Raw genomic sequence first — 40,590 nt, 5'->3', positions numbered from 1 at the left:
ATATTTACAACCTGGAGCGGCCTCATCACGCATTGAAATACAGAACGCCGGATGCGGTGCATCGGGCGTTCTGAGTGGCGAAAAGCTAGCTGAAAATGTGTAAACCTATTTCAGGACTAGACAGGAAGGAAAGGTGTGAGATGGAAGACGGACGGTGTGAGGGAAAAGGTGTGAGGGGAGTAGGAGCGCGGGCAGCTTGCTTTCAGTCACTCCGGCCTTCGCCAGAGTGACGATGTTTTGTAGGCCCGGGGTTTTAACCGGGCGAGGGGGCTTGCCGCTGTAGGCCCGGTTTAAACCGGGTGGGAGTGCTTGCCCCACTGAAGTGGGGCCTACAAGGTACGCTGCCGGTCCCCGGTTTTCAGCCCCTGATCACCAGACACAAAAAAGCCCCGCACGTTGGCGGGGCTTGAAGGCTTGCTGCTGACCGGTGTTAGTTGGCCAGGGATTCTGGCAGGTGCTCGCGAATGGTGGACAGCATCACTTTCAGTACCTTGGGATTGGCACAGACCACGTTGCCGCTGCGGTCAAAGTTATGGCCACCCACGAAGTCGGTAACGATGGCACCGGCTTCCCGGGCAATCAGGCTGCCCGCGGCGGTGTCCCAGGGCTTGAGGCCCAGTTCCCAGTAACCGTCTACCCGGCCGGCGGCCACGTAGGCCAGATCCAGGCTGGCGGCGCCGGCGCGGCGAATGTCGGCACACTGTACGAACATGTCCTTGAACATGGCCAGGTAGGCATCGGCCTGGTGCTTTTGCTTGAACGGAAAGCCGGTGGACAGCACTGTGTTGGTCAGATCCTTGGCCTTGCCGGTACGAATGCGGTAGCCGTTGAGCTGGGCACCGGAGCCGCGGCTGGCAGTGAACAGTTCGTCACGAATGGGATCGTAAATCACGGCCTGCTCGGTGCGGCCCTTCACCTTGAGGGCGATGGACACGGCAAAGTGGGGAATGCCCTTTACGAAGTTGGTGGTGCCATCAAGGGGGTCAATAATCCACTGGTAATCGGGGTTGCTGCCAGTCAGCTCACCACACTCTTCACCAATGATGGTGTGCTCGGGGTAAGACTTGCGAATGGTGTTTATTACGGCACTTTCCGCGTCAAGATCGACATTGGTAACGAAATCGTTCTGGCCTTTTTGACGAGTTTCCAGATTGTCCGGATTGACAAAACCCTTGACGATAACCTGACCGGCGTTACGCGCAGCGCGCACCGCAATATTCAGCATCGGATGCATATAAGAAGACCCACTTGATGTTAAAGAACAAAATTCGAGCGCGAATTATACCAGCGTCCACAAAGCAGGCAAGGATTAAAATGGGTGACTAAAATTTAATCAGGCTTGTAAGGAAGAGGTAGGCCGGCATGAACAAGGGACTCGGGTGGCTGTGGTTGGTTTTGATGTTGTCTTTTCCCTTGCATGCGGATCCCTCACTGGTGCTCTCGGGTGGCAAAGGCGACAGCGCAGAGCGCTACGGGCTGGGCGTGGGCTGGCAGTACGACTGGCGATCATTCGCCGGTGGGCGGCTGGATGTTGGGCTGGATGTAGACGGCAGCCGCTGGCAGCTGGGCAGTGACAACCTGACGCAGCTCAGCGTGGTGCCAAGTCTGGTATATGAGGGCAGCCAGCGCGGGCTTAAGCCCCTGGCATATGCCGGAGTAGGGCCGGCCTGGATTAACCGAAGCCGGCTCGGCTCCCGAGAGTTGTCGAGCCGCCTGCAGTTTAATTCCCGTGCCGGTCTGGGGGTGGCCATGGGGCGCCACAGTCTGGCGTTGGAAGCCTGGCATCTGTCCAACGGCGGGCTGAAAAAGCCCAACGATGGTCTCACCTCCTATGGCCTGAGCTACCGCTACCGGTTCGACTAGCTGTCCGGTGCGTGATGCAACACCACAAACTTGTCCCATAATTGCTCTTCGGTTTCCCGGTGATCCGGGTCATCGATGATGCAGTCGATCGGGCAGACACTGATGCAGGTTGGCTTGTCGTAATGCCCGACACATTCGGTGCACAGATCCGGGTCTATCTCGTAGATCTCCGGCCCGTAATAAATGGCACCGTTCGGGCATTCCGGCTCGCACATGTCGCAGTTGATGCAGTTGTCCTTAATTAGTAGTGCCATGCGCCAAAACTCTCGCTTAACTTACTGAAATACATAAACTTTTTTAGTGCCGGTATTTTGTCTGTTGACATGCTTGCCTTATCATGCGTTTTCACATTTTTTCATAGTTTATCGGCTTTTTTCTCACGAATCTTCTCATGGCTCCATACGAGGCTTGTTCTCTTTCCCCAACTTCGGCATTGTTGATTTGTCGCGAGTTTACAGACGTTTGCACGCAATCGGCTGTGAATTCTACCTCAATTTTGATGAACAAATAACCTGCTTCTGGCTTTTTAAGCTGGTCATTCGGGATGGCTTCGCTCGTCCTGTGAAAACCTGCATCTGAAAGCTAGCGGATCTCTATTATCGGAGTGTTGTATGAATTTTGAACAAGCTAGATTCCAGCTGGAACTAAAGAAAAAATTTACAGATCGAGAACTCATGAACCTGCTTGATAAAGCAATAAAGGAAAACAAATCAATCACAAAAAGTGCGGGAAAACTGAGGCTAGTGATAAAGCCTAGCGGGAGTATATATATCGCGTTCTATCGAGAATATGGACGGGTGGGAGATCTGTTTAAGGACTTTAAGACGTATGCAGAGGCTTTGGATCACGCAGCAAGGATTATGTCCAGAGATATAACTAACGTCACTGTTTATTATGTTATCGAGTCATATATAAATAGCTTGATGAAGAGGTTGAGGAAAAAAGATGAGTCTTTGCCCTTTGTTATAGATAATCTTGCTGATGGTGAAGGCTATAGAGTTAGCAGCTTTAAAACGGAGTTAGGAAGGGCTAAAACTATCAAGTTAGCTTTTGATGAGTGTCAAGTTTTCGGGAAAGTTAAAATAAGAGAGATTGTTAGTGCGTGCGAATATCTTCTTTATGAATACGTGAAGCCAACAGGCGATGTTCTATCAAGCTCATATGTAAAGCAAGTTATGGAGTGTTTAAAGCGAGTATGGGCGCATGGTGCAATGTTGTATAACGATGACATTGACTGTGCCGCTAACCTACACAAACACCCTGTTTTTAAAGACATTAAGTCTAATAAGCCATGCAAAGTATATACGGATAATAAAGGTATGGCTAAGCTCTGGATCAGAATAGCAAAGAAAACACCAATGCAAAAAAATGCTGTGAGATTTATGATCCTGACAGGAGTAAGACCAATTAATGTTAGTAATTTAAGGTGGTCTTCTGTTGGTGATAAAATGATTAAATACTATGAGGGGGATATGAAGTCCAAAAATATATTTATTATTCCAATTACGCCGGAAATACGAGAGATACTAGAAGAACAAAGAGGGGTTAACCCAGTTTATGTTTTCTCTGGAGTGAGAAACACAAATCTTCCCATGAACAAAAGATCTTTGGATAAATTATTTAAAGATAATTTTGATAATAAACATATTTACTCTCAGGGTAAAGGTATAGGTAAAAAAGGATCTGCTGGAGCTTTCCCTACGCTATGCAGAAAGCTGGTGAAAACCAATGTTATAGAGCAGCTACGTGAGTGCCGGCCCGATTATGAGAGAGTGAGTAAAATTTGCATGAATCACTCTGTGGGGGATAGTATCTCCAAGCACTATGATTTTAGTGATGTATTAGAACCGGCAATAGTAGGTTTTAATGCACATTTTAAGGTGTTATATGAGGAGATAAAGAAACTAGAGAATAGTGGATATAAATAATAAAAAAGGAGGGTTTCCCCTCCTTTCAAATCAGCAAGTACACTCTTGAATGAACATATCTAGCTGAGTTTTTTTGAATAGCACCTTGTTTTGTGAAAAACGAATCGGTTGTAGATACTTACGCTTTCGATGTAATTTTACATATCGATTAAGTGTGGGTCTACTTACACCTATATAGGATGCTGCTTCAGGAAAATTGAAAAGTGTTTTTTTCATTTGTATTATTTCTCTAAAAAATTTAATGATACCTCTTCTTAGTAGTGAAACTCTCGCTGTGTGATGTGTATTTTAAAGGTGTTCGCTAGGATGTCAACTGTTATTTTAACACGACTGTAACATCTCTTTTGGGTTGTTTTATGTGGCTCGTTCAGCTTCTTTTAATAATAAAATCTTATTTTAAATATGGTTTTTTATTTTTGAAGTTTTTTAGTATATTTATTTTATGAGTGATAAGTTAACTAAATGTATTTTCTTTAAAGATGTTGGTCGGTATATTAAATACCTAGAGCAGTTGCTATCTGATGATAATCGCTTATTGTTTAATTTTGTGTTCAGTAGAAAAAGTGATGTTAGGATTGAAAATGTCATTAGGGCACTACTCTTTCTGGAGAAAGCAAGGTATCTTGATAATGTGGAAAGTTATGATTTTGTACAAGCTGAGGAAAAGTTAAAACTTGAGCTGGTTGAATATATTGTTGCCAACTACTTAAAAAATGCTTTTTAATTTTTTGAGGGTTCTTAGGGTCTCCCTAAGCAAGTGCGGTTAACCTTCGGTTAGCCTATCTTGAATACGGGGGTGAAATATAAATATTAATTTTAATTTAAATATGAAAGGATGGACAGTAAAAACAGCAGTGACGAAAAATGGGGCTAAAGGCATAGCTGCTAGACATGTATACTTGTTTAATAAGAAACATATAAATCATGAAAAAACCGAACATATCACCAAGGTGTTTGGTGGTGATGATGCTATGGCTAATATCATTTACTACGCAGAACGCTACTCTGCAGAACAAAAGATGAGGGGGCGAGGCGGGCGGCCTCCAAGTTCATATGCAATGGAGTTCACGTTAAATTTACCAAAAAGCTATAGACCTTCAGAAAAACAGTGGCGTGGGATTGTTATTGATTGTATCAATGCATTGGCGAAATGTTGTAATGTTGGGGGCAAAGAGCTGGCTAGCAGTACGCTTGCAGTATTACATCAACAGAGCATGGAGGGTAAAGGGACAGGAGATCATATCCATTTGATTGTTGGGAAATTTACAGAGCAAGGAAAGTTTCTAAAAAACTTACAACGTAAAACAGCAACACATGTACTTAAAAATACCTTTAATAATTCAACGAAGCAAAGATGTGGATATGACTGGACTGAATATGCAAAAACTCTTGAATGTCAGAAGTACCCCAACAAAAAAAATATTCCAAGCTGGAGAGTGAAAAGTGCCAGAGACTTTAACTTGATCTATGAAAAGTTGAATCTGGTTAAATCTCTATCTGAACAGCTCGATAATAAGCTTCATAAAACCCAACTGGAAAAGAAGCTTTTGGAAAGATTGCAACGTCAGCTTATAAAATGGTTTAAAGCAAAGGAAGAAAAAGGCTCAATCCAAAAAAATAGGCAAAAAAATAGAATTTACAAAACTATGAGTGAGCTATCAAATTTAGAAGTATGTTCAGAGGTTTCTTCAATTATAGAAAAGATCAATGAATGTGTGAGTGAAAAAATATCAAGAGATAAGATTTTGTTCTTTTAGATAGGGCGTTAGCCCTTCTCAATGATTTTTTCATATTGTTTTCCTGTTGCATGCTTGTTTTTGTCCTGATTTAATTTCCTGTTTAGTTTCCTGTTCCTGATCTTGTTTAGCAGACTTGTTTCTGTAGCATGTTTCACTATCTTGTTTAGTTAACTAAAAAAATTACTGATAAGCCAAGCTTGCCTAGGGTTATTCAAAATTATAAAAATTATGTTTTATGTACAGTGCTAGCTGTTATGTATCAGATGTTTTTTTTGATCGCTGAGAGCTGTCAATTTTTGTGAAATGTTATGTTTTTGAGGGAAGTGGTTCAAGTGTAAGAAGAGATGGTGGAAGAGTGAGGGAGTAGTTTCTGCCAAGGAACGAAGTGATGATAATTTGTGTTGAAGGGTTGACTTCCTTTTTTCGAATTACTAACTTTCAGAAAAAGGAGAATCAATGAACCGTTTAGAAAATAATACTATTTCACTTTCCAATCAAATCGTAAACTTCACAAGCATGGGGATCATGGAGAGGCGTATATTATATACCGCTTTATCTCTGATTAATCCCACAAGTGAAGGCTTCTATACCGATTATATTTCATGCGCGAAAGTGCCTGACTTTGACTTTAAGTATAGGTCTGTTATTTTTTCGATAGATGATTTTTTTTCACTGTGGGGTCTTAAGTCTAAAAATAACAAAATGGAAGTTGAAAGGAGGGCTGAGCTTCTTACTGATATAAAATGTAATGTCAAATCGCTTCGTACTCAAGATTTAACTGATGGTAGTGTAAGTGATGTTAGTGCTATAGATGTTTTCGAGTGTGTGGAAGAAGCAGATTACGGCTTTATTAAAATGAAGTTCAGTTATGAGTTCTTGCCTTATCTATATAATGTGGATCTACACCCGAAGGGCTACACTACTATTCCGCTTAACTACTTGGTTGGCTTAAAAAGTGAAACCTCCTTTTATTTTATGCGTTTATTCCTCAATGAAGTATCACTGCAGAAAAGAGCAAGCCTCAAATTTAATCGGCGAATTGATACATTGTGTAAGTTGCTTGGAGTTAGTCGAGATATCAACTTCAGAGACTTTAACGCTAAAATTTTGAAAATAGCTGTAAACGAAATAAACAAAACTCAGCTTATTAATGTTGGTGTAAATACGATCAAGATGAGGTGTAGGGACACTAACAGGCCAAAAATTTACAAGCTTGAGTTTGATGTTGTTGCTGAGAGCTTCCATAAAAGGAAAGGAGAAGCTCAAGACGCAAAGGATGTTTATGAAAACAGAAATAAAGAACAGGTGGATTTTAATTGTAAAGTTGGTGATCATTTAAGTTATGATGAAGCTGAAGAAGAGTTTCCATTCTAAACTACAGGGGCAGCATAATGCTGCCCCTTTTTATATTATATTATGATTTGCTAGCCAAAGTGGCTTCACTTTTTATTTCTTTGAATACTTCTTCAAACATGGGTATCAGAAGTTGGCCACCTCGTTCGTTTAGATGATCGTCATCATAGTAAACAGGGAGTCCATTATGATCACCATAGCAATTATTATCATCACAAAGATAGGGTAAAGGATCAAGTATTTTAATTCCGCAGTTTCTAGCTGCTATATCTTGTGCATTCAGAGCCCTTTGATGTCTTTCATTATACTCTTCAATGCTTATCGAGACCCTCAAGTTCTTACTATAGTATAATGAATTTCTTCCCATGGTATTAGGTACATGAAGATTCAATTCTGGTATCGGCCTTGTCATGTATACATCATTATATTTTGAGAGTGCACATGCAGTTTCAACCAACCCAGATGTCATTTCATCATAAAATCTTTCATCTTTGGCATTGGGAGGAATGTTAATGTATTTTTGTAGCTGCTTTTCTTCTTCGTTAAGATGTAGGTCTTGAGCACCTTCAAATACAGTAGATATCCTATTTACTATGATTATTGGAATGTTCTCTTTTTCTTTTTCATTTTGTAATTTATTGAGTGCTTTTTCTAAAAAATCTGCACATTTAAAATCTTTGTTCGTTGTATGCTTTATACCTAATATTGTCGTGCAACTGCTTAACGTCCAATCCAATACACCAAGTTCCTTTGAAGGTAATGCTTTCTCAACTGAGCGTACTACAGAAGCTGCATGGCTATCACCAATTACAATGGCGCCAAGCTTTTTACCTCCATATGTACACTCTGGTACAGGGGTTGAATTTGAAACATGACACTCGCCCATTCGAGGGTTTTTATTATTTGCTTCTGCAAAAATGGCATCAATATCTGATGGCAGACGCCCCGGTACTCCATCCTGTAGCCTTACGACCAACCCGGGAAGAGCGACAGCCAGCACGACAACAGCAAAGCCAATAATACTAGGCTTAAGGCTTACCTTGTTCAAATGAAAGCGAACAGGCTTCTCTACCAGCTTGTAGGAGGCGTACCCGGTTACAAGTGTCAAGAATAGGGCAATAGCTACCGCAAACAGGTTCTGCTGCAATCCCGCATAGTTCAGCGCAACAGCAAAGGGCCAGTGCCACAGGTACAGGGAATAAGAGGTGTTGCCCAACCATTGTGCCGGAGGTGTTGCAGTCAGCTTTGATTCCTGATTGACTGAGAGCACTAAAGCAGTGCCAATCACAGGCAGCAAAGCGAGATAACCGGGCCAGACAGCCGCAGTGGTCAAGAAAAAGATAGAGTACAGCAGCAGAAGAAAACCGACAGCTTCGAGCAACTTACTCTGGATGTAAGAAAGTCTTATCCTGTCTGCCAGCAGGTAAACCAATCCACCTGCCAGCATTTCCCACGCGCGAGTGGGCAGCAGATAAAAAGCTGCGCTTGCTTTGGTTGGAGAGAGTACGATTGACAGGCCCAGTGAGAGCACGAAGCCAACGCTCATCATACTAATGATAAAGTTGCGGCCGGGGCGAAGCTTCCAAAGCAGCAGCAGTACAAGAGGCAGGATGATGTAAAACTGCCATTCAACCGATAGTGACCATGTGTGCAGTAGCCATTTTTCATGAGAAGCGGCATCGAAGTAACCAGCTTCTTTCCAGAACTTGATGTTGGAGACAAATCCCAAGGCACTGAAGATATGAAACCCCAGCGCTCTGTAGTCTGTTGCGGGTAACCAGAACCAGCCAAGAATGAGCAGAACCGTGCATAGCACCAGCAGTGCAGGAACAATCCGGCGAGCTCTGGCGAGATAAAAATTTAATAGGCTAAATCTATTACCCCCCCCCGAATGCTCTATTCCACCTATTATTATGCCGGTCATCAGGAAGCCAGAAATGACGAAGAAAATATCTACCCCGACAAACCCCCCATCGAACCCCGGTATTCCAAAGTGATAGAGAATGACGGCCACAACGGCCCATGCCCGTAGGCCATTTATGTCCCTGCGAAAGGAGGGAGGCTTAGTGCTCAAAGTTGTCATAATGCTGTTTTTGTTGTTGTTAATAGAAAGGCGGTGGATCTTACAATAAACAAGGCGTTGAGGGCAGGCACTGAAGAAAGGGAGACAGGCATAGATGGAAAGCCAAGGCGCTCGTCTGGGAACCACCTTGGCTGATCTATAGTCATAGACTATTAATTAATCATTTTTTGTAGTTAAAAACCATGAGTAAAATTCTCATGTTTTTCACAGGTTTTTCAATAAAAACTTTAAATTCAAGCGCTTAGATGTGTGTCTCGCACATGTCGCAGTTGATGCAGTTGTCTTTAATTAACAGCGCCATCAGCCTGCTTCACATGGGGGTTGCGGGTGTCCTGCTGCTCGCCGAGGTTGCGCATCAGAATGCCGTAAGTCACGTCGATGTCGGCGTCGATGGGAATATACATCACATGGCCGTTGCCCGGCGCCACTTCTACCTGCTCGCCCTTGCGGTTTTTCATTCGCTCCAGGGTGAAGGTAATGTTGCCCTTCGGCGTCATCAGCTCCAGGCTGTTGCCCACCAGAAACTTGTTTTTGACTTCCACTTCCACCCAGTCGCCGTCGCGACCGGTGATCTCGCCCACAAACTGCTGGCTGGTGGAGACCGAGTAGCCGTAGTCGTAGTTCTGGTAGTCGCCGTGGGCATGACGCTTGAGGAACCCTTCGGTATAACCGCGGTGGGCCAGGTTTTCCAGGGTGCTCATCAGGGTGGTATCGAACGGCTTGCCGGCCACGGCATCGTCGATGGCCTTGCGGTACACCTGAGCGGTGCGGGCCACGTAATAGAACGACTTGGTGCGCCCTTCAATTTTGAGAGAGTGCACCCCCATCTTAGTCAGGCGTTCCACATACTGTACCGCACGCAGATCCTTGGAATTCATGATGTAGGTCCCGTGCTCGTCTTCGTAGGCGGCCATGTATTCGCCCGGGCGGTTGCCTTCTTCCAGCAGCACCGGCTCGTCATGGGGCTTGCCGGCACCCAGGGTGGGGGTAATGTCGCTCTCTACCGGCTGCACCATGATCGGCTCCTGTTTGTGCACTATCTGGCCGGCATCATCTTCCTTGGCCTCGTGCACCTTGTACTCCCAGCGGCAGGCGTTGGTGCAGGTGCCCTGGTTGGGGTCGCGCTTGTTGATGTAGCCAGACAGCAGGCAGCGGCCGGAATAGGCCATGCACAGGGCGCCGTGTACAAACACTTCCAGCTCGATGCTGGGGCAGTGCTTGCGAATTTCTTCAATCTCTTCCAGCGACAGCTCCCGGGACAGGATCACCCGCTCAATGCCGTAGTCCTGCCAGAACTTCACTGAGGCCCAGTTGACCGCATTGGCCTGTACCGAGAGGTGAATGGGCATGTCGGGAAAGTGCTCGCGCACCAGCATGATCAGGCCCGGGTCGGACATGATGAGCGCATCCGGACCCATGTCCACCACGGGCTTCATGTCGCGCAGAAAGGTTTTCAGCTTGGCGTTATGGGGCTGAATGTTGACCACCACGTAGAACTTCTTGCCCAGGGCATGGGCTTCGTCGATACCGATTTGAAGGTTCTCGTGGTTGAATTCGTTGTTGCGCACCCGCAGGGAGTAGCGGGGCTGGCCGGCGTACACGGCGTCGGCGCCATAGGCAAAGGCGTAACGCATGTTCTTGAGAGAACCGGCAGGGGAAAGCAATTCGGGTACAAACATGGGAGTCTCGTCTGATGTCAGGTCAGCAGGCCGCCACCTGATGGCGGCCGGGGCGGGCATTTTACTCCCATGTGGCCGTGATTTCGAGTTTACCGTTATCGGTAAGCCGGGCGCACCCGCTCGACTTCCAGTTCTACCCGGCGTTTGTCCCGGTCGACTTCGGCCCAGATCAGGATTCGGCCGCGGCGGTGCCGGCGCAGGCGACGCCAGTCATCCTTGTCCATTTCAATCCTGATGGTGCCGGTACCATCGCGGAACAGAAACTCGTCGTCGTCCAGCCGGCGCACGATGCGACCGGAAAGAATAATGCGGCTGTCGTCGGCCAGGCGGCGGGCTTCGGCCACCGAGGTGATGGGCAGGCGGTCCCGGCGGTATTCCTGGCGGTATTCACCACGATAATCCGGTTCATATTCATGGCGGTGCCAGCGGCCGTTGTCATGGGCTGAAACGGGAGCTGCGGCCAGCCACAATAGCCCCAGCAGGCCGGCAAGGGATGTCTTACGCATATATGGAACTCCTGCAAATGCGATGGAGTGCCAACATAGTGTTCACTCGCGAAGGAAACCGTCGTTGCTGGCTCTGCTATTCAGAAAAGCGGGGAAAACCAGAAAGAGTGGGACAGCTTTGGTCATGAGGCCCCACGTGAGTGGGGCTGAGAGGAGTATGGAATGGTTCGCCCGGCTGAAGCCGGGCCTACAGAATCATTTACCGGCTTTGAATTAACGGCTTTCTTCACCACCCATGGCGTCAATCAGCTCGGGAATAAAGCGGGACAGCTCGCCGGTGACCAGGGCGAAGTCGGCGTCGAAACGGGCGGCGGCATCTTCGCTGGTGACATCGTCATTCTGCTCGCGCAGCTCTTCCGAGAACTTGAGCCGCTTGATGCTCATGTCGTCGCCCAGAATAAAGCTGATGGTCTCGCTCCAGTTCAGCGCCAGCTTGGTGACCAGTTTGTCGGCGTCGAGGTGGGCCTTCATTTCGTCGCTCAGCAGATCCTGCTGCTTGGCGCGGATAATGCCGCCGTGCTCCAGCGCCGAGCGCAGTTCGGCCTCGTCTTCCAGCGCGAAGCCGGCGGGGGCGGCGCCGTCTTTCAGCCAGTCGGTCAGGGTCAGCTCGGGGGGCGTGGTCATGGCCAGGGGCACCACCGGCAGGCTGCCGATGCACTTGCGCAGTAGCGCCAGCAGATCTTCGGCGCGCTTGGCGGAGCTGGCGTCCACGGCAATAAAGCCGTCGTCCGGGTTGATCCAGGCCCAGGTTTGCTGAAAGCGGCTGAAGGCACGAGGCAGCAGGCTGACAATCACCTCTTCCTTGATGGCGTCCTTTTCCTTTTTCTTCAGCGCCCGGCCCTGCTCGGCTTCAAGTGATTCCACCTTCTCAGCCACTTCATCGTTGACCACAGAGCCCGGCAGCATTTTTTCTTCTTTCTTGGCGCACAGCAAAATCTGGTTGCCGGCGCTGTGGGTCAGGGCCTGGCCCTGCTTGCCCAGGGGGGAAATCCAGCCGAATTTGGCCTGATCCTGGCTGCCACAGGGGCTGAAGGTCATGCTCTCAAGCTGTGTTTCCAGCTCTTCCAGACTGAGCTCAAAGGGGCGGGTAAAACGGTAAACTTGCAGATTCTTAAACCACATGGCGTCCTCGGTCACGAGCCGAAAAACCGGCATTGTATAGCAATCCGACTTTGTGATCAGTGGGTCATTCTCGAATCATAAAGGCGGATCCCGCTCACAGAGGTGTACAAATCCCCGCTCAAGCGTGGTCTGGCTCCATACAATGAAATAACCAACCAGTCAGGGGAGAAGGCGAATGATACGACAGGCCAGGCCGGAAGATACCGACGCCATTCTGGATGTCTGGTTGCTGGCGTCACTGCAGGCCCACGATTTTGTGCCCGCCGCCTACTGGTGGCAGCATCAGGAGCAGATGCGGGCCCGTTACCTGCCCTCGGCAGAAGTGTGGGTGTGTGAGCGGGACGGTGAGATTCAGGGTTTTGTCGCCCTGGCGGAAGACTATCTGGCGGCATTGTTTGTACGCCCGGATTGCCAGCAAAAGGGCATTGGCAAGGCATTGATGGCCACCGCCAAGCGCCGGCGCCATCATCTGTCGCTCAGGGTGTACTGTGAAAATGACATCGCCGTGAACTTTTACCGGCAAAACGGTTTTGCCATTACCGATGAAAGCGTGGATCCGGGCACCGGCCAGCCTCAGCTGTGCATGGGGTACGACACCGCCTGAATTCAGGGGTATGGTTTTCGTTTGAAACCTTTGCGTCATGTTTTCATAAAAATGTCATACTTGCTTTCAATAATGGGTCAAAGCAACAAGACCCATATCAAGAGGCAGTTGAAGAATGACACGGAAAATACTGGTGGTTGAGGACGAGGCACCCATTCGGGAGATGCTGTGTTTCGTGCTGGAGCAAAAGGGATTCGAAACCCAGGAAGCCGAAGATTACGACCAGGCTCTGGAGATGATCAAAGAGCCTTACCCGGAACTGATATTACTCGACTGGATGCTGCCCGGCGGCAGTGGCATTCAGCTTATCAAGCATCTCAAGCAGGACGAGCTCACCCGCCAGATCCCGGTGATCATGCTCACCGCCCGGGCCGAGGAAGAGGATAAAATCAAGGGGCTGGATGTGGGCGCCGACGACTACATCACCAAACCGTTTTCCCCCAAGGAGCTGACTTCCCGCCTCAAGGCAGTGCTGCGCCGGGTGGCGCCCACCTCGGTGGAAGACATTATCGAGGTGCAGGGCCTGCGCCTGGATCCCCTCAGTCACAGAGTCAGTGCCGACAGCCAGCAGCTCGACATGGGTCCCACCGAATTTAAATTGCTGCATTTCTTTATGACCCACCCGGAGCGGGTATACAGCCGCGAACAGTTGCTCAATAATGTGTGGGGCACCAATGTGTTCGTGGAAGATCGCACCGTGGATGTGCACATTCGCCGGCTGCGCAAGGCCATTTCCGATACCGGACACGACAAGCTGATACAAACGGTGCGCGGTGCCGGCTACCGTTTTTCCGTTCGCCTATGAGGCTTTCATGCAGCAACAGACTTCCAACCGGGGCAAATGGTGGCGGCTGGGCCTGTTTTATTCGGCCTTTGGTCTGCTCGGGCTGCTCGCCGGCAATCTGGCCCTGGGACTGCTTGCGGCGACCCTGATCCAGCTGTTTGTTCAATATCGTTACCAGCACAAGCTGTCGGTGTGGCTGTGGCAGGACCGCAGCCTGACACCGCCGGAAGGCAAGGGCAGCTGGGAAGGCATTTTCAACGGCATTTACCGCTTGCAGCAGCGTCAGCGTTCCCGCCGCCGGGAGCTGGGCAAGCTGGTGCGCCGTTTTCGCGAGGGGGCCGAGGCCCTGCCCGATGCCGCCGTGGTCATTCGCCGCGACGGCAGCATCATCTGGTGCAACAAGCTGGCTCAGCAACTGCTGGGCTTTCGCTGGCCCGATGACGCCGGCCAGCATATTGCCAACCTGATCCGCATGCCGGTATTCATCGCCTACATGAAGCGGGCCGACTTTCGCGAGCCGCTGGAAATGCCGTCGCCGCTCAGTGAAGAGCGGCTGCTGGAATGCCGCATCATGCCCTATACCGAAGATCAGGCGCTGCTGGTGGTGCGGGATGTGACCCGGCTGCGCAGTCTGGAGCAGGTGCGCAAGTCCTTTGTAGCCAATGTCTCCCACGAACTGCGCACGCCGCTGACGGTATTGAAGGGCTACCTCGAAATGCTGGAAGAGCCGCCGTCCGAGCAAATGTGGCGCAAAACCCAGAAGGTATTGCTGGAGCAGACCCAGCGCATGGACGCCCTGGTCAACCAGCTGATGACCCTGACCCGCTACGAAGCGGCCCCCGACTCCGACTTTACCAAGGTGGTGGACATGCCCGCCATGTTGCAGATGCTGGAGCAGGAGGCGCTGGCGCTCAGTGGTGATCGCGGCCACCGCTTCAGTTTTGAGGTTGAACCCGGCCTGCGGGTGCGGGGCGAGCCGGAGCAGTTGCGCAGCGCCGTCTCAAACCTGGTGTACAACGCCGTGCGCCACACTCCGGCGGGCAGTCACATTCACGTGGAGTGGGGGCGTCAGGGCGAATTCGGCCGCTTTGCGGTCAGCGACGACGGCGACGGCATTGCGCCAGAGCATATCGCCCGCCTGACCGAGCGCTTTTACCGGGTCGACAAGGCCCGCAGCCGTCAGACCGGTGGCTCGGGTCTGGGGCTGGCCATCGTTAAACATGCCCTTGGTCACCACGACAGCCATCTTGAGATAGAAAGCCGCGCGGGCAAGGGCAGTTGCTTCAGCTTTCGTCTGCCGTCCCGCCTGCTGGTGGATGCCGGCGTTCAGCAAAGCGCCTGAAGCCGGTAAATGACACCGCCATGACAATGAGATGGTCCTGTCATAAAAGCGTCACCTTGGCTTCATAGGATTGTCATTGCCGGCAGCAATACTGGCCGCGTCTTGAAAGACCGAACCCGAATTGGAGATTAAGGATGAAACTGAACAAACTGGCAAGTGCACTGGGACTGACCGTGGCCATGGCCGCCACCTCCGCGTTCGCGGCCGTGGACGCTTCACTGCCCGATTACCAAAAAGTCAGCGGCGTATCCGGTAACGTGTCTTCCGTCGGCTCCGACACCCTGGCCAACATGATGACCCTGTGGGCCGAGGAGTTCAAACGCCAGTATCCCAACGTCAACGTACAGATCCAGGCCGCCGGCTCATCCACTGCGCCGCCCGCCCTGACCGAAGGCACTTCCCAGTTCGGCCCCATGAGCCGCGCCATGAAGAGCAACGAAATCGAAGCCTTTGAAAAGCGCTACGGCTACAAGCCCACGCCGATCCGCGTGGCCATTGACGCCCTGGCGGTCTTCGTCCACAAGGACAACCCCATTGAAGGCCTGAGCCTGGATCAGGTGGACGCCATCTTCTCCAGCACCCTGGCCTGCGGCATGGCCGAGCAGATCACCCAGTGGGGCCAGACCGGTCTGGAAGCCGACTGGAGCAACCGCGATATTCAGCTTTACGGTCGTAACTCGGTATCCGGCACCTACGGTTACTTCAAGGATCAGGCCCTGTGCAAGGGTGACTTCAAGAACAACGTGAACGAGCAGCCCGGCTCCGCCTCCGTGGTGCAGTCCGTGTCCTCTTCCCTGAATGCCATCGGTTACTCCGGCCTGGGCTACAGCACCTCCAGCGTGCGCGCCGTGCCTCTGGCCGACGCCGGCTCCACCGACTATGTGGAAGCCAACGCCGACAACGCCATCAGCGGCGAATACCCGCTGTCCCGTTTCCTGTACGTGTACGTGAACAAGCACCCCAACAAGCCCCTGGGTCCGATGGAAACCGAATTCGTCAAGCTGATGCTGTCCAAGCAGGGCCAGCAGATTGTTGATAAAGACGGTTATGTGCCGGTGCCCGCCGCTGTGGTAGAAGCTGACCTCAAGAAGCTTGGCCTCAAGTAACGGCTGATATTCCGTCATGGTTGTTTGAGCCCCGGAACCATCCGGGGCTTTTTTTGCGGTTTACATATTTGCTTTTTCATATATTCTTTTTTTCGCATGTTATCGATGGCGGGCGAACATTTATCAGCAGTGCGCCTCGGGGAAATGAAAAGGAGCGGTATGGGACTGTTTGAGCGTTATCTTTCGGTGTGGGTCGGCCTGTGTATTGTGGCCGGCGTGGTGCTGGGCAGTCTGCTGCCCGAGGGGTTTGCCCTGGTGGCGGGGCTGGAGTTTGCCCACGTGAACCTGGTGGTGGCCCTGTGCATCTGGGTGATGATTTACCCCATGATGGTGCAGGTAGACTTTTCTGCCATTCGGGACCTGGGTAACAAGCCCCGAGGCCTGCTGCTGACCCTGGTGGTGAACTGGCTGATCAAGCCCTTTACCATGGCGGCCCTGGGCTGGCTGTTTTTTCGTGTGCTGTTTGCCGACTGGGTCGATCCTCAGTCGGCGGGAGAGTACATCGCCGGCATGATCCTGCTGGGGGTGGCGCCCTGTACTGCCATGGTGTTTGTATGGAGCCAGCTGACCCGGGGTGATCCCAACTACACCCTGGTGCAGGTCTCGGTAAACGATCTCATCATGGTGTTTGCCTTTGCTCCCATTGCCGCCTTTCTGCTGGGCGTAAGCGACATTACCGTGCCCTGGAGCACTCTGTTGTGGTCGGTGCTGCTGTACGTGGTGCTGCCACTGGTGGCCGGGGTGCTTACCCGCAAGCGGCTGGAAGGCCGGGGGGATGCCCGGCAACTAAACGCCTTTATTCAGCGTATCAAGCCGCTGTCGATGGCGGGACTGCTGGCCACCGTCGTGCTGCTGTTTGGCTTTCAGGCGCCCACCATACTGGCGCAGCCCCAGACCATAGTGCTGATCGCCATTCCGCTGATGCTGCAGACCTACGGCATTTTCGCCCTTGCCTACGGCGCCGCCAGGGTGATGAAACTGCCTCACAATATTGCCGCGCCGGCCTGCATGATCGGCACCTCCAATTTTTTTGAGCTGGCGGTGGCGGTGGCCATTTCGCTGTTTGGCCTGCATTCGGGGGCGGCACTGGCCACCGTGGTGGGCGTGCTGGTGGAGGTACCGGTGATGCTGTCGCTGGTGGCCTTCGCCAACCGTACCCGCCACTGGTTTGCCGGTAACGAATTGCGTTAACGACAGCCAGTGAACCGACAACACATTTTTTAAAGGAAGAGTATCACTGTGACCATCAAGATAGGGATTAACGGCTTTGGCCGCATGGGACGACTGGCACTGCGTGCAGCCTGGAACTGGGACGATGTGGAGTTCGTGCACATTAATGATCCCGCCGGCGACGCCACCACCCTGGCGCATCTGCTGAATTTCGACTCGGTACACGGTCGCTGGGTCCACGAGGCGACGGCCTGTGGCCAGACCATGGTGGTGGGAGAGCAGCGCATCGGTTGCACGCAAAACGCCGCCATTGCCGACACCGACTGGTCCGGATGTGATCTGGTGATCGAGGCCTCGGGCAAAATGAAAACCACCCGCCTGCTGCAGGCCTATCTGGAGCAGGGGGTCAAACGGGTGGTGGTCACCGCCCCGGTCAAGGAAGACGGCGTGCTTAACGTGGTGATGGGCGTGAATGATCACCTGTACGACCCCGGGCAGCATGCCATTGTCACCGCCGCGTCCTGCACCACCAACTGTCTGGCGCCCGTGGTCAAGGTCATTCATGAGCAACTGGGCATTCGCCACGGCTCCATGACTACCATTCACGACATTACCAACACCCAGACCATACTGGATGCGCCCCACAAGGATCTGCGCCGGGCCCGGGCCTGCGGTCAGAGTCTGATCCCCACCACCACCGGCTCGGCTACCGCCATTACCCATATCTTTCCCGAGCTGAAAGGCCGGCTCAATGGCCATGCGGTGCGGGTGCCTCTGGCCAACGCCTCGCTCACCGACTGCGTATTCGAGGTGGAGCGGGCCACCACGGCGGACGAGGTGAATGCCCTGCTGCAGGCCGCCGCCGAGGGGCCACTGGCCGGCATCCTCGGCTATGAAGCGCGGCCGCTGGTGTCGGTGGATTACAAAACCGACCCGCGGTCCGGCATTATCGATGCCCTCTCCACCATGGTGGTCAACGGCACTCAGGTGAAGCTGTATGTCTGGTACGACAACGAGTGGGGCTACGCCAACCGTGCCGCCGAGCTGGCGCGCAAGGTGGGCCGGCTCGACAAGACAGGCTGAACCGTGCTGCGTTCACTGTCTGCGGGCGCACGCCAGTATGTGCTGATCACCGGCAACTACTGGGCCTTTACCCTGACCGACGGCGCCCTGCGCATGCTGGTGGTGCTGTATTTTCATCAGCTGGGTTATGCGCCGCTGCAGATTGCCCTGCTGTTTCTGTTTTACGAGCTGTTCGGGGTCATCACCAATCTGGTGGGAGGCTGGCTGGGCGCCCGGCTGGGGCTGAACCGCACCATGAATCTGGGGCTGGCGCTGCAGGTGGTTGCCCTTTCCATGTTGCTGGTGCCCACGGCCTGGCTGACCGTGCCCTGGGTGATGGCGGCCCAGGCGCTGTCGGGCATTGCCAAGGATCTCAACAAGATGAGTGCCAAAAGCGCCATCAAGTTGCTGGTGCCCGGGCATGCCGAAGGCAGTCTCTATCGCTGGGTGGCGCTGCTGACCGGCTCCAAGAACGCGCTCAAGGGGGCGGGCTTTTTTCTCGGCGGCGCCCTGCTGACGGTGCTTGGCTTTACCGGCGCCGTGGCCGCCATGGCAAGCGTACTGGCGCTGGTGTGGCTGGCGAGCCTGCTGTTGCTGAAACAGGAACTCGGCCGGGCCAGGAACAAGCCGAAGTTTCGGGAGCTGTTCTCCAAAAGCCGCAATATCAACCTGCTGTCGGCGGCGCGGTTGTTTCTGTTTGGCGCCCGGGATGTGTGGTTTGTGGTGGCGCTGCCGGTGTACCTGGCCACCGCCTTTGGCTGGGATCACTGGCGGGTAGGGGGCTTTCTGGCACTCTGGGTGATCGGCTACGGAATGGTGCAGTCGCTGGCGCCGCACCTGACCGGCAAGCGGGCGGGCCGGGTGCCCGGTGCTCGGGCCGCACTGGCCTGGGTACTGCCGCTGGCCATGATGCCGGCGCTCATTGCCCTGGGGCTGACGGCGGAACTGAACGCCCACTGGCTGTTGCCCGGTGGCCTGTTGCTGTTTGGTGTGCTGTTTGCCATCAATTCATCACTGCACAGTTACCTGATTGTCAGTTATGCCAGCGAAGACGGCGTGTCCCTGGACGTGGGCTTTTACTACATGGCCAATGCCATGGGCCGGCTGATGGGTACCCTGCTGTCGGGCTGGGTGTACCAGCAGGCGGGGCTGGCTGCCTGTTTGTGGATTTCAAGCGCCATGCTGGTGCTGGCTGCCCTGTTCACCATGCGACTCGAGCGCGACCGAGCGTTGGCCGGCCAGGCTTGATGGTGTAAAAATCCGTGCTAACAGGTTGAAAGTGGCTGAAAAGCCACTTTTTTATTGACGGTAACTGTGGCTATATAAAGGGGAAGCAAGTCAGCAGTATCAGAAGCAGGAGCAATTATGGAAATCAGGAAGATCCGCAGTGGTGAAACGGGCAGTATCTGGCAGTTGTTCCACGATACCGTGCACCGGATCAACCAGGCCGACTACAGCGAAAGCCAGCTGGCGGTATGGGCACCTGAGGAATATGACGAGCCGCGCTGGGTCAGCCGCTTTATTCGCACCCGGCCGCTGGTGGTGATGGAAGGAAAACGGCTGCTCGGCTTTGCCGAACTTAATGATGACGGCCGCATCGATTTGTTTTATGTACACCATGCCCGCCAGGGCGAGGGCATTGGCCGGGCACTGATGCAGCGGCTGAAGGCTGAAGCGGCGTCACGGGGGCTGTACCGGCTGTATTGCGATGCCAGTATCAACGCCCGGCCGTTTTTTGAGGCCATGGGCTTTAGCGAGGTGGAGCAGCGCCGGATTGAGCGCCATGGCCAGCCGGTGGAAGTATTGCTGATGGAATATAAGGCGTAAAATATCAGCCTCGGGCGCCGGTTCGTGATTCCGGCCTTGAGCCGGCACTGCCGGGCACGGCGCCGCTGGTAAACAGATGCCGGGGCAGGCCCGGCATGACAGCGGTAGCCAGAATGAAAAGCCCACCGCTCAATTGAATGGGCTTTATCGGCCTGTTCTTACAGCCGCTTGAAGCAAGCCGATGCCACAACGCAAAAAGCCCACCGTGAGGTGGGCTTTTTGAGGATGATTTGGTCGGCGTGAGAGGATTTGAACCTCCGACCCCTGACACCCCATGACAGTGCGCTACCAGGCTGCGCTACACGCCGAATTGGGTGCAACTATAAAGACCGGCCCGTCTTGCTGCAAGTCCCTTTTTGGTGTTTTGTGTCCGTTTGGCGCTTTATTGTTCGTGCTGACGGTTTTTTCGGCCCTTTTCCGCTTTGCTTGCAGCGAAGCCGGCTTTTGCCATAATAGCCGCCTTCAGGAGGCGGTGAATGAACGAGCAAGACGAATACTGGATACGCCGGGCCATGGCATTGGCGGCCCGGGCCGAGCAGGAAGGGGAAGTGCCGGTGGGCGCCCTGGTGGTGTACCAGGGCGAGTGCGTGGGCGAGGGCTGGAACCGCTCCATCGGCCATCACGATGCCACCGCCCACGCCGAGATCATGGCGCTGCGCCAGGCCGGGGCGCGCCTGGGCAATTACCGCCTGCTGAATTGCACTCTCTACGTGACCCTGGAGCCGTGCATCATGTGCGCCGGGGCCATGGTGCACAGTCGCATTCAGCGGCTGGTATACGGCGCAAGCGATGCCAAAACCGGCGCCGTGGACTCGGTGCTGCAACTGCTGGCCACCCCCGGCCTCAACCACCGTATCGACTGGCAGTCCGGCGTGCTGGCCGAAGCCTGCTCCAGCCAGCTCAGTGATTTTTTCCGGCGCCGCCGGGCGGAAAAAAAGGCCGCCCGCAAGCAGGCCGGCTGACTCACTCCACCTTCAGCAACAGTGTCCAGCCGGCCTTGCTCTGGTAACTGCATTCGCGCTCCAGGGTGGCGTGCAGCAGCCTGTGCTGCTCGCACCAGCGGGCCGGCAGGTGCAGGGCAAGTGTCTCTGCACAGGCCGACAGCGTGACCGGTAGCGACAAGTCCCGGCGGTAACGATTCAGCGCCACCGCCAGCCGTAGCAGGCGCACCAGCCGCCACAAGGTTGCCTCGGGCAGCCATGAGCCGGTCGTTAACTCCGCCAGTTTCAGCCCCTTGCGGTGAAAGCGCACCAGGCTGGACAGCGCCTGCTGTTGCGCTTGAGTAAAACCGGGCAGGTTGCCGTTGGCAATCAGCCAGGCGGAATGGCGGTGATAGCCGCTGACATTGACGTATACCCCCAGCTCATGGAGGCGGGCCGCCTGTACCAGCAGGGTTCCCTCGGCCGCACTCAACTGCCATGCCTGCCGTACCTGCTTAAACAGACCTTGCGCCGTGCCGGCCACCCGGTTCGCCTGGGCATGATCGAGCCGATACTGGCGTCCGAGTGCCTGCAGGGTATGCCGGCGCAGGGCCTTGTCGGAAACCCCGGGTCCAAAGGCGCTGTGCAGCAGGCCTTCACGCAGGGCGCCCTCCGTATAATGCATGCGCTCGATGTTCAGGGCGCGAAACAGGGCGATGAGAATGGCCAGGCCGGCGGCGATCACCGGCTTGCGCTCATCCGACAATCCCGGCAACGACAGCCGCTCGGCCCGGCCGGCGGCCAGCAGGGTGGTGCGCAGTTGCAGCAATCCCTTCAGGGTCAGCAGGTCGACATTGTTCATCAGGTTTTGCAGGGTACGCACCGTGCCCGAGCAGCCCAGCACTTGTTGCCAGCCGAGTTCGGCAAAGCGGCCACACCCGGTGTTCAGCAGTGCAAGTGCGGCGGCCTCGGCCCGGGTAAAGGCGTGCTCGGTGAGCGAGCCGTCGGCAAAAAACGCGTGAGTAAAACTGACGCAGCCCATGTCCAGGCTGGTGAGCGCCAGGCAGTCATCCTGCTCGCCGATAATCAGCTCGGTGCTGCCACCGCCAATGTCGATGACCAGCGCCCGGCCTTGCCGGGCCTGAGTGGTGCGTGCTCCCCGGTAAATCAGCCGGGCTTCGTCCTCACCGCTGATAATGTCGATATCAAAGCCCAGCACTTGCCGGGCCCGGGCGACGAAGTCGCCGGCGTTTACCGCCCGGCGCAGGGTATAGGTGGCCACGGCCCGGACCTGTGCCGGCGAAAATCCGCGCAGCCGTTCGCCAAACAGCGCCAGGCAGTCCAGCCCCCGGGCCATGGCGGCTTCGTCGAGTTCATGCCGGGCGTTCAGACCGTCTGCCAGCCGCACCCGTTGCTTGATCCTGTCCACCGTGATCAGCCGTTCTTCCAGACGACGGGCGACGATCAGGTGAAAGCTGTTGGAGCCGAGATCGATGCTGGCCACGTACTCCATCGTCATTCGCTTTCCTCCAGCGTCTTGAGATAGTCGTACATGGCCGTTTGTGAGCGTATCTTGCGCCGGTTGCCCCGTTTTACATAGCGGTTTTCCTGGCCGGCATCCAGTATGCGGGCCTTGGTGGTGTCATTGAGCTGCAGTTCCAGCAGATCCATAATGCGCCGGCGCAGTTCGGGCGCCAGTATGGGGGTGGCCACTTCCACGCGAAAGTCCATGTTGCGGGTCATCCAGTCGGCGGAGGAGAGATACACCCTGGGCTGACCGTTGTTGTGAAACACCATCACTCTCGGGTGCTCCAGGTAGCGGTCAACAATGCTGATGGCGCGAATGCGCTCGCTGATCCCCGGCACGCCGGGCATCAGCGAACACATGCCGCGAATGATCAAATCAACCTTTACCCCCGCCTGGCTGGCAGCGTAAAGACGATGGATCAGGCCCTTGTCCACCAGGTTGTTGAGCTTGAGCACAATGCGCGCCGGCAGGCCCTGGCGGGCGTTGGCAATTTCGGCGTCAATCAGACCATACTGGCCCCGGCGCTGGTTGAGGGGCGACACCAGCAGGTGCTGAAACTTGCTGCGGTGATAGGGCTGGCGAATAAAGTCGAATACCGCCGCCACCTCGCTGGTGATTTCGGGATTGGCGGTGAGCAGGGAAAAGTCGGTGTAGATATTGGCGGTTTTTTCATTGAAGTTGCCGGTGCCGATATGGGCATACTGCACCAGCCGGCCTTCTTCCCGCCGGGTGACTAGGCACAGTTTGGAATGCACCTTGAGGCTGGGCACGCCAAATTCCACCGTGATGCCGGCCTCGGTCAGCTGCCGGGCCCAGTCGATATTGGCGGCCTCGTCAAAGCGGGCGCGCAGCTCGATCACGACGGTGACCTTTTTGCCGTTGTTGGCGGCGTCCATCAGTGAATACATGATGCGCGACAGCGAGGCCACCCGGTACACGTTCATTCGAATGCTGACCACCGCCGGGTCAAAGGAGGCCTGGCGCACGAACTCGGTGACATGGCTGAAACTGTGGTAGGGAAAATACAGCAATATGTCGCGCCGGCGAATGGCATCAAAGGACGAGGGGCTGTCGCGAAATTCCCGGCATTTGAGCGGTGGCAGCGGCCGGTTTACCAGGTGTTTGCGGCCCACATTGGGAAAGCCGATAAAGTCCTTGAAATTGTGGTAGCGGCCGCCTGGCATCACGGCGTCGTGGTGCTGAATGCCGAGCTTGTACAGCAGGGTGGCCAGCATGTCGGCGGGCATGTCCCGGTCATGTACAAAGCGCACCGGCAGCGCGGTCAGCCGTTGCTTGAGGCCGTCGCTCATTTTTTCCAGCAGGCTCTGATCGAGCTGGTCCGACAGATCGTATTCCGCGTCCCGGGTCATTTTAAAGGAATGGGCACCAATGCGGTCGTAGTCGAAAAAGCCGGCAAACAGCTCGTTCAGACACAGACGAATGACGTTATCCATGATGATAATGCTTTTTCTACGCCGGCTTTTGCCAGGCGGCAGCACCACAAAGCGGGGCAGCACGTCGGTGGGAATTTCCACCAGGGCGTAATGATGACGGGCTTGCCTGCTCATGCCCACGCACAGGTAGGTGTATTCGTCCTTTAAAAACCGCACCGGATCGATGCCGTCATCCAGCACTATGGGGGAGAGGTAGGCTCGCACCTCGTTCTCGAAATAACGCCGCACCCAGCGTTCCTGCTCGGCGTCGAGCTGGGATTCGTTCAGCAGAAAGATATTCTGCCGGGCCAGGGTGACGATCAGCTCCTTGTAGGTGTTGTCAAAGGTGTCGCCCAGACGCACCACCTTTTGCTGAATGCGTTGCAGCAGCGAGGCCGCGCCGTTGGTTTTGCCCTGATCCGCGTCTATCATCACCCGGCGCTTCACGTCGGCCACGCGGACTCGAAAAAACTCATCCTGATTGTTGGAAAAAATGCCCAGAAAGCGTACCCGCTCGATCAGGGGTACGCTCTTGTCCATGGCTTCCTGCAATACCCGCTCATTAAACGACAGCCAGCTGAGCTCTTTTTCCAGGTACCATTTTTCCGTGCCCATTGATGTTCCCGTTATATTTAATTTGTCATTTTCGGGCACGTTTTATGACAAATAATTATGACACTTTAATGACGACTCAAATGAGGTCGATGTCCACCACCAGATCGTCGCTCAGGGCTTCCAGCCGTTGTTGCAGATCCCCCAGGGTCTGGCCATGGGGCAGGGTCAGGGTGCTCTGAATTTCAAACAGCGGAATGCCGGTAATGGGGGCCGGGTGGCTGTCGGTTTTCAGGCTTTTCACGTTAACGTTCAGGCCGTTGATGATGTCGGTCACTTCGTCGATGATGCCGACCCGGTCGTTGGCGGTGACCGTCAGCCTGAGCTGTTGCCCCTGGGGCGTGGGGCCCTTGCCTTCCACCAGCTGCACCTGAAAGTCGGGCAGGGAGATCAGGGCTTTTTCCAGCGCGGCGCTGTGCTCGGCGGGCACCTGTATTTCCACAATGCCGGCAAAGAAGCCGGCCAGCTCGCTCATGGCGCTGCTCTGCCAGCTGCCGTGATGCTGGCGGACCAGGGCGGCCAGTTGCCGGACCAGGCCGGTTTTGTCGGGGCCAATCAGGGTGGCGACCAGGGTTTTCATGGGCTCTCTCCTTGAATGATGAAACGCTTGCACCGTTCAAGATACACGCCACCGACGTTTTTTACAGGGGGCGCTTGCGGCTTTTGTGGTCTGTAACAAAATTGTCATTTGCTCGCCATAGAATGCACGCAATTGCAAAGCGAACGGAGTGACGGCATGTCAACCCAGACTCAAACCATGGCCCTGACCGGCAGCCGCAAACGCTGGCTCAAGGACAGAGCGGCCCAAATGGGCGTGACCGCCGGCGGCATTATTGTGCTGGTGGCCTTGCTGCTGATTTTTTTCTACCTGTTGTATGTGGTCAAACCCATTTTTAACGGGGCTGACGTGGAGCCCGCCGGGCAGCTGGCCCTGGCCGGCAACGAGACCCCGCTGCTGCTGGGGGTAGAAGAGCAGAACGAGCAGGCCTATACCTTTTCCGCCGACGGCACCGTGCGCTTTTATTCGCTGCTGAACGGCGAGCTGCTGGGCCGCGAGTCGGTCGCTGGCGACATCACCACGGCGGCCGCCAACGACGGCAAGCCGATGGCGGCCTTTGGCCTGAATGACGGCACCATGCGGGTGCTGGCGCCCAAGTTCGACGTCAGCTACCCGGACAATGTACGAACCATTACCCCCGGTCTGACCTGGCCCTTTGGCCAGGCGCCGCTGCAGGTGGATGAGCAGGCCAGAGCGCTGGAGCGGCTGAGCTTTGCCACCAACGGTGAGGATCTGCTGGCGGCGGCGGTGGTCGCCGGCGGCGATATCGTGCTCACCCGCTTTGCCGGCAAGGAAAATTTTCTTACCGGCGAGCTGGAGCTCAGCCCCACCCAGGTGGCCATTCCCGGGCTGCCGGCGCGGGTCGACCAGATTCTGGTGACCCCCAACCTGCGCTTTATGTTTGTACGCAGCGGCAACGAGGTGTCTGTGTATGACGTGCGCAACATTAATAAGGTGCGGCTGCGCTCGGTCATTCCCATGAATGCTCAGGGAGGCAACATCAGTGCCATGATCCTGCTGTCCGGCGGCAACTCGCTGCTGGTGGGCAACGACAATGGCGTGGTATCCCAGTGGTTTGAGGTGGCGAAGGACGGCAAGCGCGAGTTTACCTTTATTCGCGAGTTCGAGGCCGCCGGGCCGGTGGCGCACATCGCCAACGAGGTAAACCGCAAGGGCTTTGTGACCGTCAGCACCCAGGGAGAAGTGGACATCTTCCACACCACAGGTGGCAGCCATCTTTATTCCGAACAACTGGCGGACCAGGGCGTGTCGGCCCTGGCGCTGTCGCCGCGCAACAACCTGTTGCTGGTGGCCGAGGGTGACACCCTGTCCACCTTTGCCGTGGACAACGAGCATCCGGAAGTGACCTGGAAGGCGCTGTGGACCAAGGTCTGGTATGAAGGTTACCCCGAACCCCAGTATGTGTGGCAGTCCACCTCCGGCAGCAGCGACTTTGAAGCCAAGCTGAGCCTGGTGCCCATTTCCTTCGGCACCATCAAGGCGGCCTTTTACGCCCTGCTGTTTGCGGTACCCATCGCCATTGCCGGCGCCGTGTACACCGCCTATTTCATGTCGCCGGGGCTGCGCAAGGTGGTCAAGCCCACGGTGGAGATCATGGAAGCCCTGCCCACCGTGATCCTCGGCTTTCTCGCCGGTCTGTGGCTGGCGCCGCTGATCGAAAGCCACCTGCCGGGCGTGGTCATGGTGCTGGTGCTGCTGCCGGCATCGGTGCTGCTCACTGCCTTTGCCTGGCACCATGCACCCAAAGGCATTCGCAACGCCGTGCCCGATGGCTGGCACAGCCTGGTGCTGCTGCCGGTGGTGGTGCTGGTGGGCTGGGCCTGCTTTGCCTTCAGCCCGGCGGTGGAAACCCTGTTCTTTGGTGGTGACGCCCGGGGTTTTCTGACCAACGAGCTGGGCATCGGTTTTGACCAGCGCAACTCCCTGGTGGTAGGCATCGCCATGGGCTTTGCGGTGATCCCCACCATCTTCTCCATCGCCGAAGACGCCGTGTTCTCGGTACCCCGTCACCTGACCAACGGCTCTCTGGCCCTAGGTGCCACTACCTGGCAGACCCTGACCCGGGTGGTGATGCTCACCGCCAGCCCCGGTATTTTCTCGGCGGTAATGATGGGCCTGGGCCGGGCCGTGGGCGAAACCATGATAGTGCTGATGGCCACCGGCAACACCCCGGTCATGGATCTCAGCATCTTTAACGGCATGCGCACCCTCGCCGCCAACATAGCGGTGGAAATGCCGGAAGCGGAGGTGAACAGCTCGCACTACCGGGTGCTGTTCCTGGCGGCCTTTGTGCTCTTTGTGTTCACCTTCCTGTTCAATACGGTTGCGGAGTTCGTGCGTCAGCGGCTGCGTGACAAATACAGCTCAATGTAAGGGACGATAACGATGAGTAAATGGTTCAAATCGGGTTCGCCCTGGATCTGGATGACCGGCGGGGCGGTAAGCCTCAGTCTGGTGGCGGTACTGGGCCTGCTGCTGATGATCGGCTGGCGCGGCCTCACCTACTTCTGGCCGCACACCATCTATGAATGGCAGCTGAGCACGCCGGAAGGCGAACGCAGCACAGTGATCGGTGAAATTCACGACCGTGAGCAGGTGCCCGTGGCCCAGCTGCGTGGCGCCGGCCTCACCCTGGAAGGCGTGACCAGCGACACCCTGACCCGTTATCTGGTGAAAACCGGCAACCGGGAGTTTGTGCCCCTGGACTTTCGCTGGATCCTCGAGACCGACATCGTGTCCCGCACCGAGCCCACGCAACTGGCGGTAATCGAGCGCTCTCACAACGGCAATTTCTACGGCTATGTGGAGCAGGTGCTGGAAAACGACAGCGCCGTGGCCGGCGATCCCCGTGAGCAGCTGCTGGCGCGCATTGATCGGGTGGATGAGCTCAACGAGCGCATGGACGAGTTGCAGCGGGGCGAGATCGGCAGCATCAACCATCAGCTGGAGCGGCTGCGCCTCAAGCAGCGCGGCCTGGAGCTGGACGGTGAGCTCACCGATGAAGCCCTGGCCGCCATTCAGGCCGAGGAGCAACAGCTGCGCGCCGACTATCAGGTGCTGGAAAAGGAGCTGTTTGCCCTGCGCGATGAAGCCCGCCGCGACAGCGTGGTGGTGCGCGACATGCGTGGTCAGGAGGTGACCCTGTCTCTCGGTGAGGTGCTGGACGTGGCCTGGCCCAACGACATGGGCTGGCTGGCACAAACCGGTCACTGGTTCGGCGAAATGGGCAAGTTCATCAGCGGCGAGCCGCGGGAAGCCAACACCGAGGGTGGCGTGTTCCCGGCCATTTTCGGTACCGTGTTCATGGTGATCCTGATGGCCATTATCGTCACCCCGCTGGGGGTGGTGGCCGCCATCTACCTGCATGAGTATGCCGGCAAGAACAACCTGACCAAGGTCATTCGCATCGCGGTGATCAACCTCGCCGGGGTGCCGTCCATTGTATACGGCGTGTTTGGCCTGGGCTTTTTCGTGTACATGCTGGGTGGCTCCCTCGACCGCCTGTTCTACCCCGAGGCCCTGCCCACGCCCACCTTTGGCTCGCCCGGCGTGCTGTGGTCGGCGCTGACCCTGGCTATTCTGACCCTGCCGGTGGTGATCGTGTCCACCGAGGAAGGCCTGTCGCGGATCCCCACCTCGGTGCGCCAGGGCTCGCTGGCGCTGGGAGCCACCAAGGCCGAAACCCTGTGGCGCATTATTATTCCCATGGCCAGTCCGGCCATCATGACCGGCCTGATCCTGGCCATTGCCCGGGCCGCGGGTGAGGTGGCACCGCTGATGCTGGTGGGCGTGGTCAAGCTGGCGCCCAACCTGCCGGTGGACGGCAACTTCCCCTATCTGCATCTGGAGCGCAAGTTCATGCACCTGGGCTTTCATATTTACGACGTGGGTTTTCAGAGCCCCAACGTGGAGGCGGCGCGCCCGCTGGTGTACGCGACCTCCTTCCTGCTGGTGACGGTGATCGTGGGACTGAACCTGACCGCCATCGGTATTCGTAATCACCTGCGTGAAAAATTCCGCTCGCTGGATCAGTGATTCGGCCGGCCACCGTACAGAGGTATAGAAACATGATTAACGTAGCCACCCCCCTGACTCAGGACACCACCCTGGATCTCGGCCGTCTGAGCGAGGCCCAGACCGCCCTGGAAGTGCGCGGGCTCAACCTGTATTACGGTGCCAAGCAGGCGCTGTTCAATGTCGACATGAAAATCGCCAAAGGCCAGGTCACCGCCTTTATCGGCCCGTCCGGTTGCGGCAAGTCCACCCTGTTGCGCTGCATCAACCGCATGAACGATCTGGTGGAAACCTGTCGCATCGAGGGCGAAATTCTGCTGCACAACCAGAACATCTACGGCAAGGAAGTGGACGTGGCCGCCCTGCGCCGCCGGGTAGGCATGGTGTTTCAGCGTCCCAACCCCTTTCCCAAGTCCATTTATGAAAACGTGGTCTACGGCCTGCGACTGCAGGGCATCAACGACCGCCGCCGCCTTGACGAGGCGGTGGAGCGCTCCCTGCGCGGAGCGGCCTTGTGGGACGAGGTGAAGGACCGGCTGCACGACAACGCCTTTGGCCTGTCCGGTGGTCAGCAGCAGCGTCTGGTGATCGCCCGGGCCATTGCCATCGAGCCGGAAGTGCTGCTGCTCGACGAGCCCACCTCGGCCCTGGACCCCATTTCCACCCTGGTGATCGAAGAGCTGATCAATACCCTGAAAGAGCAGTACACTGTGGTGATCGTGACCCATAACATGCAGCAGGCGGCCCGAGTGTCGGATCAGACCGCCTTCATGTACATGGGCGAACTGATTGAATATGCCGACACCAATACCCTGTTTACCACCCCGAGCAAGAAAAAGACCGAAGACTACATTACCGGTCGCTACGGCTAAGGAGCCCCACTGGAATGGACAAGCTGAATCTCAACAAACACATCTCCGGCCAGTTTAACGCCGAGCTGGAAGGGGTACTCAACCAGGTACTAGTGATGGGTGGCCTGGTGGAGCAGCAGCTCACCGATGCCATTACCGCCATTCACGAGCAGAACATGGATCTGGCCCGCCAGATCGTGGCCACGGATCACAAGGTTAACGCCCTGGAAGTGCAGATCGACGAGGAATGCACCCGCATTATCGCCAAGCGCCAGCCGGCGGCGTCGGATCTGCGGCTGGTGCTGGCCATTATCAAGACCATTACCGATCTGGAGCGCATCGGCGACGTGGCCAAGCGCATCGGCATGATGCTGCTCGACAACGCCAACAAGAAGCAGCCGCCGCTGGTGTCCATGGAAAACATGGGCCGGCGCACCGTGCGCATGCTGCACGAATCTCTCGATGCCTTTGCCCGTATGGACGTGGAAGCGGCCATTGAAGTGCACAAGGAAGACGACAAGGTGGATCGGGAATACGAGTCCATCATTCGCGAGCTGATGACCTTCATGATGGAAGATCCCCGCTCCATTCCTCACGTGCTCAACGTGCTCTGGTGCGCCCGCTCTCTGGAACGGGTAGGGGACCGGGTGCAGCATATCTGCGAATACATCATTTATTTCGTCAAGGGCAAGGACGTACGCCATACCAGTGACGAAGACATTCACAGCATGCTGGACTGAACCGTCCGCTGACATGGTCAATAAAAAAACGCGCTTCGGCGCGTTTTTTGTTGCTGCGAGCACGGTAAAAAGGGCGGGAAACCCGCGGCTAGCCAGGCCGCCGCATAAGGATCCATGCGGGATCCTGTCCAATCCTGAAGCAATGGTGCTCAGATTGGCGGAAAGGCTTATATCATTGATTTATATGAAATATCATAATTAAACTGTTTTTTTATTCACAATTTGTGAAGATCCTGTGACCATATATTGCAATTCGACTTTGCCTCAAACCGCCTTCGCAGGTAAACTATCGCTCCCAAGCGATTAGGGTTAGTGATCGGTCGATTGATAACTACTGACAACTAGAATAGAAGAAGCAACTATGACGGAACGTACTCACCTCGGCACTTTGCAAGTCGCTACCGTTCTACATGATCTGGTAGTAAATGAAATCATTCCCGGTACCGGCGTTGAGCCCGCCGCGTTCTGGAGTGGCATGGAGCAGATTGTTAACGATCTGGCCCCTAAAAACCGCGCCCTGCTGGAAAAGCGGGAAGCCCTGCAGCAGCAGATCGATGAATGGCACAACGCCAACGCCGGTCAGCCGCACGATGCTGTTGCCTACAAGCAATTCCTGACCGACATCGGCTATCTGTTGCCGGAGGTGGAAGATTACCAGATCACCACCACCAACGTTGACGCCGAACTGGCCACCCTGGCCGGCCCGCAGCTGGTGGTACCGGTAAACAACGCCCGTTACTGCCTGAACGCCGCCAACGCGCGCTGGGGCAGCTTGTACGATGCCCTGTACGGCAGTGACGCCATTTCCGAAACCGATGGCGCCGAAAAGACCAAATCCCTGAACCCGCGCCGCGCCGAGAAGGTGATTGCCTGGGGCCGCAACCTGCTGGATCAGGCCGCACCGCTGGCTGCCGGCAGCCACGCCGACGCCACTGCCTACCAGGTGGTGAACGGTCAGCTGCAGATCACTCTGGAAAACGGTGACACCACCACCCTGGCCGATGCCGACAAGTTCGCCGGCTACAAGGGCGACACCGCCGCTCCGTCTTCCGTGCTGGTACGCAACAACGGTCTGCACATCGAGCTGGTGTTTGATGCCAACAACCCGGTTGCCCAGCTCGACAAGGCCGGCATCAAGGATCTGATCGTTGAAGCTGCCCTGTCCACCATCATGGACTGCGAAGACTCCGTGGCCGCCGTGGACGCCGAAGACAAGGTTGGCGTATACCGCAACTGGCTGGGCCTGATGAAGGGCACCCTGAGCCAGAAGGTGCAGAAGGGCGACAAGGAAATCGTTCGTACCCTGAACCCGGATCGCGAATACCTGAACCCTCAGGGCGAAGCCTTCACCCTGCACGGCCGCAGCCTGCTGTTCGTCCGTAACGTGGGTCACCTGATGACCAACGACCAGGTGCTGGACAAGGATGGCAACGAGGTGCCGGAAGGCATCATTGATGGCCTGGTGACCTGCCTGATCGCCATTCACGACCTGAAGGGTAACGGCAAGTTCCGTAACTCCCGCACCGGCAGCGTATACATCGTTAAGCCGAAGATGCACGGTCCGGAAGAAGTGGCCTTTGCGGTTGAACTGTTCGGCCGAATCGAAAAAGTACTGGGCCTCGCCGAGAACACCCTGAAAGTGGGCATCATGGACGAAGAGCGTCGCACCAGCGCCAACCTCAAGTCCGCCATCTATGAAGCCCGTGACCGTGTTGTGTTCATCAACACCGGCTTCCTGGACCGTACCGGTGACGAAATCCACACCAGCATGGAAGCCGGCCCCGTTGTTCGCAAGGGCAACATGAAGCAGCAGGCCTGGATCCAGTCCTACGAAAACAACAACGTGGACGTGGGTCTGGCCGCCGGCCTGCAGGGCAAGGCACAAATCGGCAAGGGCATGTGGGCCATTCCCGACAACATGTCTGACATGCTGGAGCAGAAGATCGGTCACCCGCTGGCCGGCGCCAATACTGCCTGGGTTCCGTCTCCGACCGCTGCCACCCTGCACGTGACTCACTACCATCAGGTGAACGTCAAGTCCCGTCAGGACGAGCTGAAGTCTCGCGAGCCGGCCAAGCTGGACGACCTGCTGACCATTCCGCTGCTGACTCAGGCTGAAAAAGACGCGCTGACTGCAGAAGACATTCAGAACGAGCTGGACAACAACGCCCAGGGCATTCTGGGTTACGTGGTTCGCTGGATTGACCAGGGTGTGGGCTGCTCCAAGGTACCCGACATCAACAACGTGGGCCTGATGGAAGACCGCGCGACCCTGCGTATTTCCGCTCAGCACATCGCCAACTGGCTGCGTCATGGCATCTGCTCCCAGGAGCAGGTAATGGAGTCCATGAAGCGCATGGCCGCCATCGTTGACGAGCAGAACGCCGGCGACCCGCTGTACCGCAACATGGCCCCGGGCTTTGACGGCGTGGCCTTTGAAGCCGCCTGTGCGCTGGTGTTTGAAGGCACCACCCAGCCCAGCGGTTACACCGAGCCCCTGCTGCACGCCTACCGTCGCAAGCTGAAAGCTCAGGGCTAAGGTCCACTTTCGGTAATCTCAAACCCCCGGCCTCAGGCCGGGGGTTTTTGTTTGCCCCGGCAGAAAAGTGATCCGTCCCCGATATTGAATGCTCCGGACTTGTTCACGGCCGCCGGTTGCTGTCAATCTGAGCAACTTTCATTTTCTTCGTTCAGACTGTCGCCATCATGATAAAACGCCTGGTCATTTCCTTGTCATCGCTGATCTTCAGCGTCTTCCTGCTGATGGGGGGCAACACCTTTGTGATGACTCTGCTCGGGGTGAACCTGGGCCTGAAGCAGGTGGAGCCGACGCTGATCGGCAGCATAATGGTGTGCTACTCGGTGGGCTTTGTGCTGGGCTCCCTGTACGGGCCTGGTGTGATCAAGCGGGTAGGGCACATTCGTGCCTTTGCGGTGTTCAGCGCCGTGCTGGCCAGCTCCACCCTGATATTTCCCCTCACCGACAGCATCATCATCTGGGCCCTGCTGCGGGCGCTCAGCGGTATTGCCGTGGCCGGCAGCTTTGTGGTGATCGAAAGCTGGTTCAGCGCCGTGGCCACCAGCGACAACCGGGCCAGCCTGTTTTTCGCCTACCAGATCTGCGCCTATCTGGCGGCCACCGCCGGCCAGCTGCTGATTGGCTTCACCGATCCCGCCGCCTTTGTGCCCTTTACCCTGGGGGCCATTTTGCTCACTGCCGCCCTGGTGCCGCTATCGCTGACCCGGATGGAAGCGCCCACGGTGGAGCACAGCGAGCGCATCAGCCTGAAGTCCATTGTGCGCAGCGCGCCGGTTGGCCTGCTGGCGGCGCTGTGCAGCGGCGTGCTGATCAGCAGCTTTTATGCCATGGCACCGGTCTATGCCATTCAGGTGGGGTTGCCGGTGGGGCAGTTATCCTGGTTTATGGCGGTGTCCATCTTTACCTTTATTCTGTTTGCCTGGCCCCTGGGGCGGCTGTGTGACCGGCTTGACCGGGCCCGCATCATGGTGGCCATTAACCTGGTGATCGTGCTGAGCGCCGCCGGCGTGATCATCGGCGGCGGTGTTCACCTCGGCATTCTTATCGGCTTTTCCGCCCTCTACATGGGCATGGTGGCGTCCATTTACCCGGTGGCGGTGGCCATTACCAACGACCGCATGGAGGCGCATCATATTGTGGCCGCCAGTACTACCCTGTTGCTGAGCTATGGCCTGGGCAGCTCCATCGGCCCGCTGTTCAGCTCGGGCATGATGACCTGGCTTGGTCCTCAGGGGCTCTATATCGGTTGCGGCGGCGTGGCGCTGCTGCTGAGTGGTTACACCTGGTGGTGGCAGCGGCGCATGCCCTCGCTGCCGGTGGAAGAGCAGGCGGCGTATATCGCCACCCCGGTCAACACCCCGGGTGTGATCACCGAGCTCGACCCCCGTAACGACGAGTTTGTGGATGTGCCCATGGAAGAGGTGTTCCCGGATCTGGAAGAGGAAGCCATTGCCGACGCCCAGGCCGGACAGATGGAGCTGGATCTGAGCGAGCCGGAGCCGGCCCCGACACTGGAAACGGACGATGGCTTCTGCCGAAGCTGAGTCGGCAGGGCACTGATTGGCCTTTGTAGTGCAAAGCGGGTACTGTCATCAAACCGTCAATCGGTCAGGTTAATCTGAGTTCGGTTTCAATCAGCGAGGATTGCTTTATGGATAATGTATCGCGTATGAATGCTGCTTCCACCCCGCCGCCCTGTATCTGGTCGGCGGACGATTGTTACCCCGCCCACGTCCTGCACTGGCTGCAACAACAGGCCCACCGGGCCGAGCCAGGCGTTGTCGTCAACGAGCCTGAAGCCGAGCTCGACATTGTCTGAATTTTGTTCCCTGGTTGCCGCCCCGGCCGAGTAAATGGCCGGGTTTTTCCTTTTTCGGGCTGCATCACTGCCTTCGCCATTCCCCTTGCTTTCAATCCTCGTTAGACTTGGGCCTGAATTATGATACCGGGCTCACGCCCTCAGCCCAGCAGGAAGCAGACAGCAATGATTCGACTCGCCATCAATGGGTACGGCCGCATCGGTCGCAGCGTGCTGCGCGCCTTTTACGAGCGTGGCCTTCACCGGCGCATGAAAATCGTGGCCATTAACGAGCTGGCCGAGCCCGAGGCCATGGCCCACCTGACCCGCTACGACTCCAGCCACGGCCGCTTTGGCCAGGACGTCAGTCTGGCAGGCGAGCACATGCGCATTGGCGACGATGCCATTCGGCTGTGTCACGAGCCCGATGCGGGCAAGCTGCCCTGGGCCGAGCTGGGCGTGGATCTGGTGCTGGACTGTACCGGCGTGTTTTCGAGCCGGGCCGATGCCGGCCGGCACATGGCGGCAGGAGCGGGGCGCGTGCTGTATTCCCACCCGGCCGACAGCGACGTTGACGCCACCATTGTTTACGGTGTCAATCACCAGCAGCTCACCGGTCACGAGACCATCGTCTCCAACGCTTCATGCACCACCAACTGTGTGGTGCCGGTGATTGAAACCTTGCACCGGGTGTTCAACATCAAGTGTGGCAACATCACCACCATTCACTCGGCCATGAACGATCAGCAGGTGATCGACGCCTATCACACCGATCTGCGCCGTACCCGGGCCGCCAGCCAGTCCATTATTCCGGTGGACACCAAGCTGGCCAAAGGAGTTGAGCGCATACTGCCGCACTTTGCCGGCAAGTTCGAGGCCATTTCCGTGCGGGTGCCCACCATTAACGTCACAGCCATGGATCTCAGCATTATTGTGGAAAGGCACGCCTCGGTGGAAGAGGTGAACGAGGTACTGCGCAAGGCCGCCGAGGGCCCGCTCAAGGGCATTCTCGATTACACCGAAGCCCCGCTGGTGTCGGTAGACTTCAACCACGATCCGCATTCTTCCATTATCGACGGCACCCAGACCCGGGTGAGCGACGCCAACCTCATCAAGATGCTGATGTGGTGTGACAACGAGTGGGGCTTTGCCAACCGCATGCTGGATACCAGCCTGGCCTGGCTGGCGGCAAGCGAGTCGGTTTAACCGTTTTCGATTTAACAACAGTACTGCCAATTTAGAGGACGTATTATGTCTGTCATCAAAATGAATGAACTCGATCTGTCCGGCAAGCGGGTGCTGATCCGCGCCGACCTGAACGTGCCGGTAAAAAACGGCAAGGTCGGCTCCGACGCCCGCATTCTGGCCTCGCTGCCCACCATTGAAGCGGCCCTGGCCAAGGGCGCCAAGGTGATGGTGACCTCGCACCTGGGCCGCCCCACCGAAGGGGAATATGCCGACGAGTTCTCTCTGCAACCGGTGGTGGACTATCTGGCCGGCAAACTGAGCGTGCCGGTGCGCCTGGCAAGCGACTACCTGAACGGCCTCGAGATTGCCGACAATGAGCTGGTGGTACTGGAAAACGTGCGCTTCAACCAGGGCGAGAAGAAGGACGACGAGACCCTGTCCCGTCAGTACGCGGCGCTGTGTGATGTGTTTGTGATGGATGCCTTCGGCACCGCTCACCGGGCCCAGGCCTCCACCCACGGCGTGGCCAAATACGCCCCCGTGGCCTGTGCCGGCCCCTTGCTGTCCGCCGAGCTGGACGCCCTGGCCAAGGCCATGGATAAGCCGGCCCGTCCCATGGTGGCCATTGTGGGCGGCTCCAAGGTATCCACCAAGCTGACCGTGCTGGAGTCCCTGTCCCAGGTCGCCGACCAGCTGGTGGTGGGCGGCGGCATCGCCAACACCTTTATCGCTGCCGCCGGTCACCCGGTGGGCAAGTCACTGTATGAGCCCGAGCTGCTCGACACCGCCAAAAAGCTTGCCGCCGAGTGCGCCATTCCCCTGGCCACCGACGTGGTGGTAGGCACCGAGTTTTCCGAGCAGGCCGAGGCCGCCACCAAGCCGGTGAGCGAGGTGGACGCCGACGACATGATCTTCGATCTGGGCCCCGATTCCGCCGATGCCCTGGCCAAAATTCTGAAAGAAGCCAAAACCATTCTGTGGAATGGTCCGGTGGGCGTGTTTGAATTCGATCAGTTCGCCCACGGCACCGAGGTGGTGGCCAAAGCCATTGCCGAGAGCGACGCCTTCTCCATCGCCGGTGGTGGCGACACCCTGGCGGCCATCGACAAGTTCGGCATCAAGGACAAGGTGTCCTATATCTCCACCGGTGGCGGCGCTTTCCTCGAATTTGTGGAAGGCAAGACCCTGCCGGCAGTGGCCATGCTGGAGCAGCGTGCCCAGGGCTGAGCCCACTTATTCAGTTAACGCGGCCGGTAGCGCCGGCCGCGATGCAGCATACAGGAGCAAAAAATGTCCCAGAAAATTTCCGACGTGGTCAAGCCGGGCGTGGTCAGCGGCGATGACATGCAAAAGATCTTTGCCATCGCCAAGGAAAACCAGTTCGCCCTGCCGGCGGTGAACGTGGTCGGTACCGACTCGGTCAACGCCGTGATCGAAGCCGCCGCCAAGGTCAAGGCGCCGGTGATCGTGCAGTTCTCCAACGGCGGTGCCGCCTACTTTGCCGGTAAAGGCCTCAAGCTGGAAGGTCACCAGGCCGCCATTCTCGGTGCCATTTCCGGTGCCCGTCACGTGCATGCGGTGGCCGAGGTCTATGGCGTGCCGGTGATCCTGCATACCGATCATGCCGCCAAGAAGCTGCTGCCCTGGATTGACGGCCTGCTCGACGCCGGTGAAAAGCACTTTGCCGAAACCGGCAAGCCGCTGTTCAGCTCCCACATGATCGACCTGTCCGAAGAGAGCCTGGAAGAGAACATCGAAATCTGCGCCAACTACCTGGAGCGCATGAGCAAGATTGGCATGACCCTGGAAATCGAACTGGGCTGCACCGGCGGTGAAGAAGACGGCGTCGACAACACCGGCATGGACAGCTCCCTGCTGTATACCCAGCCGGAAGACGTGGCCTATGCCTACGAGAAACTGAGTGCGGTCAGCGACAAGTTCACCATCGCCGCCTCCTTTGGCAATGTGCACGGCGTGTACAAGCCGGGTAACGTCAAGCTGACCCCGAAGATCCTCGACAACTCCCAGAAGTACGTGTCCGAGAAGTTCGGTCTGGCGCCCAAGTCCCTGGACTTCGTGTTCCACGGCGGCTCCGGCTCCTCTGCCGAGGAAATCAAGGAGTCCATCAGCTACGGTGTGATCAAGATGAACATCGACACCGACACCCAGTGGGCCACCTGGGCCGGCGTGATGAACTACTACAAGGAAAAGGAAGCCTATCTGCAGGGCCAGATCGGTAACCCCGAGGGCGACGATAAGCCCAACAAGAAGTACTACGATCCCCGCGTCTGGCTGCGTGAAGGCCAGCTCAGCATGATCGCCCGCCTGGAGCAGGCGTTCCGCGAGCTGAACGCCGTCGACGTGCTGTAAGGCACCACAGTCACAAACAAAAAGTCACAAACAAAAATACCGGCCCTATGGCCGGTATTTTTTTGCCGTCATTCCGGCCTTGAGCCGGAATCCGAAGATGCCGGGTCGTGGCCCGGCATGACGTGTTTTTTACCCTTCCAGCTCGCCGCAGAAGCGGTAGCCTTCACCGTGAATGGTGGCGATGATTTCGGGGGTATCGGGCACCGATTCAAAGTGCTTGCGAATGCGGCGAATGGTCACGTCCACGGTGCGGTCATGGGGCTTGAGTTCGCGGCCGGTCATTTTCTTCAGCAGTTCGGCGCGGCTCTGGATCTGGCCCGGGTGCTCACAGAAATGCACCATGGCGCGGAACTCGCTGCGGGGCAGCTTGAACACTTCACCGCTGGGGCTCACCAGGGCACGGCTGTTGATGTCCAGGGTCCAGCCGTTAAAGCGGTAGGCCTCCACCTGCTTTTCGTCTTCCTGGGCATCGGGGGCCTGCATGGTACGACCCAGCAGGTTGCGGGCACGAATGGTCAGCTCACGGGGGTTGAACGGCTTGGTGATGTAGTCGTCGGCGCCGATTTCCAGACCGAGGATCTTGTCAACCTCGTTGTCGCGGCCGGTGAGGAACATCAGGGCCAGGTTGTGCTGCTCACGCAGTTCCCGGGCCAGCAACAGGCCATTTTTGCCGGGTAGGTTGATGTCCATGATCACCAGGTTCACCTTGTGATCGGACAGGGCCTTGTACATTTCCTCACCATCGGTGGCTTCCAGTACGGTGTAACCTTCCGCCTCAAAAATACCTTTAAGGGTGTTACGGGTGACCAGTTCGTCTTCGACGATAAGAATGTGTGGAGTCTGCATGAGCTTACCTGTTCTCTGAATGTAAAAATACTGGCATCGGCACCACGGTTCCGAGGTCAGGCGGCAAGGCAAAAGGTTGGTGTAACAAACTTACTTGTGAGCGGTGTTTACCATGCCGGGGCCTGCCCCTGTCGTAGTGCTGTTATTGTTTTTTATATGCATCCCATGCAGTTACTGCGTCATACCCAACAGAGTTGAAAACGGGAAGAACAGAGGTCCTTTTGCTAAATTGGTGTTATTTTAACAGTTAACAGGGGCATAACAACAGTTTGCAACGGATATTGTTAAATAGTTTTAAGAAGGGTCTTGATCTAGGTCAAGCGCCAATTTAACAAAATCCCCCCCGATGCAAACACGGATTACGCTTTTGGGAACCGGGATTTTCGCCAAAGACGAAGGCCCGGAACGTGTGCTGATAACGGAGGATAATATGCTCGATTTGTTGCCGGATTTGTGTGATGAACATGCCGACCTGGTCAGAGTGCTGGACCCGGTATTTCGCGATTTTGGCGCGGAGTGCCTGTTCTGGGGCCAGGCGGTGACGGTGCGCTGCTACGAAGACAACTCCCGGGTGCGGGAGCTGGTGTCTCAGCCCGGCACCGGCAAGGTGCTGGTGGTGGACGGCGGCGGCCTGCTGCGCTGTGCTCTGATGGGCGACATACTGGCAGAAAAGGCGCTGGAAAATGGCTGGGAAGGCATTGTGATCCACGGCGCCATTCGCGATGCCGGCACCCTCGGCGGGCTGTCACTGGGCATCAAGGCCCTGGCGGCCTGCCCCATTCGCTCGGAAAAGCGCGGTGAAGGCGTGGTGGACGTACCGGTCACCTTTGCCGGCGTCACCATTTATCCGGGAGATTACATCTACTCGGACTTGAACGGCGTGCTGGTGTCCCGCGAGCCCCTGAGCCACCCGCAGCTTTGATGTTTGTGTGAGGGGGAGGGGACATGAGTGAGGAGAGTACCTGCTTCACCGCCCTCCTCACCCCTTACCCCTCACGGCTTT

At 56.2% G+C, this 40,590-nt stretch carries 36 protein-coding genes and 1 tRNA gene (1 of these 37 running past the window's edge); 24 read left to right on the top strand and 13 right to left on the bottom strand.

The features are described 5' to 3' along the window. Window positions 1-430 precede the first annotated feature (430 nt). A complete protein-coding gene (gene suhB / locus Q9290_RS05240; RefSeq protein ID WP_306078578.1) occupies window positions 431-1,234 on the bottom strand; it encodes an inositol-1-monophosphatase in 804 nt (267 codons plus the stop codon). Between the two features lie 164 nt (window positions 1,235-1,398). On the opposite strand from suhB, the gene Q9290_RS05235 reads away from it, so the two are divergent. Beyond that, window positions 1,399-1,863 carry an acyloxyacyl hydrolase gene (locus tag Q9290_RS05235; RefSeq protein ID WP_306078577.1) on the top strand — a complete coding sequence of 155 codons (465 nt, stop codon included), beginning with the start codon at window positions 1,399-1,401 and terminating at the stop codon, window positions 1,861-1,863. On the opposite strand, the gene Q9290_RS05230 is transcribed toward Q9290_RS05235, so the two are convergent. Next, window positions 1,860-2,117, bottom strand: coding sequence for a YfhL family 4Fe-4S dicluster ferredoxin (locus tag Q9290_RS05230; protein ID WP_306078576.1), 258 nt, complete (start codon window positions 2,115-2,117; stop codon window positions 1,860-1,862). The genes Q9290_RS05235 and Q9290_RS05230 overlap by 4 nt on opposite strands. A gap of 357 nt (window positions 2,118-2,474) precedes the next feature. On the opposite strand from Q9290_RS05230, the gene Q9290_RS05225 reads away from it, so the two are divergent. Then, a complete protein-coding gene (locus Q9290_RS05225; RefSeq protein WP_306078575.1) occupies window positions 2,475-3,791 on the top strand; it encodes a site-specific integrase in 1,317 nt (438 codons plus the stop codon). Between the two features lie 30 nt (window positions 3,792-3,821). Here Q9290_RS05225 and Q9290_RS16475 read toward each other — a convergent pair whose 3' ends face one another. Beyond that, window positions 3,822-4,007: a helix-turn-helix transcriptional regulator gene (locus Q9290_RS16475; RefSeq protein WP_371930894.1), complete on the bottom strand. Its 186-nt coding sequence runs from the start codon at window positions 4,005-4,007 to the stop codon at window positions 3,822-3,824. A 611-nt stretch (window positions 4,008-4,618) separates the two neighbouring features. Between Q9290_RS16475 and Q9290_RS05220 the strand changes: the two genes are divergently transcribed. Both Q9290_RS05220 and Q9290_RS05215 read left to right on the top strand, forming a co-directional pair. Then, the gene (locus Q9290_RS05220; protein ID WP_306078574.1) at window positions 4,619-5,548 is read left to right on the top strand and encodes a hypothetical protein; all 930 of its coding nucleotides are present in this window, start codon (window positions 4,619-4,621) and stop codon (window positions 5,546-5,548) included. Window positions 5,549-5,986: 438 nt separating this feature from the next. Further along, a complete protein-coding gene (locus Q9290_RS05215; protein WP_306078573.1) occupies window positions 5,987-6,904 on the top strand; it encodes a replication initiation protein in 918 nt (305 codons plus the stop codon). A 40-nt stretch (window positions 6,905-6,944) separates the two neighbouring features. On the opposite strand, the gene Q9290_RS05210 is transcribed toward Q9290_RS05215, so the two are convergent. The 4 genes from Q9290_RS05210 to rdgC form a co-directional block, all read right to left on the bottom strand. Further along, window positions 6,945-8,966, bottom strand: coding sequence for an acyltransferase family protein (locus tag Q9290_RS05210; protein ID WP_306078572.1), 2,022 nt, complete (start codon window positions 8,964-8,966; stop codon window positions 6,945-6,947). A gap of 284 nt (window positions 8,967-9,250) precedes the next feature. Then, window positions 9,251-10,645, bottom strand: a complete 1,395-nt coding sequence (trhP, locus tag Q9290_RS05205; protein WP_306078571.1) for a prephenate-dependent tRNA uridine(34) hydroxylase TrhP — start codon at window positions 10,643-10,645, stop codon at window positions 9,251-9,253. Between the two features lie 95 nt (window positions 10,646-10,740). After that, window positions 10,741-11,151, bottom strand: a complete 411-nt coding sequence (locus Q9290_RS05200) for a YgiW/YdeI family stress tolerance OB fold protein (RefSeq protein WP_306078570.1) — start codon at window positions 11,149-11,151, stop codon at window positions 10,741-10,743. Window positions 11,152-11,364: 213 nt separating this feature from the next. Beyond that, the gene (gene rdgC / locus Q9290_RS05195; protein ID WP_306078569.1) at window positions 11,365-12,273 is read right to left on the bottom strand and encodes a recombination-associated protein RdgC; all 909 of its coding nucleotides are present in this window, start codon (window positions 12,271-12,273) and stop codon (window positions 11,365-11,367) included. A gap of 175 nt (window positions 12,274-12,448) precedes the next feature. Here rdgC and Q9290_RS05190 point away from each other — a divergent pair, with 175 nt between their 5' ends. From Q9290_RS05190 to Q9290_RS05155, 8 genes are all read left to right on the top strand, one after another. Further along, window positions 12,449-12,877: an N-acetyltransferase gene (locus Q9290_RS05190; RefSeq protein ID WP_306078568.1), complete on the top strand. Its 429-nt coding sequence runs from the start codon at window positions 12,449-12,451 to the stop codon at window positions 12,875-12,877. A gap of 115 nt (window positions 12,878-12,992) precedes the next feature. Continuing rightward, a complete protein-coding gene (phoB, locus tag Q9290_RS05185) occupies window positions 12,993-13,682 on the top strand; it encodes a phosphate regulon transcriptional regulator PhoB (RefSeq protein WP_306078567.1) in 690 nt (229 codons plus the stop codon). A gap of 7 nt (window positions 13,683-13,689) precedes the next feature. After that, window positions 13,690-15,003, top strand: a complete 1,314-nt coding sequence (gene phoR, locus Q9290_RS05180; RefSeq protein ID WP_306078566.1) for a phosphate regulon sensor histidine kinase PhoR — start codon at window positions 13,690-13,692, stop codon at window positions 15,001-15,003. A 134-nt stretch (window positions 15,004-15,137) separates the two neighbouring features. Continuing rightward, a complete protein-coding gene (locus tag Q9290_RS05175) occupies window positions 15,138-16,109 on the top strand; it encodes a PstS family phosphate ABC transporter substrate-binding protein (RefSeq protein ID WP_306078565.1) in 972 nt (323 codons plus the stop codon). Between the two features lie 159 nt (window positions 16,110-16,268). Further along, window positions 16,269-17,300 (top strand): ACR3 family arsenite efflux transporter, encoded by a 1,032-nt coding sequence (gene arsB, locus Q9290_RS05170; protein WP_306078564.1) that lies wholly within the window; start codon window positions 16,269-16,271, stop codon window positions 17,298-17,300. 48 nt (window positions 17,301-17,348) lie between these two features. Further along, the gene (locus tag Q9290_RS05165) at window positions 17,349-18,362 is read left to right on the top strand and encodes an ArsJ-associated glyceraldehyde-3-phosphate dehydrogenase (protein ID WP_306078563.1); all 1,014 of its coding nucleotides are present in this window, start codon (window positions 17,349-17,351) and stop codon (window positions 18,360-18,362) included. Window positions 18,363-18,365: 3 nt separating this feature from the next. Then, a complete protein-coding gene (gene arsJ / locus Q9290_RS05160; RefSeq protein WP_306078562.1) occupies window positions 18,366-19,589 on the top strand; it encodes an organoarsenical effux MFS transporter ArsJ in 1,224 nt (407 codons plus the stop codon). 117 nt (window positions 19,590-19,706) lie between these two features. Beyond that, window positions 19,707-20,168 (top strand): GNAT family N-acetyltransferase, encoded by a 462-nt coding sequence (locus tag Q9290_RS05155; protein WP_306078561.1) that lies wholly within the window; start codon window positions 19,707-19,709, stop codon window positions 20,166-20,168. Between the two features lie 231 nt (window positions 20,169-20,399). Here Q9290_RS05155 and Q9290_RS05150 read toward each other — a convergent pair. After that, window positions 20,400-20,476: transfer RNA gene (locus tag Q9290_RS05150), tRNA-Pro, on the bottom strand. Between the two features lie 168 nt (window positions 20,477-20,644). Here Q9290_RS05150 and tadA point away from each other — a divergent pair. Next, complete coding sequence (gene tadA / locus Q9290_RS05145; RefSeq protein WP_306078560.1) at window positions 20,645-21,130, top strand: tRNA adenosine(34) deaminase TadA; 486 nt, start codon at window positions 20,645-20,647, stop codon at window positions 21,128-21,130. 1 nt (window position 21,131) lies between these two features. Here the strand turns inward: tadA and Q9290_RS05140 are convergent, their stop codons facing one another. The 3 genes from Q9290_RS05140 to Q9290_RS05130 form a co-directional block, all read right to left on the bottom strand. Continuing rightward, window positions 21,132-22,607: a Ppx/GppA phosphatase family protein gene (locus Q9290_RS05140; RefSeq protein WP_306078559.1), complete on the bottom strand. Its 1,476-nt coding sequence runs from the start codon at window positions 22,605-22,607 to the stop codon at window positions 21,132-21,134. Continuing rightward, window positions 22,604-24,664 carry a polyphosphate kinase 1 gene (gene ppk1 / locus Q9290_RS05135; RefSeq protein WP_306078558.1) on the bottom strand — a complete coding sequence of 687 codons (2,061 nt, stop codon included), beginning with the start codon at window positions 24,662-24,664 and terminating at the stop codon, window positions 22,604-22,606. Before ppk1 ends, Q9290_RS05140 begins: the two co-directional genes overlap by 4 nt. A 76-nt stretch (window positions 24,665-24,740) precedes the next feature. Next, entirely contained in the window at window positions 24,741-25,241 is a 501-nt protein-coding gene (locus Q9290_RS05130; RefSeq protein ID WP_306078557.1) for a glycine cleavage system transcriptional repressor, read from the bottom strand. Between the two features lie 156 nt (window positions 25,242-25,397). Between Q9290_RS05130 and Q9290_RS05125 the strand changes: the two genes are divergently transcribed. From Q9290_RS05125 to fbaA, 10 genes are all read left to right on the top strand, one after another. After that, on the top strand, window positions 25,398-27,614 hold the full coding sequence (locus Q9290_RS05125) for an ABC transporter permease subunit (RefSeq protein WP_306078556.1): 2,217 nt from the start codon (window positions 25,398-25,400) through the stop codon (window positions 27,612-27,614). A 12-nt stretch (window positions 27,615-27,626) separates the two neighbouring features. Then, a complete protein-coding gene (gene pstA / locus Q9290_RS05120; RefSeq protein ID WP_306078555.1) occupies window positions 27,627-29,276 on the top strand; it encodes a phosphate ABC transporter permease PstA in 1,650 nt (549 codons plus the stop codon). 32 nt (window positions 29,277-29,308) lie between these two features. Then, window positions 29,309-30,127 (top strand): phosphate ABC transporter ATP-binding protein PstB, encoded by an 819-nt coding sequence (pstB, locus tag Q9290_RS05115; protein ID WP_306078554.1) that lies wholly within the window; start codon window positions 29,309-29,311, stop codon window positions 30,125-30,127. A 14-nt stretch (window positions 30,128-30,141) separates the two neighbouring features. Beyond that, entirely contained in the window at window positions 30,142-30,846 is a 705-nt protein-coding gene (gene phoU / locus Q9290_RS05110) for a phosphate signaling complex protein PhoU (protein WP_306078553.1), read from the top strand. Window positions 30,847-31,207: 361 nt separating this feature from the next. Then, window positions 31,208-33,385 (top strand): malate synthase G, encoded by a 2,178-nt coding sequence (locus Q9290_RS05105; RefSeq protein ID WP_306078552.1) that lies wholly within the window; start codon window positions 31,208-31,210, stop codon window positions 33,383-33,385. Between the two features lie 167 nt (window positions 33,386-33,552). After that, entirely contained in the window at window positions 33,553-34,929 is a 1,377-nt protein-coding gene (locus tag Q9290_RS05100) for an MFS transporter (RefSeq protein ID WP_306078551.1), read from the top strand. A gap of 107 nt (window positions 34,930-35,036) precedes the next feature. Further along, window positions 35,037-35,204 carry a hypothetical protein gene (locus tag Q9290_RS05095; protein ID WP_306078550.1) on the top strand — a complete coding sequence of 56 codons (168 nt, stop codon included), beginning with the start codon at window positions 35,037-35,039 and terminating at the stop codon, window positions 35,202-35,204. A gap of 165 nt (window positions 35,205-35,369) precedes the next feature. Continuing rightward, entirely contained in the window at window positions 35,370-36,389 is a 1,020-nt protein-coding gene (gene epd, locus Q9290_RS05090) for an erythrose-4-phosphate dehydrogenase (protein WP_306078549.1), read from the top strand. Window positions 36,390-36,434: 45 nt separating this feature from the next. Further along, window positions 36,435-37,598 (top strand): phosphoglycerate kinase, encoded by a 1,164-nt coding sequence (locus tag Q9290_RS05085; RefSeq protein ID WP_306078548.1) that lies wholly within the window; start codon window positions 36,435-36,437, stop codon window positions 37,596-37,598. A 63-nt stretch (window positions 37,599-37,661) separates the two neighbouring features. Continuing rightward, window positions 37,662-38,741 carry a class II fructose-bisphosphate aldolase gene (gene fbaA / locus Q9290_RS05080; RefSeq protein ID WP_306078547.1) on the top strand — a complete coding sequence of 360 codons (1,080 nt, stop codon included), beginning with the start codon at window positions 37,662-37,664 and terminating at the stop codon, window positions 38,739-38,741. Between the two features lie 129 nt (window positions 38,742-38,870). Here fbaA and arcA read toward each other — a convergent pair whose 3' ends face one another. Further along, window positions 38,871-39,587: a two-component system response regulator ArcA gene (gene arcA / locus Q9290_RS05075; protein ID WP_306078546.1), complete on the bottom strand. Its 717-nt coding sequence runs from the start codon at window positions 39,585-39,587 to the stop codon at window positions 38,871-38,873. 430 nt (window positions 39,588-40,017) lie between these two features. Here arcA and Q9290_RS05070 point away from each other — a divergent pair, with 430 nt between their 5' ends. Then, window positions 40,018-40,509, top strand: coding sequence for a putative 4-hydroxy-4-methyl-2-oxoglutarate aldolase (locus Q9290_RS05070; RefSeq protein WP_306078545.1), 492 nt, complete (start codon window positions 40,018-40,020; stop codon window positions 40,507-40,509). 64 nt (window positions 40,510-40,573) lie between these two features. Here Q9290_RS05070 and aceK read toward each other — a convergent pair whose 3' ends face one another. Beyond that, window positions 40,574-40,590 carry the 3' portion of a bifunctional isocitrate dehydrogenase kinase/phosphatase gene (gene aceK, locus Q9290_RS05065; protein WP_306078544.1) on the bottom strand. Its footprint extends 1,714 nt past the window's final position, so the window shows 17 of its 1,731 coding nt (coding positions 1,715-1,731); its start codon lies beyond the right edge, outside the window; its stop codon occupies window positions 40,574-40,576.

Source organism: Oceanimonas aquatica (assembly GCF_030732065.1).
GTDB lineage: Bacteria > Pseudomonadota > Gammaproteobacteria > Enterobacterales > Aeromonadaceae > Oceanimonas.
Note: the sequence above shows the minus strand (reverse complement) of the source record. Positions and strands in the feature narration are given on the sequence as shown.

Bases quoted from the DNA above. Each gene is read 5' to 3' on its own strand.
- Q9290_RS05225 (WP_306078575.1), top strand. From the start codon at position 2,475: ATGAATTTTGAACAAGCTAGATTCCAGCTGGAACTAAAGAAAAAATTT.
- epd (WP_306078549.1), top strand. From the start codon at position 35,370: ATGATTCGACTCGCCATCAATGGGTACGGCCGCATCGGTCGCAGCGTG.
- Q9290_RS05230 (WP_306078576.1), bottom strand. From the start codon at position 2,117: ATGGCACTACTAATTAAGGACAACTGCATCAACTGCGACATGTGCGAG.
- pstA (WP_306078555.1), top strand. From the start codon at position 27,627: ATGAGTAAATGGTTCAAATCGGGTTCGCCCTGGATCTGGATGACCGGC.
- Q9290_RS05175 (WP_306078565.1), top strand. From the start codon at position 15,138: ATGAAACTGAACAAACTGGCAAGTGCACTGGGACTGACCGTGGCCATG.
- Q9290_RS05095 (WP_306078550.1), top strand. From the start codon at position 35,037: ATGGATAATGTATCGCGTATGAATGCTGCTTCCACCCCGCCGCCCTGT.
- Q9290_RS05155 (WP_306078561.1), top strand. From the start codon at position 19,707: ATGGAAATCAGGAAGATCCGCAGTGGTGAAACGGGCAGTATCTGGCAG.
- Q9290_RS05105 (WP_306078552.1), top strand. From the start codon at position 31,208: ATGACGGAACGTACTCACCTCGGCACTTTGCAAGTCGCTACCGTTCTA.
- rdgC (WP_306078569.1), bottom strand. From the start codon at position 12,273: ATGTGGTTTAAGAATCTGCAAGTTTACCGTTTTACCCGCCCCTTTGAG.
- phoB (WP_306078567.1), top strand. From the start codon at position 12,993: ATGACACGGAAAATACTGGTGGTTGAGGACGAGGCACCCATTCGGGAG.
- Q9290_RS05220 (WP_306078574.1), top strand. From the start codon at position 4,619: ATGAAAGGATGGACAGTAAAAACAGCAGTGACGAAAAATGGGGCTAAA.
- arsB (WP_306078564.1), top strand. From the start codon at position 16,269: ATGGGACTGTTTGAGCGTTATCTTTCGGTGTGGGTCGGCCTGTGTATT.
- Q9290_RS05085 (WP_306078548.1), top strand. From the start codon at position 36,435: ATGTCTGTCATCAAAATGAATGAACTCGATCTGTCCGGCAAGCGGGTG.
- Q9290_RS05190 (WP_306078568.1), top strand. From the start codon at position 12,449: ATGATACGACAGGCCAGGCCGGAAGATACCGACGCCATTCTGGATGTC.
- trhP (WP_306078571.1), bottom strand. From the start codon at position 10,645: ATGTTTGTACCCGAATTGCTTTCCCCTGCCGGTTCTCTCAAGAACATG.
- Q9290_RS05100 (WP_306078551.1), top strand. From the start codon at position 33,553: ATGATAAAACGCCTGGTCATTTCCTTGTCATCGCTGATCTTCAGCGTC.
- Q9290_RS05070 (WP_306078545.1), top strand. From the start codon at position 40,018: ATGCTCGATTTGTTGCCGGATTTGTGTGATGAACATGCCGACCTGGTC.
- Q9290_RS05200 (WP_306078570.1), bottom strand. From the start codon at position 11,151: ATGCGTAAGACATCCCTTGCCGGCCTGCTGGGGCTATTGTGGCTGGCC.
- arcA (WP_306078546.1), bottom strand. From the start codon at position 39,587: ATGCAGACTCCACACATTCTTATCGTCGAAGACGAACTGGTCACCCGT.
- Q9290_RS16475 (WP_371930894.1), bottom strand. From the start codon at position 4,007: ATGAAAAAAACACTTTTCAATTTTCCTGAAGCAGCATCCTATATAGGT.
- tadA (WP_306078560.1), top strand. From the start codon at position 20,645: ATGAACGAGCAAGACGAATACTGGATACGCCGGGCCATGGCATTGGCG.
- suhB (WP_306078578.1), bottom strand. From the start codon at position 1,234: ATGCATCCGATGCTGAATATTGCGGTGCGCGCTGCGCGTAACGCCGGT.
- Q9290_RS05140 (WP_306078559.1), bottom strand. From the start codon at position 22,607: ATGACGATGGAGTACGTGGCCAGCATCGATCTCGGCTCCAACAGCTTT.
- Q9290_RS05130 (WP_306078557.1), bottom strand. From the start codon at position 25,241: ATGAAAACCCTGGTCGCCACCCTGATTGGCCCCGACAAAACCGGCCTG.
- pstB (WP_306078554.1), top strand. From the start codon at position 29,309: ATGATTAACGTAGCCACCCCCCTGACTCAGGACACCACCCTGGATCTC.
- Q9290_RS05235 (WP_306078577.1), top strand. From the start codon at position 1,399: ATGTTGTCTTTTCCCTTGCATGCGGATCCCTCACTGGTGCTCTCGGGT.
- phoU (WP_306078553.1), top strand. From the start codon at position 30,142: ATGGACAAGCTGAATCTCAACAAACACATCTCCGGCCAGTTTAACGCC.
- Q9290_RS05210 (WP_306078572.1), bottom strand. From the start codon at position 8,966: ATGACAACTTTGAGCACTAAGCCTCCCTCCTTTCGCAGGGACATAAAT.
- ppk1 (WP_306078558.1), bottom strand. From the start codon at position 24,664: ATGGGCACGGAAAAATGGTACCTGGAAAAAGAGCTCAGCTGGCTGTCG.
- Q9290_RS05215 (WP_306078573.1), top strand. From the start codon at position 5,987: ATGAACCGTTTAGAAAATAATACTATTTCACTTTCCAATCAAATCGTA.
- fbaA (WP_306078547.1), top strand. From the start codon at position 37,662: ATGTCCCAGAAAATTTCCGACGTGGTCAAGCCGGGCGTGGTCAGCGGC.
- phoR (WP_306078566.1), top strand. From the start codon at position 13,690: ATGCAGCAACAGACTTCCAACCGGGGCAAATGGTGGCGGCTGGGCCTG.
- Q9290_RS05125 (WP_306078556.1), top strand. From the start codon at position 25,398: ATGTCAACCCAGACTCAAACCATGGCCCTGACCGGCAGCCGCAAACGC.